The organism is Ellagibacter sp., assembly GCF_048412355.1.
Classification (GTDB): Bacteria; Actinomycetota; Coriobacteriia; order Coriobacteriales; family Eggerthellaceae; genus Ellagibacter.
In genome coordinates this window covers 1-57,671 of record NZ_DBFSAP010000009.1, presented here as the reverse complement: position 1 = coordinate 57,671, position 57,671 = coordinate 1, and the positions used below count along the sequence as shown (strand labels likewise).

General features: G+C 58.4%; 33 protein-coding genes (1 of these 33 running past the window's edge). 23 read left to right on the top strand and 10 right to left on the bottom strand.

Annotated elements, in window-relative coordinates; genetic code table 11:
• Positions 1 to 1,102: the 5' portion of a hypothetical protein gene (locus ACMRQN_RS01235; protein ID WP_418733472.1), read on the bottom strand. 32 nt of this gene lie to the left of the window's left edge; 1,102 of the gene's 1,134 nt are visible here — the first part of the coding sequence; it begins with the start codon at positions 1,100 to 1,102; the stop codon falls past the left edge of the window.
• Positions 1,103 to 1,388: 286 nt separating this feature from the next.
• Between ACMRQN_RS01235 and ACMRQN_RS01230 the strand changes: the two genes are divergently transcribed.
• Positions 1,389 to 1,670: a hypothetical protein gene (locus ACMRQN_RS01230; protein ID WP_418733471.1), complete on the top strand. Its 282-nt coding sequence runs from the start codon at positions 1,389 to 1,391 to the stop codon at positions 1,668 to 1,670.
• Positions 1,671 to 1,837: 167 nt separating this feature from the next.
• Complete coding sequence (locus ACMRQN_RS01225; protein WP_418733470.1) at positions 1,838 to 3,679, top strand: hypothetical protein; 1,842 nt, start codon at positions 1,838 to 1,840, stop codon at positions 3,677 to 3,679.
• A gap of 96 nt (positions 3,680 to 3,775) precedes the next feature.
• Here the strand turns inward: ACMRQN_RS01225 and ACMRQN_RS01220 are convergent, their stop codons facing one another.
• From ACMRQN_RS01220 to ACMRQN_RS01210, 3 genes are all read right to left on the bottom strand, one after another.
• On the bottom strand, positions 3,776 to 5,713 hold the full coding sequence (locus ACMRQN_RS01220; RefSeq protein ID WP_418733469.1) for a hypothetical protein: 1,938 nt from the start codon (positions 5,711 to 5,713) through the stop codon (positions 3,776 to 3,778).
• A 776-nt stretch (positions 5,714 to 6,489) separates the two neighbouring features.
• Positions 6,490 to 6,912, bottom strand: a complete 423-nt coding sequence (locus tag ACMRQN_RS01215) for a peptide deformylase (protein ID WP_418733468.1) — start codon at positions 6,910 to 6,912, stop codon at positions 6,490 to 6,492.
• 408 nt (positions 6,913 to 7,320) lie between these two features.
• On the bottom strand, positions 7,321 to 8,550 hold the full coding sequence (locus tag ACMRQN_RS01210; RefSeq protein ID WP_418733467.1) for an IS110 family transposase: 1,230 nt from the start codon (positions 8,548 to 8,550) through the stop codon (positions 7,321 to 7,323).
• A gap of 562 nt (positions 8,551 to 9,112) precedes the next feature.
• Between ACMRQN_RS01210 and ACMRQN_RS01205 the strand changes: the two genes are divergently transcribed.
• The 3 genes from ACMRQN_RS01205 (at position 9,113) to ACMRQN_RS01195 (ending at position 27,738) form a co-directional block, all read left to right on the top strand.
• Positions 9,113 to 11,596, top strand: coding sequence for an S-layer homology domain-containing protein (locus tag ACMRQN_RS01205; RefSeq protein ID WP_418733466.1), 2,484 nt, complete (start codon positions 9,113 to 9,115; stop codon positions 11,594 to 11,596).
• A gap of 259 nt (positions 11,597 to 11,855) precedes the next feature.
• Entirely contained in the window at positions 11,856 to 14,477 is a 2,622-nt protein-coding gene (secA, locus tag ACMRQN_RS01200; protein ID WP_418733465.1) for a preprotein translocase subunit SecA, read from the top strand.
• 514 nt (positions 14,478 to 14,991) lie between these two features.
• Complete coding sequence (locus ACMRQN_RS01195) at positions 14,992 to 27,738, top strand: SpaA isopeptide-forming pilin-related protein (RefSeq protein ID WP_418733464.1); 12,747 nt, start codon at positions 14,992 to 14,994, stop codon at positions 27,736 to 27,738.
• Positions 27,739 to 28,035: 297 nt separating this feature from the next.
• On the opposite strand, the gene ACMRQN_RS01190 is transcribed toward ACMRQN_RS01195, so the two are convergent.
• Positions 28,036 to 28,962 carry an amidohydrolase family protein gene (locus ACMRQN_RS01190; RefSeq protein ID WP_418733463.1) on the bottom strand — a complete coding sequence of 309 codons (927 nt, stop codon included), beginning with the start codon at positions 28,960 to 28,962 and terminating at the stop codon, positions 28,036 to 28,038.
• A gap of 323 nt (positions 28,963 to 29,285) precedes the next feature.
• Between ACMRQN_RS01190 and ACMRQN_RS01185 the strand changes: the two genes are divergently transcribed.
• Entirely contained in the window at positions 29,286 to 30,224 is a 939-nt protein-coding gene (locus tag ACMRQN_RS01185; protein WP_418733462.1) for a LysR family transcriptional regulator, read from the top strand.
• 158 nt (positions 30,225 to 30,382) lie between these two features.
• Here ACMRQN_RS01185 and ACMRQN_RS01180 read toward each other — a convergent pair whose 3' ends face one another.
• A complete protein-coding gene (locus tag ACMRQN_RS01180; RefSeq protein WP_418733461.1) occupies positions 30,383 to 32,062 on the bottom strand; it encodes an MFS transporter in 1,680 nt (559 codons plus the stop codon).
• 544 nt (positions 32,063 to 32,606) lie between these two features.
• Here ACMRQN_RS01180 and ACMRQN_RS01175 point away from each other — a divergent pair.
• On the top strand, positions 32,607 to 33,911 hold the full coding sequence (locus tag ACMRQN_RS01175) for an ATP-binding protein (RefSeq protein WP_418733460.1): 1,305 nt from the start codon (positions 32,607 to 32,609) through the stop codon (positions 33,909 to 33,911).
• Positions 33,912 to 34,105: 194 nt separating this feature from the next.
• On the opposite strand, the gene ACMRQN_RS01170 is transcribed toward ACMRQN_RS01175, so the two are convergent.
• From ACMRQN_RS01170 to ACMRQN_RS01155, 4 genes are all read right to left on the bottom strand, one after another.
• On the bottom strand, positions 34,106 to 34,456 hold the full coding sequence (locus ACMRQN_RS01170) for a 4Fe-4S dicluster domain-containing protein (protein ID WP_418733459.1): 351 nt from the start codon (positions 34,454 to 34,456) through the stop codon (positions 34,106 to 34,108).
• 13 nt (positions 34,457 to 34,469) lie between these two features.
• Positions 34,470 to 36,761 (bottom strand): molybdopterin-dependent oxidoreductase, encoded by a 2,292-nt coding sequence (locus tag ACMRQN_RS01165; RefSeq protein WP_418733458.1) that lies wholly within the window; start codon positions 36,759 to 36,761, stop codon positions 34,470 to 34,472.
• A 78-nt stretch (positions 36,762 to 36,839) separates the two neighbouring features.
• Positions 36,840 to 37,271 (bottom strand): FKBP-type peptidyl-prolyl cis-trans isomerase, encoded by a 432-nt coding sequence (locus tag ACMRQN_RS01160; RefSeq protein ID WP_418733457.1) that lies wholly within the window; start codon positions 37,269 to 37,271, stop codon positions 36,840 to 36,842.
• 65 nt (positions 37,272 to 37,336) lie between these two features.
• Positions 37,337 to 37,516, bottom strand: coding sequence for a hypothetical protein (locus tag ACMRQN_RS01155; protein WP_417042053.1), 180 nt, complete (start codon positions 37,514 to 37,516; stop codon positions 37,337 to 37,339).
• Positions 37,517 to 37,787: 271 nt separating this feature from the next.
• Here ACMRQN_RS01155 and ACMRQN_RS01150 point away from each other — a divergent pair, with 271 nt between their 5' ends.
• The 16 genes from ACMRQN_RS01150 to ACMRQN_RS01075 form a co-directional block, all read left to right on the top strand.
• Entirely contained in the window at positions 37,788 to 38,522 is a 735-nt protein-coding gene (locus ACMRQN_RS01150) for an IS110 family transposase (RefSeq protein WP_418733456.1), read from the top strand.
• A complete protein-coding gene (locus ACMRQN_RS01145) occupies positions 38,435 to 38,995 on the top strand; it encodes an IS110 family transposase (RefSeq protein ID WP_418733479.1) in 561 nt (186 codons plus the stop codon). The genes ACMRQN_RS01150 and ACMRQN_RS01145 overlap by 88 nt, the downstream gene beginning before the upstream one ends.
• Before the next feature lie 371 nt (positions 38,996 to 39,366).
• Positions 39,367 to 40,533 carry a CynX/NimT family MFS transporter gene (locus tag ACMRQN_RS01140; protein WP_418733478.1) on the top strand — a complete coding sequence of 389 codons (1,167 nt, stop codon included), beginning with the start codon at positions 39,367 to 39,369 and terminating at the stop codon, positions 40,531 to 40,533.
• 318 nt (positions 40,534 to 40,851) lie between these two features.
• A complete protein-coding gene (locus ACMRQN_RS01135; protein ID WP_418733455.1) occupies positions 40,852 to 42,324 on the top strand; it encodes a helix-turn-helix domain-containing protein in 1,473 nt (490 codons plus the stop codon).
• Between the two features lie 559 nt (positions 42,325 to 42,883).
• A complete protein-coding gene (locus ACMRQN_RS01130; protein ID WP_418733454.1) occupies positions 42,884 to 45,223 on the top strand; it encodes a molybdopterin dinucleotide binding domain-containing protein in 2,340 nt (779 codons plus the stop codon).
• Positions 45,224 to 45,571, top strand: coding sequence for a 4Fe-4S dicluster domain-containing protein (locus tag ACMRQN_RS01125; protein ID WP_330033309.1), 348 nt, complete (start codon positions 45,224 to 45,226; stop codon positions 45,569 to 45,571).
• A 71-nt stretch (positions 45,572 to 45,642) separates the two neighbouring features.
• Positions 45,643 to 46,350: a TorD/DmsD family molecular chaperone gene (locus ACMRQN_RS01120; RefSeq protein WP_418733453.1), complete on the top strand. Its 708-nt coding sequence runs from the start codon at positions 45,643 to 45,645 to the stop codon at positions 46,348 to 46,350.
• Complete coding sequence (locus ACMRQN_RS01115) at positions 46,343 to 46,663, top strand: DUF1883 domain-containing protein (protein ID WP_417042058.1); 321 nt, start codon at positions 46,343 to 46,345, stop codon at positions 46,661 to 46,663. The genes ACMRQN_RS01120 and ACMRQN_RS01115 overlap by 8 nt, the downstream gene beginning before the upstream one ends.
• A gap of 51 nt (positions 46,664 to 46,714) precedes the next feature.
• A complete protein-coding gene (locus ACMRQN_RS01110; protein WP_417042059.1) occupies positions 46,715 to 49,084 on the top strand; it encodes a molybdopterin-containing oxidoreductase family protein in 2,370 nt (789 codons plus the stop codon).
• A 3-nt stretch (positions 49,085 to 49,087) separates the two neighbouring features.
• Positions 49,088 to 49,579 (top strand): oxidoreductase, encoded by a 492-nt coding sequence (locus ACMRQN_RS01105; RefSeq protein ID WP_418733452.1) that lies wholly within the window; start codon positions 49,088 to 49,090, stop codon positions 49,577 to 49,579.
• 193 nt (positions 49,580 to 49,772) lie between these two features.
• Positions 49,773 to 51,722 (top strand): FAD-dependent oxidoreductase, encoded by a 1,950-nt coding sequence (locus tag ACMRQN_RS01100; protein ID WP_418733451.1) that lies wholly within the window; start codon positions 49,773 to 49,775, stop codon positions 51,720 to 51,722.
• A gap of 60 nt (positions 51,723 to 51,782) precedes the next feature.
• The gene (locus ACMRQN_RS01095; protein WP_418733450.1) at positions 51,783 to 52,601 is read left to right on the top strand and encodes an SDR family NAD(P)-dependent oxidoreductase; all 819 of its coding nucleotides are present in this window, start codon (positions 51,783 to 51,785) and stop codon (positions 52,599 to 52,601) included.
• 65 nt (positions 52,602 to 52,666) lie between these two features.
• Positions 52,667 to 54,622, top strand: coding sequence for an FAD-dependent oxidoreductase (locus ACMRQN_RS01090; protein ID WP_418733449.1), 1,956 nt, complete (start codon positions 52,667 to 52,669; stop codon positions 54,620 to 54,622).
• A gap of 259 nt (positions 54,623 to 54,881) precedes the next feature.
• On the top strand, positions 54,882 to 56,120 hold the full coding sequence (locus tag ACMRQN_RS01085) for an MFS transporter (protein ID WP_418733448.1): 1,239 nt from the start codon (positions 54,882 to 54,884) through the stop codon (positions 56,118 to 56,120).
• Between the two features lie 93 nt (positions 56,121 to 56,213).
• Entirely contained in the window at positions 56,214 to 56,642 is a 429-nt protein-coding gene (locus ACMRQN_RS01080; RefSeq protein WP_277015015.1) for an FKBP-type peptidyl-prolyl cis-trans isomerase, read from the top strand.
• A gap of 513 nt (positions 56,643 to 57,155) precedes the next feature.
• A partial coding sequence (locus ACMRQN_RS01075) for a transposase-like zinc-binding domain-containing protein (protein ID WP_418733477.1) occupies positions 57,156 to 57,671 on the top strand: 516 nt, incomplete at its 3' end.

Sequence of the window (57,671 nt, the reverse complement as noted above, 5' to 3'; positions counted from 1 at the left end):
TCTGCGGTCTCGAGTATTCGTCGAATTCCTCCTCTGATTCGGTATCGAAGGAGCAGGCGACGCGAACGGGGGCGTCGTTGCTGTATACGCGAATGCCCTCGTAGAACGACCCTGCTAGGAACGTCTCTTTGAAATCGGCGGGGATGGTGCACGTTGCGAGCAGTTCAGGATCGGCAACTGATACGTTCAGGCCGCTAAGCGGGGCGTTAAGGGTCTGGAAATCTCGCTCGGCTTGGCCCAGGTTTTCCTCGAGGCTTGCCGCGACATCGACCCCTTCGCAATAATTGATCTCAGTAATCGTCCCGTATTCGTCGAAGGTCAAGTAGACGTAAGCCCCCTCCCAGCTGAAGTCGCCTTCTCGTAGATAGCCTCTCACGTGATAGCCGTAATCTTTGTACTTCTCGTACGGGTCATCTGCCGAAACGCGCTCGCATACCTGCGCCAGCGCGTTTTCCGCCATATCAATTTGCTCGGCGGCGAGGGCGATCTTCTCCTGCGTCTCCTGGCTTCCCTGGGCGTATTGCGGAATGTATATCGCAATAAGAACCAGAACGGGCACGATCGAGAACGCGATCAATTGCTTCTTGATGTTCGGAACGGGAACGCCGTAGGCATCGGCCATCGCCTCGGCGTTGTTCGCACTTTCCGAAAGCATGTCCGCCGCTGTGCTTACCGCGCCAATCGCTCCTGCGACCTGGGCCGCGCCCCCGACGGCCTGAGCCGCCTTGTTGTCGCTTTTTTGCAGCAGACGCCCCGCCGCTTGCGTCGCAAGCACGCCGGCAACTTGAGCCGAACGGTCACTTTGAGTCTGCCTTACCGCAAGGCGATTCTGCAGGTCAAGCCATTGCTTTCCGCGCATGCCGAACTTCGGGCGAAGCGCGCAGAAGCAGAATACGGCAACGCAGATCGCGATGAGAGCGATCCCGGTATTGAGCCCGGCCGGATCGAAGCCGTCGTTGTGGAAAACCAGGTCGTCGATTATTTCCAACGGCACGATAAGGGCGCACAATGCAAAGGACATGACGAGCGCCCGCAGTGCGATCTTGGGATACACGCAGTAGCGTTGGATCTGCTTCCTCTCTTTTTCGCTGAGTGCCCGCATTGATGCCTTTCGTATGCCGTTGGGATAAGCTTGACGCCGATCGGTAAGGAGAGCGACTGCCGCAAGGTGGTTGCTGCTAGGCCGGCTCCTCCCGTCCATCGCGTTACATTGTAGGGGATTTGATAGGCTGTTTCGGAATCGAGCGCATTAGGCAAACCGATGATCCGGAATGATTGTCGGCCCTCGAACAGTGCAGCCGCAGGGTGGAACAGGGAGGATTCCTCACTCATCGCTGCGCGACGCTGCGAACCCGAGCGGCGAATTCGACTGCGCCAGGCTGCGGGAAATGCTCGTTGGAAAATATGCCGAGGCAAAGGGTGGCTCCATCGTAAAATCGCTGCTGGCGAACTCCGGAATCCTTGAAGGGGAGGGGCGCGTCCTGCATCCGGTGGAGGTTGAGACTGCCGCCACCGTGGGCGCTGACGTCGTCAAGAACTTCGCCTGCTTGGAGGGTCTGCGGGGCTACGAAGTCGGATTCGGGCACGTGATCTGCCAGGCGAAGGATCCCTATTCCATAATCAGAGGCGTGCAGGCGGTCCCCGTTTGGGCTATTAAGCAGTGTCGGTGACCTGCGGACCCCAAAACCAGCAAAGCCGTTGTCTACGATTCTCTCCGCGCAGAGCCCAATCGTCATGATATTTAGGTCGATATGCCGCTGCCAGCACCGTTCCTAAACGTGAACAGGGATAATCGAATCTAATCAATTTGGTCTCGATGCAGTGGAGAGAACCTGTTATGAGCATAGTTATGAACCATTCGGAGAAGCTGTCTAAAGAGTTGGAAGTACGGCATTGGGCTTGCTATGCTGCGAAGGCGGCGGCGCTTTTCTTGCTGCTCGGCGCATTCGCCGTATTCGGTTCGCAAATGCATGCCTTCGGGGTAGCCGTTCTGTGGGCCCTGTTGAGCTGCCTGTCTGCACTCGGATATGCCTACTTCCACGTTGTCCGCAAAGCGAGCCAGCGCTTCCTGTTCGAGTCGGGCCGCCAGCTCTCCCGTATCAACAGCGGTCGCACACTGGTTTTCGGCATCGCCTTCGTTGTTGCGGCGACATGCGCGTTTGGGCTGTTCTGCGATGTTCTCAGGTGGAATGCCCTGGAGTGGGGCATCGTTGCGTCAAGCGCGATCTTCTACCCTGTGGCATATTGCGTCCTGCTCCGCCTCATTGGAGGCCAGTTCGCTGAGGAGTTCAGGCAGCCGGGCACCACGAGAGCGGCAATCTGGGTCACAATCGGTTACTTGTGTATCGCTTTCCTCGCTGAGAGCTTTGCCGTTCCCGTAGTTGATTATCCCTCGGCGTACGAAGCCTTTGCCGCCGCGCAGCAGGAGTTCGGCGATTCCCCTGTGGAGTTGCTCCGTCAACTGGGGATACTTTCTTCTGTTGCTGAAGGAATGACAAACTGGGGAACCTCCCAGGCGGCCGATACGTCGCCGTATCTCTATGCCGGGATGAAGATCTTCCTTAACGCTTTGTCCCTTGCAGCGGTGGGAAGCATGCTTGGCGCATGCTCCATAAGCAAGACGGAGCTAAGGCGCATGTTCGCTGACTTCACCGACGATACCGCAGATTACACGGCGAACGATGGCGCCAGGTCAAAGCCCGCCTTGCGCTTCCACTACGTCGCTGTGGGCGCTTGCATGCCCGTTCTGCTGCTTGTGCTTCTTCTGTGCGTGAACGCGCATCTCCAGGATGCGTCCGATCGTGGCGAGCTGTCCTTCGTCAAAAGCTTCGCCAGCAATGCGGTGAACCTGACCGTGTGCGTAATCGACGGCGAGCCCTACGATGCCCAGGTCCTCCAAGCCGCCAGGGATGAGGCATCAAGTGAGCTAGAAAAGCTTTCAACCGAGGCCAAAGAGACTCTTGTACCGCTTGTCAACGCATCGTTCGACGCCCGCATAGACAACATCGATGGATATCTTGACGACTACTACAGCCTGCCCGCCGACTACGAGCGGCTGGTAAACCTTGTTGGCGGCAACGTCGAGGAGTTCGCCGCTCAACGTCTTCAGGAGAAGATTGACTCCGACATCGACGATTCCGAACTGGCCTTAAAGCTCGAGGAGTACAGTGCTCAGAGCCAAGCTATTCTCGATCGATTCGAGAGCGCAAAGGCTTCGTCCAAAATCGAAGAAGTCCCCGAATGGCTCATGAAATCGAAGGATGTGGTCGATGCGACCCTCTTCGATGAGACGATCGAGCCTGATCAGAAGCTCTTGAGCTTAGGGCAGCGCTTTGGCGTGAGCGCGGCTGCTGGCACAGCTGCAGGGGTGGCGACGAAGGCTGTTTCGAAGAAGCTGATTGAACGCACCGTCGAGAAGCAGTTTTTCAAGAATGTAGTTTCCCGCATCACGAGCGTGCTCGCTTCGCGTGCTGCGGGAGGCGTGGTCGGCGCTGCGATTGGCACGGCTGCCGGTCCAGTCGGCACGATCTTGGGGGCCGCTGCGGGCACGGCGGCCAGCATCGGCGTTGACTACGCCTTGCTGAAGGTGGATGAGAGTCAAAACCGCGAATCGTACAAAGAACAGATAACCGACGCCATAGAGGAAGAGCGGGCCGAGGTACTGTCCCTGCTTGAGTAAGTGCCCGTAGTATAAGTACGATTCGAGTTGCCATGTTGTAAACATAGGCTGGCGCGCCGACAGCTGGCACAATAGCGCCGCTGCCGAGGAAGGCGTCTAGAGTAGTCCCTTGGCTCGCTTGTCATAGATCTTATCGAGCTCCGATTGCACGTACTCTTCTTTGAGTTTGGCGACGAAGCGAGCATCCGAGAACAGTCGGTAGACGAGCACCGTCGCGCCTCCGAGGTCGAGGCATTTGGGGTTCTCCGTAATCAACGCCTGCACAACGCTGCTCGAGGTCGCAATGGTATCGGAGATGAGGATGATCTTCTTGGTGCGCGCCTGGTACATCTCGGTGCAGTAGTCCGACCCGTCGTCATTGAATATCAGCGAGCAGCCGTGTAGCGCCGCTATCAGCCAATTAATGAGCGCCGTCATGCCAGCCTGTACGCCGACTTTCAGAACATCGCCGGTGCTGACGTATTTGGTAAGGGCCTCGGTGTACGCCTTGTCGAGGACGAGGTTGGCGAACGGGATCTGTATCCCGCACGGCGTGTAGAGGTCCGTGCCGATGTGGACCAGCTGCTTGATCAGGGCCGCCGCGGCGGCATCCGGCTCGCTCACGACGCGCCTTCCCGCCGCAACCAGCATCTCCACGGTCCCGGTGGGCGCCCCGATCAGCGGGTTCTTCCCGAATGCGTCGTAGGAGACCGAGTAGGTCGCGGGGATCCGCGCACCGATCCCGAAGACGTTGGCGTCCCTAACGCAGGTGATGCTGTTGGTCATGATGTTCGAGGTTCCGAACACGAGGCCGAGCACCGGGTCGTGGCCGAGGGTCGCGAACCGGTGGTTCGCGCCCTTGAATATCTTTAGGTTCTCAGCCTCGTAGCGCGTCGCGTCGTACGGCACGCCCCGCGAGGAGAGGATGTGGCTCTTGGAGGCGAACAGGCGGCCAGATTCCGCCGGAGCCCCATCGTCGAAGCCGGAGAAAACGCGGTCCTGGAAGCTATGCAGGGCGTCTTCCTTGGCGTTGCCCGCTCCCGCCCGCTCGACCTCCGTCAGGGAGTTGATGACGAGCACGCGGGCGACCTGGAGCATGGTCGCGGCGACGACGAAGGCCGCGTCGGCGTCCTGCAGCCTCGTCCGCTCCTTGAACTCACGGTCGATGCGCTCGAGGTTCTCGCCGTACTCGCGGACGGACTTCTCGACTGCCTGCTCCGCCCAGCTCTCGTCGACGGCCACGCACGCCGCCCTCGCCGCCATGTAGTCGGCGAAGAGCCTGCAAGCGTGCTCCTCTTCCTCGGTCACTTGCCCGTCCGCCGCTGCGGCGACCTGAAGCTGCTCGGCTATGGACCCCAGCGACACGATGCTAATGTTGTCCAAACAGTCCTTTACCCGGTCGAAGGACAGGTCCTCGTCGTCCGCGATTGCCTGCACCTTCGCCTTCACGTCGTCCGGGAGACCGCCGTCCAGCTTGAGGTAGTCTAGGCCGTCCTCGAGCCACTCCCGCTCCTCTTGGGAGAAGTCGCCGTCGCAGCGCATCAGGAAGAAGAGCGTTGCCACGTAGGCGTAGATGAAGTTGTGCCGCTTCTGGCCTGCAAGGTAGGCGCCCTGCTTGATCCCGTCGCGGAAACCCTTGATGCGCGCCCTGCGCAGGCGCGCGGAGAACGAGTTCTCCTTGATTGCGTTGATGCCGCCCTCCGCAGTCGACGCCGCGCCGGACGCGAGGGATGACGCTCCCTGGGCCAACCCCATGGCGGCGTCGACGGCGATTCCGCCCACAGCGTTCGCGGCTCCCGCAATCGCTTTGCCCGCACCAGAGGACGCGATTTGCTCGCCGACGTTCGACGAGCCTTCCGCAACTGAGCACATGGCGGCGCCAGCCATCTTGGATGCCGAGGCGGCCGTGTTAACGATCGCTTTTCCCGCGCCTTCGGCCGCGTTTGCGGCGCCTTTGGCGGCGGACTCGACGGCTGCCGATGCTCCTTTGGCTATCCCTCCGGCGGTATGGGCGGCTCGGGATAGCGTTTCCCCAAGATTAAAACTAGGCGCCATTCTGCTTCTCCTGATGTGAGCGGTTCTTGCGTGGGATGCCCCTACGCAACTTATGCAACACAGTACGCGAGACGTGCCTCTCGTACTCTTGATTATCTCACTATGAGCAAGCCCCTCGTCTGGCGATTTCGACTGGCTCTAGACGACCGCGTGGTCGCTCGTCGTGCTCGGCACGCGCGCCCATGCGGCGATGAAAGTGCAAATGCGGCTTGGTGGAAGCTTCCAGGGACAGTGCTGCATGTCAGATATATATATAGTGCTCTGCCTGCGTGAAAATTAATAATCATGTTGCAATAGTTCCCTAAAAAGGTATTATTGCAACCTCGATTATGGCCGCTTGGTGCTCCTTACGTCGCAGGAATCTGGAAAGGGCGCCGCTGGTCAGCTTCTCAGTCAGCTGGGTGAAGCCGCGGCGCGCATCAAAGGGGAGGAAAATGATGTGCGCGAAGCCACGGAACCGGGCAGGACGCTGTTCAACGTCGTTCCGAACGGCGAAGCCGCTGAGCGCCGGTGGACGCACGATGGGCTCGATTGGGAATAAAGCCGCGAGTGAAATAGCGAGGTAGGGCTGCGATAACGAGGGACGGTGGTGCTCCCATGAAGAAGGGCGAGCTTCTTTTGGAGGCTCGCCCCTCTTGGTTGATGCTTGAAGTTGGGTGCTCGGGAATGCGGCGCGCAGTGTGGCAGCCCCATGCGGTTGCGGACTCTGCTCGCTGCCACAAGCGGGCGCGGGGAGGCCCCGAGCAGGCGTGGACCCTGTGCGCGGCTCTTGCGGCTTAGACCAGCTTGCCCTTGCTGTGGTCGATCATGTGTTGGATGATCTCGGCCGTCCAGTCGGTGAACTCGCGGTTCTTCGTGACGAGCTTGTCGCCAGCAAGTTCCTGGTAGCTGATTTTCGCCTTGGCATAGCGCGTGACCTTGGATTCCTCCTCGCGGGACAGGCAGTCCTCCGTGGTCTTGAAAGCGCCGAGCGCGCGGATCATCTTCGCGTTGAACATGATGTGCGGCTTGTCGTCGGCATCGAGGTAGATGAAGGCGGCCTTGGTCACGCCGAGCTGGTTGGCGTGCAGACACGCGACGTTTTCGAGCGACTCGAGCGTGTCGGTGAGGTCGGCGGCAAGCGCTGCGGCTTCCTCGGCAGAGACGGCATCGCAGGGATGTGACAAGACGGCGTCGTCTTTCACCAGGTCTTTGATCATGAGGGTATCCTCCCGTAGGTTGCGAACAAAGCGCGCCCGCAAGTTGGGCGCTCATGCTTGGAATTGTACCACGGAAGAAAAGGCTCACCCTCGCTGCGCACGCTCAGAGCCAGGACAACGGCTTCGCCGGGTGACTCATGCTCGGGGGAGCCGCTATTCCGAGAGGTGATTTTGAGACAATTGAGGGGCGTAATGTCTTCCATGATGTACCAAAAAACGGACAATCGCCTTATAGCCGAAGATATCCCAAAAACATTATCGCAAACAAAATTAAATTGTTGAAAGGGGGTTATTCCTATTGGAATCAACCTATAAGGGTTTTCATAACAGCGAGCATTCTGCCCTCTGGCAATTTGCGCTCATACGGCTCGCTCGCCCACCACCGTACGCCACCACGCACGTCATATCCTATCCGCGGCCATTCTCGTCCACTTCAACAGGCGGCTCGTAGAAGGTACCTTCGTTCAGCATCGCGAAAATCACCGTCACCCGATGTCTCGCCAACGCTCGGAGCGCCTGCAAATGCTTCTTTCCTTCGGCTCGCTTGCGCTCGTAATACGCCCTTGCCACAGGGTCGCACTGAACCGAACGCTGCGACGACTGCATGAGCGCATTTTTCAATCGCCGGTTACCTCCTTTTCGTTTCCGTCTCTTATGAACGCTCGTTCCCGAATCCTCCTTGCGCGGCGCCACACCCGCGTACGACGCCAGGTGATTCGAATCGCGAAACCGACCAATGTCGCCAATCTCGACGGCAATCAGCGCCGCATACACCGGGCCGACGCCAGGGATGCTCTGTAAAAGATCAACCTCGGGAATCATCTTCGCACGCTGCTCAATCGTCAGATTCAAGCGCTTCTCTTCAGCCAATAGCTCGATTATGCGCGATGCGATCGAACGTATTTGCTCCTCGATCACCGCAGCGCCAGGCAGCATGACGGTCTGCCGATCGAGCACGTCGAAAACTTGCTCCACCTTCTTCGGGCCGTCCACGCAGTGATACTTCAGCTCCGCCGCCCACGTTGACACGCGAGCGCGGCCCGCCTGGCGAAAGCCAATCGGCCCGCCATAGCGCGCAATTAGTCGAATTTCCAGGTCGTTATGAAGTTTCCTCTTCGAGAAGAGCTCTTCAAGCGGAGGGCTTACCTGATGGATGAAATCGTAAAGCCGGTTGTAGCAGCGCGTGCGCTCCTCGACAATGTCGTCGCGGCGCGAGGAAAGCACCTTAATCTCCGCCATCGACTCAGCCCGATTGCCCACGAACTCGATGTTGCGTGGCGTTGTTCGTGAAGCATCAGCCAGGATGAACGCATCCTTTTCGTCGAATTTATCCTCACCGTACGTTTCAGCAACTTGGCGAAAGCGGCGTGGCGACATGTGCGCTACAGGAATGTCCATGCTTTTAGCGACGCCGACGACAAGACGGCCGAACGCGCCGAACTGATCGACGATAACGAGAGCAAACCCGAAATCGCCTGCTTCCTCCAATGCAGCGCGAATCTCCGCCTCCTCCTGAGGAACTTTCCGATTAATCAACGGCTTGTCGCCATGACGGTCTAGGGCGACAATATGGTTCGAAGTTTTCCCAACATCTATGCCGCAAAACACTTCGAATGGAGCGATATCGACTTTGTTCAAAGACAACTCCTTCCCAAAAAGGGGACGAAGCCGCCGCGCGCCAGCCCTCGACAACATTCCAAAGAGCAAATAGCAGCAACCTTATGAGTGATGAGCGGACGCCGCCGGGCACGGCGGCATGATTCCAAAGGCCATAGGGCGGCAATGTGCATGAGCCTGTACCCGAACCCCGCGGCGGCCATGGGCGGGCCATGCATAGCCGAGCCCAACCGTTAGTATAGAACCAAAGCAGAAAAGAACAATGAGCGAAGACGGCGTCTTGACGAAATAGTGACTTTATCGCCAGCTCAGACACGGTATCGTAAGAAGTAGAATGAGATAAGGATGAGCTTCGTCGCCAGCAAAGCCTTATCGTCAAAAGGGCAATCAATGTGAGCGGCTTGTTAATTTCTGCCGAAAACTAAAATTAAATGTTTCAAATTGACGGTGTTGTGTATAATGCAGAAGAGTCATTTGGGCGTTGTGAAGCTTGCTTCACGGGTGGCACACTAGCTTTAGGTTTCATCCGTGGAGGAAGTGAAATTGCTCCCAAAGCAGTATCCACATTCCAATAGGAGGAAAAATGACAGCTTGCAAAGACTCCCTTAATGGGAAGAAGGCAGTGAGCGCGACCCTCGCGGGCGTTCTCGCGGTCGGCATGGTGCCGGCAGCGGCCTTCGCGGCGGAAGCACCCGCCGACGAGGCCCAGAACGACGGCATCGAACTTCTGGACACCACCAGCGCCGTGACCCTGTTCAACGCTGGCACCATTGCGCTGGACAGCACGTTCAGCCCCGTGAGCGGCAAGACCAACCAGTTCACCGCTAACGCGACCACCGACGGCACCGCGCTCGATCTGGGCACCGTCACCGTTACCCCGAAGGGCCAGTCTGCGGTTACCGCCACGGGCGACGATTTCAAGGTGACCATCACCAAGGACGGCACCGAGGTGAAGGAAATCAAGGCTCCCGGCACCTACACCGTGTCCGTTGAGGCTGTTGGCGGCGACTACAAGGGCGGCAAGGTTTCCGCCACCATCACCGTCAAGGGTGCTTCTCTCGCTAACGCAACCCTGTTCCAGGTGAACCCGGACGACGCCAAAGACGTTTCCGACACGACGTTCACCTACACCGGCAATGTGCTTGACCTCGGCGTTCAGGTTGACGGCAAGGCTCTTAAGGCTGGCACCGACTACACGATCAAGTTCGTGAACGCTGGCGGCGACGCCAACAACGATCCCGCAGTCGAAGTGAAGAACGCTGGTAAGTACTATGCGGTCATCACCGGCCAGGGCAACTTCGTTGGCAACGTCAAGAAGATTGCCAACGTTGAGGTCGCTCAATTCGATCTTGCCAGCGCCACGATTTCTGTCGATGACGTTTACGGTGCAACCGCTGCCAAGCCTTCTACTCCGACTTCTGTCAAGAACGGCTCCGATACGCTCGCGAACCCGGCTGAAGTCAAGCTGACGCTCAACGGTGGCCAGACCTGGGATGCCAAGGGTCAGTACGCCTTCACCGCCAAGGCGGACGGCAACACCAACATCACGGGTAGCAATGCTAATGTAACCTGCAACAAGGTCGACGCAGTTGCCACTTTCGAATACGATGGCGCCGCGTTCCCGACGGAGTTCACCTCCAATAATGGCGACAAGAAGCCGGTCTACTTCGACCTCGGCAAGATTGCCGCCAAGGACGCCGCAGGCAAGGCTGTTGCCGAATCCCTGATTGATGTCACCGTCACCGACAAGAATGGCAACGACGCAACGACTGATTTCGAGGCTCACAAGGCCGGTACCTACACCGTGAAGGCCGCTATCAACGACAACACCTATACTCTGGGTGGATCTGCTGAGTGCAAGGTTGTCATCAAGGAAGCCACCGTCGTTACTGCCGAGAACGTCGTCGTTGAGTACCAGGGCAAAATCGTCACTTCTGTCGAGAAGGCTTTTGACGGTGCTGCCATCGAGGCCGGTGACTTCACCATCACGGTTACCGATGCTGAAGGCCAAGAAATTGAGGGCACCACGGCCAAGCTCGTCGATGCCGAGGGTGAGGACGTCGCCGAGGCAGTTAATGCGGGCTCCTACAAGCTTGTCATCGAGAACGACAATGTTGTCTTCGAGGGCGAGGCTGTTGTGCCTATCACCATCAACAAGGTTGACCTGAGCACCATCAAGGTCGGTGCTGAGCAGAAGGCGTGGCTCGACCATACCGAGAATCCGGTTCTTACCTATGTCCAGAAGGGTACCGAGGTTGCTGACCTTGACCTCGAATACCAGTCTGGCACCGACGAAAATGGCGAGCCTGTGTGGGAGGCGCTCCCCGCTGCCGCTAAGGTGACGGTCAAGGATGTTTCTGGCAAGGAAGTCACCAAGCTTGAGGACGAGGGCATCTACACCATCGAGATCGCGGCTGCAGATGACGACGCTGCTCTGAACTACACGTTCCCAACGGAGGTTTCCATCACGGTTGCGGATGAGGCAAACCTGAAGTTCGCCGACAATGTCGATTCGAGTGCCTGGTACTACAACGAGGTCAACAAGGCTGCCGAACTCGGTCTTATGAACGGTTACACTGACACCAACCTCTTTGGGCCGAACGACACCATCACTCGTGCTCAGGTTGCACAGGTTCTGTTCAACATGGCTCGCGATCGCGCCGATATGGACCTTCCCGAGGGCTCTTACAACGAGATCTACGGATATGCGTCCTTTAGCGACGTCAATGGCAAGATGTGGTACGGCAAGGCCATCGCGTGGGCTAAGGCTGCTGGTATCGTGACTGGCTACGGCGACGGCACCTTCGCTCCCGAGAACAACATCACGCGCGAAGAGTTCGCGACCATGCTTGCCCGTTATGCTCAGAAGTACGGCAACTACACTGCCGGTAGCGCTGCTGATTTTGCTGCGTATGGCGATGCTTCCGCGGTTGACTCCTGGGCTGCCGAGTACGTCGCATGGGCGGTCAAGGGCGGTTACATGGGCAAGAACACGAACGTTCTCACGCCGCTCGCCAACATGACTCGCGCCGAGGCGGCTGCTATGGTCGTCCGCTACGCTGGCTAAGCTAACTGCCTAAACGAGGCTCATTTTTCGCCTGCTGGGAGCTAATCCCAGCAGGCTGGCCATGGGGCATGCGGGATGCGAGCGTCGCGCAAAGGACGCGAGCATTCCCATGCTTCAGGGTCAGCCTTAGGCAATCAATCGCAAGCTGTCGCGTAAGGCTTCGGGTGCGCCGACGCCCCCTCATCCGGGAAACCTGGGAGGGGGCGTCGGCGTTTTCTGACGAAATGCCCGCCCATGTTTTCCCAGGAGGCTTTTTCCCATGCCCAACCCCATATCCAAGCTGCTCTCGCTCGGCGACGGCAGGCGTCTTAGGCAGTATCGCCGTATAGTCGACAACATCAACTCGCTCGAAGACGGCCTTTCCGCGTTGACGGATGCCGAATTGCGCGCTACGGCCGACCGTCTGCGCGAGCGTGCGGTTGCTGGCGAGGCCAACGAGAGTCTTTTGCCCGAGTCGTTCGCGCTTATGCGCGAGGCGTCGAAGCGCACGGTGGGGCTGCGCCACTACGATGTGCAGCTCATCGGAGGCATGGCCTTAAACGATGGGTGCGTCGCCGAAATGAAGACTGGCGAGGGAAAGACGCTCGTCTCCACCTCGGTGGGCTTCCTGAACGCACTGTCGGGCGATCCCGTTCACGTCGTCACCGTCAACGATTACTTGGCGAAGCGCGATGCGGAATGGGTTGGCCGCATATACGGGTTGCTCGGCATGAAGGTTGGGCTTATCCAAAACAGCATGGAGCCCGAGGAGCGCAGACCCTCGTACGCCGCCTCCGTCACCTACGGTACCAATTCCGAATTTGGCTTCGACTACCTTCGCGACAACATGGTCTCTTCGCCTCGCGATCGCGTGCAGCGCGGCCATGCGTTCGGCATCGTCGACGAAGCCGACTCGGTGCTTATCGACGAGGCGCGCACGCCGCTTATCATCTCAGGGCTCTCCGGTGCGCCTTCTGCTATCTGCTCCACCTTCGCCGAAATCGCGGCTAAGCTCGATCCCAAAAACGACGTCGTCCTCGACGAGAAGCGCCGAACGGTGTACGAAACCGAAAACGGCCTTGCGAAAATCGAGAAAATGCTCGGCAGCGAAGTATATGCCGACCTCTCAGGGGCCACAGCGAACCGGCTGCGCCAGGCGCTCAAGGCCCAGTTCCTGTTCAAGATTGACCATGACTACGTGGTCGACGGGGGCGAAGTGAAGATTGTCGATGCCTTCACGGGCCGCATCATGGAGGGTCGCCGCTATTCCGAGGGTCTCCATCAGGCGATCGAGGCGAAGGAACACGTTCAGATTAAGCCCGAGACGCACACCATCGCAACCGTCACATTGCAGAACTACTTCCGCTTGTACAAGAAGCTCTCCGGCATGACGGGCACGGCGCTCACCGCCGACAGCGAGCTCGATCATATCTACCAGATGCCCGTCGTCCCCATCCCCACGAACAAGCCCGTGATCCGCGAAGACAAGGGCGATTTGATCTTCCGCACTGCAGAGGCCAAGTTCGCCGCCGTTGCCGACGAGGTAGAGCGCCGTCATGCCAAGGGGCAGCCCGTGCTCGTGGGTACGGCTTCGGTGAAGGCTTCCGAGCGGTTGTCAGAGAAGCTATGCGAACGTGGCATCGGGCACCAGGTGCTCAACGCGAAAGAACATGAGCGTGAGGCTGCGATCGTTGCCGAGGCGGGCCGGCTTGGCGCGGTCACCGTTGCCACCAACATGGCTGGCCGCGGAACCGACATCCTGCTCGGAGGCAACTATGAGATGCTTCGGCAGGCCGCCCTTAAGAAATTCGGTGTGAAAGACGAGGAGTTGGCAGCAGAGTGGCAGCTCCATGCGGCCGACGCCGAGGCAAGGTATATCACCGACCGCGAGGGCTATGCCGTCCGCGTGCTCGGAGGACTGTGCGTCATCGGTACCGAGCGTCACGAGGCGCGGCGTATCGACAACCAGCTGCGCGGCCGCGCCGGGCGACAGGGAGACCCGGGCGAATCCCGCTTTTATCTTTCGCTCGAGGACAACCTTTTGCGCCTTTTCGGGAAGGAGCGCATACACAAGGTTTCTGAGATGATGGTGCAAAGGGGCATCCCTGACGATTCGCCTTTGGAGGACCCGCTGGTCTCGAAGGTGATCACCGCCGCTCAGCAACAGGTGGAGTCGATGCACTTTGCCTCGCGCAAAAACGTGCTCGAGTACGATGATGTCATGGACTTGCAGCGCAAGGCCATCTACGGCGAGCGCAATGCCATCTTGGACGGCAAGGACGTCTGCGAGGGCATGGCCGAGTTCGTGGAGAGCATGGTCGATAGCTTGCTTGAGGAGAACTGCCCCGCCGAGATTCCTTCGGACGATTGGGATTTCGGGACGGTCGATGCGTGGGTTGAGTCGATGACGGGAGAAAAGGGCTACGACTCAAGCGAAATCGAATGCGATCAGGATCCCGATGTGCTCGCCGAAGACGTTCGCGATCATCTGATGAGGGTTTTCGACGAAAAGCGCGAGGCGGTGGGCAATCCTTTGTTCGAGGAGCTCTGCACGCAGATAACGCTTCGCATCATGGACACGCACTGGGTCGCGCATCTTACCGACATGGAGGGCTTGAAAGCGGGCATCGGGCTTCGCGCATACGGGCATCGTGATCCGCTCGTTGAATACAAGGAGGAGGCCTACCAGGCGTTCTCGCGGCTCGTGGATTCCATCTACGAGGACAGTCTGCGCGCCATCCTGCGCTTGCCCGTCGAGAGCGCAGGTGCTGCCTCTAGCGGGCTTTCCGAGGAGGATAACCCCTTCCGCCCCGAGAGCATGGTGTACTCCGATTCGCGATTGGCCCCCGAGGCCTCTCCGCTCGAGGCACCCGACCCCGCAGGGGGAAATCCGCTCGGATAGGGGGCAATCCCGCCTGGGCGATCCCGCAGCCCGCCCGGATAATCGGCAAGCTCGCCTGGGCGATTCTGCAGTCCGCCCAGGTGGCCGAAAGGCTCATAGCCAAAAGACGAACACGCCCTCATGAGAGGGCGTGTTCGTTTTTTGCGATGTAAAGGGACCTCGTTGCGACAATGATGCGCGACCTGTCGGTTGGGGTGCCACCTCCTCGTGTTTTCCTCCCATTGGAAAAAGGCTGGGTGCGGCTGGCTTCCGCTCATAGCATGGAGGAAACGAGTTGAAGGCAAGGAGGGGGACATTTATCGATTTTTGCCGTTGTTTCGGGGGTTCACCTTGGATTATCGGTTGAAGAGCGCTAATGTCTCGTCTGATTCTGTCGTTTGCTTAGGCAGAGAACTGATGGGTTGGGTAAAACTACAGAGGTGGCTTACGTAAAATGCACCGATCAAACAAGGTGCCTTTCAAAGGCACGCTTACCAGCAAGGCATTTTCGATATTCCTCGCATTGACGCTTTGTGTGCCCACAACGCTAGCGGGCAACTTGTCCCACGTGCGGCAAGCGCAGGCGGATACGTCTGTCCCTCAGGAGCAATCGACGGGTGGCGACGCTCTCGATTCCGCTCCCGATGGTGATTCGGTCGGCGAAGCTGCCGACTCCGCGCAAGCACAGGACGCGCCTGATTCCCCAGCGCTTTCGCCCGCTCTTGATTGGGGCGCTCAGTACCAGGCGCTCATGTTGTCCTCGAAAGGGATCACGGTCGATGTGCAGAAGCTCATCGAAAGCGCGCGCGAATCCGGCGCGACACTCTCTTCGGGCGACACCCAGGCGCAAGCTGCTCAAAGCGGCGAATCCCATCCGGCCGGTTCTCAGGCGGCGGCCCCAAGCGGCGCTGCCCAAAGCGAGCTCCCCTCGACGATTCCTGCCACGCTCGATCTTTCGTTTGAGCTCGACCCCTCAGCTTGGGTCGGCGATTCGGGCGCGAATCCGTCCTCGGGCGCAGATCAGGCCTCGGCGACAGCCTCCCTCAGTGCGAGCGAGCACAAGGCGGTCGTCCCCGGCGATTGGCTCTCGGTGGAGCTTCCGAAAGAGCTCAAGCCCGCAGATGAAACGCTTGCGCTCGACGTGTTCCAAAACGACGAGCAAGGCAACGCCACAACGGTGAAGATAGCCGAAGCGACGTGGGAGGGCGACAAGGCCAAGGTGACTTTCACGACTCCGGTCGACACTGCTTCAGGTGCCGCGCCGCTTTATGGCCAAAGTGCAGAACGGGCAACGGGCGCCGATGCCTCGATGCCCTTGACGCTCGCCGCGTCAGTGCAGCTTCCCGTCGTTTTCTCCGCCGACCTCGTGCAGGATGCTCCATCCACCTTCAACTGGCTGTTGCAGCAAACCGCATCGGGAAGCCGCAGCGCGCAGCTTTGCGTGCCCTCGAGGGGCGAGTTTTTGTCGTTGATGGGCGCGGCTCCGAGTAAGGGGCAGCCAAATGCGATAGCCGAAGACGAAGTCGTTGGAATCCATCCTTCCTCGAAGCGCGAGGGCTCGGCGTCGTTTGTCACCCTGTGGGCCGACAACAACTCGGGGTCTCGCCCGTCAACGACCGAGATGATGAACAGGCAGGAGTACGGTCTTTATTTCCAAGTTGAAGGGGACGATGCGTCGTACCGCCTTTTCGAGACGGATAGTGCGGGCAACTGCGTCGTTTCGCAGGATGCGAAGCGGCTGTTGGGCATGACCCAGGAAGACCTTGACAAGTTAAGAAATCCCGACACCGATTGTTTCGTGCGGGTCGACCGCAAAACGACCAACTCCTATGAGGCGAGCGCGTCAGAGCTCTATTCCGAGGTTGTCGTCACGACGCAGAAGAAGGACGAGGACGGCAGCCCCGCGCTCGACGATGAGGGCAATCCGATTTACAAGGAGACCCGAAAGCACATCACCTGGTCTATCAGGCACGACGGGGTAAGCGAGGGAGAGACGGCATACGACGGGGCCTACATCGACGCTCCGCGCAATGATTATCCGGGCTACGTCAACGACGGGCAAGAGGTGATGCAGCTTCTGGGGGACGTCACCTTCAACTTCACCCTGCGCGTTGGCGATGAGGCAGGGCGGTTGACGAGCCTGCCAGAGGACGAGCGCTTCGATGCCTGGTTTCAGGAATGGGGCATCCACCAAAAGCTCATCGTGAAGAAGAACGTCAACGGCACAGAGGAGGACTACTCCGAATTGACGGGGGGTCCTGAAGCGGACAACGAACTCTATCATGCTATGAAAGACGGCACCCTGAAGCTGTCGATTTCAAACGATGGGCAGACTGCCATGCTAGGGCCCGCGCGCTGGCCGATGTATCATCCCGATGGGTCGGCATTCGAGTACAGCCTCCAACAAGAGGAGTCGAAGAGCACCAAGACGTTCCCCGATGGAGCCACGTACTCGGATTACTATCAGGTTGTTTACAACAACCTCAACACCCTGCACTACAGCTCGGACACCACGACGGCGCACAATAACGGCACGATCATCCTCATCCATAAGGGCGACACGCGCGTCGATGCCCATAAGATCTGGCTCGACGACGACGCCTCTGAGCGCCCGGAGACGAGGTTCACGCTTTGGCGCTACTCGTTGCGCGATGGAGCCGGCCCCGATAGCGCGTCTCAGGTGACGACCCGCGACGACGGAGGCGCTTACGTAACGCTTACGCTCTCTGCGGAGGAAAGCGAAAAGGCCGGTGACGGCGCTATCGATCTGGGTGGCCTGTTCCGTAAGCAGTACCCGGATTGCTCGATCGCGAAGTACGACCCTGCTGGCTATCCCTATATTTATCTCATTCGAGAGGACGGCCTGTCGGGTTACGAGACCCTGTTCGGATCGGGCGTCGCTGAAGACGGATCGGCGACAGGCGATACGGGTGCGAACTACTACAGCGCCGATTTCGAGAACACCGTCGCTGCGGGGGGCGATGCCGTCCGCGCGGATGGCGACAAGTCGCTCTACATGGGCGGTACCATCATCAATCGCCGTAGCGATACCACGAAGCAGACGCTCGCTAAGACATGGGAGGCGGGGTCGTATCAAGACCAGCTTGCAGACGTCGAGGTGACCTTCCAGCTCGAGCGCATACTTAAAGAACATGCCACGTTCGATGAGAATCGGGGCTATTGGGTTGCCAACGGCGATACCTACGAGGTCACGGACCCCGATACGGGTGACACGTTCCGGTATCCCTACGATTTTCAGTATTGCGACGACGTCCCGTATGATGCCCAGTTAAAAACGGTGACAGGATGGACGTCCGAGAACATGACGCAAGAGGTGAGCGCGGACGTTCCTCGCTATGACAAGGACGGCAAAGAGTGGGTCTATCGCTGGAACGAGGTCGCGGTAACCAAGGCTGGCGACCCCATGAGCTATTTCATCCAGAATACCGACCCCAATACCGGGCTCAAGCTCATGTCGGGCGACTTCTTCATCTTCTCCTCCATCGTCGATGCTCAGGGTACTAATGTTCCGCTCCACTTCAAGGGTGAATACGACAAAGAGCGCGGCGTGCTGGTGAACCGCTACGTCGATGAGACGACAGCCCAGATGCAAAAGTGGTGGTGGAACGAGAACACGCAGGAGTTCACGCAGGACACGAGCAACCTTGGCTACGAGGCCCAACCCGTTACGGTAACGCTGCTGCGCAACAACGAGGTATTCGGGGAATTCACGGTCAACGGGGCGAAATCCGAAAAGCGGGAAGTCGCCTCGAAGGATGGCAGCACCGCGTTCTTCTACCAGGAAACCGAGCCATGGGTGATGGACTTCACGGGCTTGCCGAAATACGATGCCAACGGCTCGGAGTACGATTACATGGTCGTTGAAGGCGCGATGGGGTATTTCCAGCAACACCAGTACATGCCCGAAGACCCTGAGACGGGTCTTCCGAACGTGACGAAAATCTGGAACAAGCCCGGATCCGGTGGGTCGCTAATTCGCGTCAGCAAAGCATGGGAGGACGGGGGGAACACCTCTGCTCGTGTGCCCGTCAAGGTGGGCATCTTCGCCAAGCACGACATCTTCGAAGATGGCGAGCTGAAATATGCGCAGGACGCGGAGATCGACGAAGCGACCCTTTCCTATGAGAACGCCTGGTACAAGGAATGCTATGTGCCGGTCGACGGGCTCAGCCAAAAAGACGATGTCTATATCCGCGAGCTGTCGGTAAGCGACGCTGACTCGGCGGGCGATAACTACGCCGTTGTGACGCGCGATGAAGTTATCGCTGCCCCCGAAGGCTCCGAATACAAAGATTTGCTGGTCAATTGGGCGGAGACGAACCAGAACAACCCCTTCAACGAGCGCATGGTCGGATCTCCCCAAGCCGGGGGAAATGCGTATGTCTACGAGGTCGACTACGGCACCGACGATGTCTTAGGCTCGCTTCAGGTGAGGAACAAAAGAGTCGGCAACGTGAGCGTCTTCGTTGATAAAAGCTGGACCGATGCGGGGGCTGACCCGAGCGAGCGTCCGAGCGCGTGCTTTGTCCTCTCCTCGGCAGACGACGGCGTCGCCTTCCGCGCAGACGATGAAGGCAACGTCTACGTGACCGCAGGCGATGAGCAGGCAGATGAGGGATCATATGTGTTCACCGCTCCGGATATGCAGGAGAGGGCCATCTACAACACGAAAGCCTATCCTGGTGGGGTTTGGCTTGCCGACGAGAACGGCAACAAGGTAGAAGGCGATGAGGGGGCCAAGCTCGTCGTGCGCATCGATAGCTCGGCTGCGACGTCGCACACGGCGTTCGCCTTGCTGCCGAAATACGACTCCAATGGGTTTGTTGTCGATTGGAATATCGAGGAGGCGTGGCTTGAGGATAGCGGCGACTATACCTCAACGAGAACCAGCTATACGCGCGGCTACACTTCGAAGTGGCATTATTTCGACTCGATCACGGCTTCTTATAACAACAAGCGCGGCCAAACGAAGGACGTCACCTTCTTCACCTCCTGGTACGACGGCTACGTCAACGAGGTACTGAAACAGCGCCCTGACGTCTTTCTCACGCTGTGGCGTCAGGTGTACCAATATGACGCCGACGGCAATTTGGTGATGGACGCCGACGGCGTGCATCCGCGCGCTACGTTGGAGAAGGTCACCGGATACGAGAGCTACTCGTGGGAGAGCATCGACGACTACCACAGCGCGGCAACTATCAGAAACCTTCCCCGCTACGATAGCCACGGCAAGGAAATCGTGTACTACGCAAGTTGCCACATCGGGACGTCCGAAGACGCAGTGGAGGGTCTCGACTACACCGACTCGTGGCTTACCTACAGCGCCAATGACCCCGATCCTGGCAATCCTAAGTGGGACCAGGCGAGCGCCGAGGTCTCTTCCGCGCTCAACAAAGTGACCGTTGGCTCGGAAGCCGAAGGGGGCATGGCCGACGCAGTTCGCGAGGACGGCACCTTCAACTTCAGAATCGAGAACTCCATCGACATCAGCGGAGAGAAGACCTGGCGTGACCTGCCCTTCGGCTTCGACGAGGCAGACTTGCCCGATATCACGATCTACATGCAGAGAAGGCTCGCGAACGGGACCTACGACGAGGACGGCAACTGGGTACAAGGGAAAGTGCTTGATTGGCAGGACCTGGAGATCAGCAAAACCGCCGATGGCGGGTATTCCGTCGCGTCCGTTGACAACGCCGTCGATGGTGCCGGGGTGACAGACGGCAAAACGGCTGTTGCCTGGACGGAGGACATCAAGAAAAACGCATCTGGGGGTTATAGCTATTTGATTTCCTCCTACGGCTTGAATAAGGAGGGCGTCGCGCCCGACGCTGCGAACAGGCTGCCGCGATACGATCGAAACGGCAATCTGTACGAATATCGGCCCACCGAAGTGGTGCGCGGTCTTGAGGGCAAGCCCGGCGGCTTCACGGCCGACAAACTTGCCGAAAGCGGGGCGGAGCAGTCGGCTGGCAGCGTTTTCGCCATTTCGGGTACTCCCGGCTCGTACCGCGTCATCAACACATACCAATCTGTTACGGGAAAGCTGACAGTGAAAAAGCTCTACGAAGGCATGGAGCCGGGGGATAAGGTCCCCGATACCACCTTCACGCTCTATCGCTACTACGTGACCCGCGATGGAAAGAAAAGCACAGCCGAGCGCGTTGCCTCTCACACCCTTTTGGCTCGCGAGATAACCACGGAGGTTTCCACCGACGGGCAAACGAGTGCGGGCGCTCAGACCGGAGTCGGGCAGTACACCTTCGACAACCTGGAGATGTACACCCCGTCCGGCGAGTACTGGGTGTACTACGTTGCTGAAAACGGCATAGACGGCTTCGGAACGCGTGTCTCCTTGGGGGACAAAAGCCTTTCGGACGCTGATTTCTTACCGGGCACTGTGCTTGAAAACGACTCCTGGGGATCGCGCGATCTGGGAGAGCCGAAGTACAACTCCGATAAGGGGACTTTCGACCAACCCGAAAAGACGATGGTCGCCAATGACGAGACCCCCGACGTCACGTTCAGGAACACCTACTACCCCAAGGAGACGCTGACTTCCTTGCAGGGGAAAAAGACCTGGCAAGACCAGGGCAACGCATTCGGCCTGCGCCCTGGGGACATTACCCTTCAGGTGACGCGAACCTACCAAAACGGCATTCCCGATGCGCAAGGGCAGGTGCCGGGGATGGTCGAGACCATGAGAAGCCTCGTGGGGCTCGACTCGGGCTCTCCTGCGGGAGTCATCGAACTGCAAAGCGAGGATCCCGGTGCGCCCAATTACCTGCAATGGAACAAGTCTGCCGACGCCAACACCTGGGTGTACACCATCTCCAATCTCGAGCAGTATGCTCCCGACGGCAAGCCGTGGCGTTATACGGTGAAAGAGATACTGCCCGATGGGTCGCAGTATCTCGTCAAATCCGACAGCAACGGTGGCACGGTGAGCGCCGACAACCATGTCGGTGGCAGCCCCGTTTCGGTGCCGACGATTGAGAACTATCTGAAAGGCAAGCTGACCGTCGTCAAGAGATGGGACGACGACCTCGATGTCGACTGGAAGCAGCGTCCAAGCCTGACGGTTCGCGTGCAGGCCAAGGTCGAGGGCGGCGAATGGGGCGATGCGGGCGAGGTTTTGAGGACGCTCGGCATCACCGACAAGAATGGGAACGCGCTTGCGGGCTTGGAGGCGGACGGAAAGTTCCAGCCCTTCGAGATGACTTGGCTTGCCACCGATAAGGAGAACCAAGGTACAGACGAATACTCTTATACGTGGAAGAACCTGCCCACGCTCTATTCGTTCGAGGGCGTCTCGCGCGAAATCTCTTGGCGCGTGGTCGAGTCGAAGCTGACATACGACGCGGGGTCGGCCAATCAGACCGAGGTAGCGATCTCGTCCCCCGATGAGACGGGCTCATACCTTGCCTACAAGCCCTATCAGCCTTCCCAAAGCGAATCTTCGGAGACTAACGGGAAGGGCGAGCTGGTCTCGACGTCGACGATAACGAACGCCTTGGAATCCACCTCGATTTCGGCGAGCAAGACATGGGACGACGCGGGCAACGAGTGGGCTTCGCGGCCGGGAACGCAGCATGTCGGCGATACTTGGTCCCTCACCTACGCGCTGCAGCGCACGACGACCCCTTCCGACGCCTCATCGTGGAGGTGGCTGAGCGAATACGGAGCCGAAATCGAGAGCCCCTTTGCCGACGATCAGGGCAGCTTGAACCCCAAGCTGCTCACCGCCGTGCTTTCCGGAACGGGGGACTCGGCGTCGGCCACGTTCGGGAACCTTCCCGAAACCGATCCTTCGGGCGCGGAGTATGCCTACCGTTTGGTCGAGCAGGTCAAGGGAAGTTATAGCGCGATCGGCACGGTCGTCGCAACGAGCAACGACGGCAAGGTGAAGCTGGTCGTCGCGCAGGAGGACCAGGCGGGCAACGCATTCGTCAATCGGCTCGACACCATCGACATCGCGGGCAAGAAGCTCTTCAACGACTACGGCACGGGGCTGGCTCCTCAGAGCATCGAGCAGGTTCGTGACTTGGTCAAGCTTAGGGTGCAGCGCTCTGTCGATGGGCAGTCTTGGGCCGATGCAACCAAAGATGGGGGCAAGGCGAACGAACCTATATGGAAGCAGGATGACGGGACATGGGTCTACTCGTATTCGGGCCTGCCCAAAACCGACCAGGCGGGCAACGTCTACCGCTATCGCGTGATCGAGGTAAGCGACTGCTCGTCGGGCTTCTACGAAAGCTATGCAGATGATGCCGCTGTCGATGGCCAGGGCAATGTCTCTGCAGCTACAATCACCAACACCGCCACTCGTTTCACGATGGACAAGATCGGCGACGAAACCCTCGGCTCCGAGGGCGAAAAGCTTTCCGGCGCGACATTTGAGCTTTGGCGGGACGGCGAGCTATATGCCCGTTGGCAGCGCAATGACGAGGGCGTGGTTAGCAGTGTCGTTTGGCCCGCGGGTGCCTCGCCCGAGTCAGGCGACCCCGGTCTTCAGATGCAGGGGGCGAATCAGGGCTTCATAGTCGGCTTGCCTGCCGGTACCTACACTGTGAAGGAGACTTCTGTTCCGGCGGGGCATGTGAAAGCCGCCGACTTTGAGATAACGATCGCCTCCGATGGAACTGTGGCCTGCGCCTCCGACGCGCGAAGCGGCGTCGCCGTAACCGTTGAGGGCAACACCGCCACGGTGACGGTGACCGACGCCGTTGTCCGCGGCGAGGTTGAGCTGCATAAATACTATGAGCACAACGGCGATCAGGCGCCCGTTGCCAAGATGACTTTCGACCTGTACAAAGGCACATACGACGAGCATGCCAAAAACGGCGGCGGCGTGTGCATAGCCACGGGGATCGTCACCGACGGTGGCGGCACTTGGCGTTCGCGTGACGACACCCAGGCGATCTACAAGAACACGGTCGAGGCGTTTGGCGAGGAGTATGCGAAATACTACCAGCGCGCAAGCAACGGCCTGCCGGAGGGGAGCTACTACTTCATAGAGACGGGAACGTCGAACAACACGGTCGATGCGCAAGGAAAGTACTTTGCGTTTGAGATCGACCAAACCGAAACGTCGCAGCCCTCCGTGAAGCTTGAGGCGAAAAACGACGAGTTCAATGCCGCGGTCGAACTTGAGAAAGTCGATTCGGAAACGGGTGCCGCGATATCAGGCGCCCAGTTCGCTCTGAGACGAGACGATGGCACGGAAGGTGGCAGCCTTATAGCCTCTGGCCTCGAATCTGGCAAAGCCTACGCGCTCGACGCGACCGGGTCCATAGTCGAGTCGTGCTCCACCGCCGACGAGGGGACGCTCAAGCTGACCGGCCTTAAGAAGGGTTCCTATATCTTGGCGGAAACACGCAACGTGGGGTATTCCCTGTCCGACGTGGCGCCTATAAAGTTTACGGTCGACAACGACGATAGTGGCGCTACGCTTTCGCTGGGTACCGACGGCAAGCTTGCGAACACGCCGCTGCACGGCGCTATTTACATGGAAAAGGTCGACTCTGCAACCGGAAGCGGCATCGCAGGGGCGGAATTCGCCCTGCAAAAGAAGGGTTCCGATGGAACGTGGGCGGCCGTTGCCAAGGGAATCATTTCCGGCAAGAAATATCGAGCCGACGTTGACGGCGATGGGACGATCGTTTCGGTGTCCGAGGCCGAGCAGGCGTCGGGCGGCGCCCCTGACGAGAAGGGGTCGGTGCTCGTTTCCAATTTGCCGTGGGGAACGTATCGCTTCGTGGAGACGAAGGCAGCCGAAGGTTATACGGGCGTCAAAGACGGGCAGTGGGCGATTTCCGACGAGGTGACGGTGAGCGCTGAGAACGTCGAGGCGACGCTGACGACCCCGATCGCCGTTAGGCAGGTCGCCAATTCCTTGATCGGCTTCAGCATTCGCAAGACCGACCCGAGCGGAACGGTCGCGCTTGCGGGCGCGCGGTTCACGGTCGTGCCGAAGGATGGCTCCGCTTTCGCCGACGGCTCCGCTTCGAAGGAATTCGTAACGGACGCCTTCGGAATCGCGCAGCCTGTTCCGGGCTCGACTTCACTCAAGGGTCAGCTCATTGCGGGCAACAGCTATCTTGTCGCCGAAACTAAGGCACCTGAAGGATTCTCGCTTCCCGAAACGAGCGAGATCGAGATTGTCATTTCCGATGACGGCGTTGCTGCTTGTGCAGGCGGTGCGCTTCCCGAGGGCTGGGATCTCTCTTCCGACGGGAGCGCAAGCGTTCTCACGGTTAAGGACGAGCCTACGAGCATCATCGTGTACAAGCGCGACCAGAACGACAATCCGCTTCTTGGCTCGGAGTTCAAGATAACGGGCGTTTTCGCGGGCGGCGCCACAGAGATGACTATAGCCCCCGAAGGCGATGGCGCTTCTGTCGTTGCCACGGGGCTCCTGATCGCGGGCAACGTATATACCATCGAAGAGACGAAAGCGCCTATCGGATACGAGAAGCTCCCCAAAGCGACGTTCAAGGTCGCGGCGAGCGGGGGAATCGAGCCGATTGGGGCCCTCCCCGCCGGTTGGAGGCTAGCCGTTGGCGGAGCAATCGTCACTGCGGTTGACACGCCGATAGAGGTTGTGCTTGCGAAGAAGAGCTCAACTGACCTGAATCTTGGGAACGCGACCTTCTCCATTGAGGGCGAGTTCCGAAACCAAGACGGCGAAGTCGAGCAGGCAACGAGGCCCTTTACCACGGGATTGGACGGGACGGTTCTCGTTGACGGTCTGCTCTCCGGCGCCCGCTATACGCTCAAGGAGACGCAGGCGCCTGCAGGCTATATCCTCGATAACTCGCCGTTCGAATTCACGGTGGGAGAAGACGGCACGGTCGAGGCGCTCTCGCCCCAGGCGGGCAAGGGGTTCAGCATTTCCAACGGGCAAACGGTGACGATAACCAAGACCGATGATGCGGTGAGCCTTCAGCTGGCAAAGCTGGGAGCCGACAGCGGGGATGCTCGCTTGAAGGGCGCGGAATTCACAATCGAGGGCACTTTCGCCAAGGACGCGACGAGCGGCGTTTTGGAGCAGCGCACGTTCGAGGGCTTGAGCGTCGAAGAGGTGAGCGCTCTGCACTTCGCCGTGGGAAAGACGTATACCCTCACGGAGACCAGGGCGCCTGCCGGCTATGAGCTGATCAAGGGCAGCCTGACATTCACGGTCGCCGATGATGGGCGGGTCTATGAGGACAACATTGACGCCTCGTCGGTAAGCAACGGTGAATACCGCCTGCTCGACGACCATCTTGGCATCGTCGCCGTGGACCAGCCGATCGAGATCGCGCTCGCTAAGTACGGCTCGGACAAGGGGACGGATACCCCGGACAAGGCGCTTTCCGGCGCCACCTTCCGCGTAAGGGGAGTCTTCGCTGACAGCGAAACGGGCGAGGTGGACGAGAAGGTCTTTTCCATGGAAGAGGGCTCGATCACGCTTCGGCATCTTGTGGCGGGCAACGTCTACCGGCTTTGGGAAGAGGCCGCCCCTGCGGGCTATAAGCAAATCGAGGGCGAGATCGCCTTCAGGGTCAACACCGATGGAACCATCGAGCAGGTCGATGCGGAGGAAACGTCGTTCGCCAACGGCTCGATAAGCATCGCTGAAGACGCTGTCTCGGTGCGGGCAGTCGATGACCCCATCGAGCTTTCCCTGGTCAAGAAAGACGAGGCTGGCGACAAGCCGCTGGCTGGCGCCGTGTTTGAGGTAGCGCCCGTCGAAGGGTCCTCGTTTGCCGACGGAACGACCGAGCCGAAACTGCTGGACGCGACCGACGCGGGTGGGAAGACCTCCTTGAAGGGGCAGCTCATCGCGGGTTGCCGCTATAAGATAACCGAGGTTACAGCGCCCGCAGGTTACACGATTCCCGGCAAGTCGCTTATCGTCGAGGTGGCTGCCGACGGGACCATGAGGGCGCAAGGCGACGTGCCCGTCGAGTTCAAGGCGACTTCCTCCGCGGTGGGCGGGACCGTCATCACGGTCTTCACGGGTGAGGTGTGGGACGACCCCACCAAGATGCACGTGCAGAAGGTGTCATCCCTCAATGCGCTGGAAAAGTTGGAGAACGCAAGCTTCATGCTTTCGGGAACGTTCGCGGACGGGACGGCTGAGCGCCGCATGACGACCGATTCCAACGGAATGGCCGATCTCGACAAGGGGCTCTTGATCGCCGACGGCAAGACCGTATACACGCTTACCGAGACCCAGGCGCCCGAAGGGTACAAGGTCAACGAGGCGGCGTTTGCGTTCACCGTGGCGACGGACGGCTCTCTCGTTCCCGTGGCAGGCCAATCCGCCGACGCGGGATACTCGGTGATAGGCGAGGGCAATATCGTGGTCTCGGCCAAGGACCGCCCGATTGAGCTTGTGCTCCAAAAGAAAGCCTCCGATGGTTCCGCTGCGAGCGCTATGAAGGGGGCTCGCTTCGCTATAACGCCGAAAGAGGGATCGGCTTTTGCCGACGGCACAACGGCGGCGAAGGAGTTCGAGACCGATGAGCAGGGTTCCGTCTCCTGCATTGCCCAATTGGTTGCAGGGAACTCCTACGATCTTGCGGAGACCCGGGCTCCAATGGGCTACAAGCTCATTGAGGAGTCGCTTACTTTCACGGTGAACCCCGATGGCACGATTTCTGCGGGGTCTTCCGTTGGCGGATGGGCGGGTGCGTCCGCTCCGGCTGCATCTCAGGCAGGATGGTTCCTTTCGGAAGGTGCGGGCGAGGCGTGCGTCATCGCTGTCGACGATCCGCTTAAAGTGAGCGCCGTGAAGCTCGATGAGGAGGGCGGTGCGCTTGCCGAAGCGCAGTTCAGCCTCGAGGGACGCTTCCCCGACGGCTCTACAAGCAAGTCGTTCATCTCCGATGGCGCCGGTGCCCTCTTCTCCGACGTGCAGCTTATCGGCTCGGACGAGGGGACGCGTTATGTCTTGAGGGAAGTTTCGGCACCCGATGGCTACCAAATGCTCGATCCCGTAACGCTTTTGGTCTACTCCGACGGCAGGTTGGCTTTGGGCGCTGACGTCTCTTCTGATCTTGCGGCCCATGTGACGATTTTGGAGAAGGAGGGCACCGCGTGGGTGACGGTAACCGACGACCCCGTTCCTTCCGCTGAAGGAGAGCCGGGATCGGAGAACTTGGCGAAGACGGGGGATGCGCCCCTGCCGCAGGCTGCCCTCGCCGTGCTCGTTGCTTCGGGGGCGGGCATCGTCATCGCCCGCTCGCGCCGCCGAGCTTCTCGGCAAGCGAGATGATGTAAGGGAAGGCGTCGTCGTTCGTCTCCGAGTGCATGCCATTCGTATGTTGGGATAGAAGGCAAGCTTGTTTGAGAGTTCGATAGGCTTGCGGTCACGCGAAAACGCCCCCGTCGGAGGGCGTTTTCACTATCTGGGAGCGAAAGGGCTCGGAGCTGTTGTGGGAATCCTTCTGAAGTCCCTTCGCTCTGCTCCATGCTCGCTCAGCTTCGTTGAGAAATTTCGAATGGTGATAATGGTAAAATCCGAATGACTAAAGAGGGAAATTCCGAATGAGCTTCTCTCTCCCAAGCCCCCTTACACAATATGGAGAAGGCGGTTGGCGTTTTCGAAGAAGACGAGGTTTCGTAGCTTTGGGTCTCCTTCCGTGGCTATCATCACTTGCTCGACCTGACGCTTGTAGCTTCCGAACGGATAGTCGGTTCCGAACATGATTCTCTCGCGCCCGAGCAGCTCGATCATAAGCTCGATGTCCTCGTGCGACCTGAAGGAGGTGTCGGCGTATACGTTGTCGAGCCCCTGGGACATTTTTGCGAGTCGCTCGATGTTTCCTGCCGCGGTTCCGCCGCAATGAGCTGCGACGAATTTGATTTCGGGATGCCTCCTTGCGCATTCGACCAGATGGGCGAGGTCGCCGAACTCGGGTGTGGCGTACTGGTCGTTGATCTCGGGGTAGTAGTACATCCCGGCACCGCAATGGGAGGTTACCGGCTTGCCCGTCTTCGCCCAGTAACGCAGCGCCTCCTCGGTCAAGGGGTCGTCGAGGGCGCGCTTGCTCAGAATCGGGTGCAGCTTGAGGGCGTAGGCGCCCCGCTCGGAATCCTCGAGCAGCTTTTTCCCGGCGTCCTTGCCGAGTCGGTAGTCGATGCAGGTGAACGGGATGCACCGCGGCTCGACCATATGGGCGACTTCGTAGTCCTCGAAGGACAAGGCGGGCATGATCGGCAGCACGCAGATGTAGTCAATGCCGCACTCGTCCATTTCGCGTTGCATGTTCTCGAGCGTGTTCGTCCGGCAGCGCTCGTGGTTCACATCGATGAACTCGCGCAGCGCCTCGTCGGTGTCCTCCGTGATGAACGGCCCTTTGAACCCGCGTTCCTCCCTGACGGTGAACGGGTCGGGCATGTCCGCGGGCTTGAGACCCAACTTGTAGATGACGTTGTGCGCATCCTTGAAAATGTCGCCGAGATGCGCATGAAAATCGATGATGGGTTGATCCTTCATTATGTCCTCCATCTGAAACGGCTGATAATCGTCGCTTAACACGACGCTGCCGCGGCAGGCACCGTGAGGGGTGGCTGTAGTGGCTCAGAAAGAGGCGGACATGATGCACTTGCTGAATGCATCATAAACCCCGCAGGCGGTATGCGTGAAATTCGTTTTATGGCGATTGCGGATTCGAAATATCATTCGCCGTCTTCGAAATCTGAATGAATAGTATTCGATTTGGGAATAGGACTTCCAGAATAGAGGAGCTGAAGGCTGTGCCGCATTCGAATGCGATATGCTATAAGCATGCACAATCGCGCAACAGGGGGAGGGCGCACATGCTGAACGCCAACTACATTATCGAGTTCACGGAACTTGCGAAGCGGCTCAACTACACGGAGACGGCGCGGGCGCTCAACATGAGCCAACCGTCCCTGAGCAAGCATATCAGCCAATTCGAGAAGGAGCTTAAGCTCGAGCTCTTCAAACGTGACGGCAATACGCTGCGCTTGACGAAAAGCGGCGCCGAATTGCTTCCTTTAGCGTACCGCGCGATCGAGGCGATGGAGGAGCTTGATAGCAAGGCGCACTATCTGCGACGACACCCGCCCGCTCACCTATCGATTAGCGGCCTGACGGATGAGGGCCCTTCAACGGAGGTTCTCGGCTTCCTCATCTCGCTGCTCAACAGCGAATATGGCGCGAATTGTCTCGAGGTGAAGCGCCGATACAACAAAAACCCTGCCGAAATGCTCGAGTCGGGGGATGTTGACATCGTGTTCGATCCCGCTCCGGTAGAAGAGATGCCCGAGCGCAGCAACGTTGAGGTGCTGCGGGTCGCAGACTTGAAGCTGACCGTGATCGTCGATGCCGGCAACCCATTGGCATCGAAGGGGCGAATCGGAGTTAGCGACCTTAAGAAATCGACCTTCGTCAAGTACGAGGGAATATACCTCAGCAGGTCATGGTGCTATATCGAGGAGGCGTGCGAGCGCCACGGTTTCACGCCTAAGACCCGTTCGTGCCTCTGCTCAGGCATCCCCGAGCTGTTCGCCCTGTGCGCGGGCCTCGGAGACATGGTACTTGTCGTGGGGTCGAACTTCGGTGCGCGAATTCCCGAAGGCATCAAGCCCTTCTGCCGCGTGCTCGATGTGGCGGATGGTGATTTCTGCATGCCTTTGCAGCTTATGTACCGGAAAGATAACGACAATCCGGTTCTGACGGAGCTCGTTGCACGCATCGAGGCGATGCCGAATCCCCCGTTGAGGTTCGAGTAGGGTCAGCTGCACGAAGGCAGGCCAGCCTGCGTGAAAAAGGGGAGCCTGCGATTGAGGCTCCCCAGATGTCGGGCGAGATTTCCCAGGTAGTGCGATTTCCCAAGTAGCGTGAATTCTCAGGTTGGCGCATAGGCCCCAAACCTGCGTGCTCGTGTTGCTTACTGCTTTTTAGCCTTCTCAGCGATAAGCTGCTTGCCTCCGAGGATGAAGAAGAATAGGAATGGCAGGAGCATGCCGCATGCCATGAGCGGAAGCGCTACGGGAAGCTTCGACCAATTCGGAATAGCAAGCGGACAGATGATGCAAAGTGCGAACAGAATGACGACGATGCACATCATGATAGCGAATGGGATGGTGCCCGAGTCGCTGCTCCCGCTGTTCTCGCTGGTGAGCGTATCGAGCGATTTCCCGTAGGTGTCGCGCACGAAGACGAGTGTGCAGATGAGGCCGAGCGCGAAGGGGATGATCAGGGTGAGCGCGACGCTCGACCAGTTGGTCGTCCCGCCTGCCTGGAAAATCGCCATCGTGGCGATGCCGCCAAGAACGATGGAGGATGCCGACCCGCCGAAGCGAGCGAACGCCTGGCACCACGCGGTGCCCGTGTTGCGGATGGCCGTCGGATACTGCTCGGGCATAAGCGGGTAGATGGCCGAGATGGCGAAGTTGAGCGCGAACCCGAAGGCGAGCATGAGCACAGCGCAGATGATGAAACTATCGGGCGTCACGAACAGCGAGCAGGCGATGATGACGACGATGCAGAGAATCCAGGCGAAGATGAGGCATTTCTTCCTGCCCATCGTATCGGAAACGTACCCGACGAGGCAGTTCGAGATGATTGCCGCGACGTTGTTCCACGTCTGTAGCGCGACGGCGTCGGAGGCGGAGTAGCCGATGCTCTTGAACCAGGTCGGAAGCCAGGCGTTCATGCCGTATACGCAGAACTGGCCCACGAAGCAGACGGTCCAGATGGCGCTCGTGCCGACGATGAACTTCTTCGAGAACAGCACGTTCGGCGTAGTTTTCTCGGGACGAGGCGGGATGATGATCGCGTTCGGGTCCCTCTTGGTCGAAGTGCCGACGGACTTCTTCTCGAACTCGGCGAGGACCTCGATGGCCTTCTCGGTCTGCCCGGTGTTGGCGTACCAGTGCGCGGTCTCGCGCATGGCGAACGCGAGGAAGATCGCGTACAGGACGGGGATGCCGCCGATCAGGTAGCAAAGGCGCCAGTTGGAGAACATCGTGGCAGTTGTGCCGTCAGCGTTCGTGTAGGTGACCATCTCAGTAAAGCCGCCCAGAAGCGGAGTCGTGGCGTTGCAGATGGGATTGGCCACGAGGCCCGCGATGACCCAGCCGCCGACCATGCAGGCGCCGCCGCAGGTGATGAAGAAGCCGCGACGGTTCGAGGGCATGACCTCGGAGAAGACCGTGTACACGACGGGAATGCAGGAGCCGACGCCCAAACCTGCGATTAGGCGAAATGCTGCGAACATGGTAAGGTCGCTTGCAAATGCCTGGGGGAGCGTGAAGACTCCGTAGAAGGCGACGGCGCCGATGAGGACTTTCTTTCGTCCGATTTTGTCGGAAAGGATGCCGCCGAATGCGCCGCCGATGACCATGCCGAGCAGGCCCCATGTGGTGAGCGACCCCATGAGCGCTCCCGGGTTCGGGTCGTTCGGCCAGAACGTGTGGGCGACGAACAGGTTGGTTGAGTTGATGATCATGAAATCGTAGCCGTCGAGCACCTGGGCGAGCGACAGGATGATAAAGAGAACCCAGGAGTGCTTCGTGATTCCGAATGAGTCGATGACCTCGGATATCGTGAACTGCTTTTCGTTCATTGTTCCCCCTCCCCCTCAAGAACATCAAGGTGAAGTCATATGCTGGCGAAAAAGATTGCAAGTGCTTGTCCGCCGTGGAGCGACGAGCCTCTCCTCTCTCCCTTTTGCTCGCCGCCTCATGGAGATAAGTCTATTCCGATAAGGGAACATAAGAAAAATCACACTTTTTCAAGAAGCGTATTCGGAAAGGGAAGAAGCATTATTCGATTTTTTTGGGGGGGAAGGAGGATGGGGTGAGGGGCTGCGAGACGGGCGACGTTGCGGGCGGCGCAAGGGCGAGTGACTTTGCAAGGCTATGACCTTTTTTCTTGTAGGTGGCTCGCCTTGCCTTTCATGGGGCGACGTGCGTTTTCGCTGTTTGATAGGCTATTTAGGTCATTAAGCTGCACATTGTAATAGAAAATCCGAATGTCAATAATAGGAAATCCGAACTGCAATTTGAGGAAATTCCGAATAAAACTAACAGGAAAATCCGAATCAGCATCCTCAATGCGCTTGAAAGACGCTACACTTTCCCCAATATAGTGAGCGAGAGGAAGGCGCTATGGGAGCGAACTTCGAGAGGCCTGAAGGGTATATGCCGCGCGTTGCCGACGCGCAAATCGAGCGGTACCTGAAGGCGTTTGGTGCTGTCGAGATAGCGGGGACGAAGTGGTGCGGCAAAACGTGGTCGGCCCTCATGCACGGAGCCTCGGTTTCCTATGTCGACGAGAGCTTGGATTTGGCCCGAGCTGACCCGTCTATGATGCTGATGGGGGATCGCCCTCATGTGATTGACGAATGGCAGCGCGTCCCCGCTATCTGGGATTGCGTCCGCCATGAGGTCGACCGGGCGCGAGGGACGCGCGGCGCTTTCATTCTCACGGGATCCTCGACGCCTGCAACTCATCAAGGTGAGCAGGGGCCCGCGCATAGTGGCGCTGGGCGGATAGGGCGCGTTCGCATGAGCCCCATGAGCTTGTTCGAGTCCGGGGAGTCAACCGGGCAGGTCAGCCTCTCGGGTTTGTTCGCTGGCGAATTCACGCCGTGCGTTGCCGAGCGCGACACGATGGGTCTGGTTGAAGCCGCCTGTCGAGGCGGGTGGCCGGAAGCCGTCGGCATGGAAGTCGATGCGGCGCAGCTTATTGCCCGCGAGTACGTTACAGCGGCGCTTGGCGTAAGCATTCCTGCGCTCGGCCTCGATCCTGATATCGCTCGCAGGCTTGCATCCTCGCTTGCACGGAATCTGGGGCAATCCGCTACGTACAAGACGATAATCACCGACATGTTCGGTGCCGAGGAGAATCCGCTCAGCGTGATCGACGAGGGTCGGGTGCGCGCCTATCTCGATGCGCTCAAGGGTATGTATATCGTGGAGGAGGTTCCCGGATGGGCGCCTCCCGCCCGCGACAGGAAGCGTTTTGCGACGAAGCCCAAACGCTACCTTGCAGACCCGAGCCTTGCTTGTGCGCTGCTCGGTATGTCGCCCGCTGCGCTCCTTGCCGACTGGCAGACGTTCGGGCTGGTGTTCGAAAACATGGCGGTGCGCGATCTGTCGGTTTACGCCCGGGCGCTCGATCTGCTCGATGACGTGCCCGTTCGCTACTATCGCGATGACTCGGGGGTCGAGGCTGACGCTATCGTGCAGCTTGCCGATGGCCGTTGGGCGGCATTCGAGTTCAAGGTTAGCGAGGACAAGGTTGAGAAGGGGGTCGCGAGCCTTGAACGCATGCGTCGCAAGGTGTGCGAAAACCCTCGTTCGCAAACGAGGCCTCCTGAGTTCATGGCGGTGATCACGGGAGTGGGCGAGTACGCTCGCGAAGTGGCCGAGGGCATCGTCGTGGTGCCGTTTCGCCTCCTTGGGAAGTAGGAGAAGCGGCACCGCGAAATTCCCTCGTGGACTGTCAACGCGAAGCCAATTGCTGTTCGAACGCGCGCCAAAAAACCCATCACCTGCTCATGAAACGGCCCGGGGCAATCAAATGCCCCGGGCCGTTGTGGAGTGTCGCCTGGTGCACGAAGGGGGATACTTTCCCAGGCGATATGAGGGGAGCTACGCTATCGCTATGCCTTGCAGGTGTATGGTCCGGGGACGAAAAGCACCTGGTTGGGCTTCTTGTCAAGCTCCTCGACGAGCTGATCGATCGGCCCAAACTTCATGACACCGGCGAGGCAGTGGTGCACGCAAGTCGGCAGTTTTCCTCCTGCCGTGCGCTCTGCGCAGAGGTCGCACAGAGAAGTCGGGGTCGGGATTTTGTTCCAGTTCACCGTCTTCTCGTCGATTTCCCAAGGTCCCTCATCAAGTACGCGAATGCCCCATGTGCCAACGCTGAATCCGTGCTCTTGCTTGCAGGCGATCTCGCAGGATTGGCATCCGGTGCAGAACTCGTAGTCAATCAGAAGTCCGCTTCTCATCTCTCGGCGCTCCTTACTTCGCGATTTTTTCAACTTTGCAGATAAGGCACTTGAACGGCGCACCAAAGCCAAGCTTGCCGACATTTTTGTGCGGGACAAGCTCATTGATGTTAGAGCGCCATACGCCGAACAGATGCGGTTCCTCCCCATCTTCTTCGGGGAACCAGAAGCCGTGCTGAGCATGGACGACACCTGGCTTCACGACGGGGACGACCCTTGCTTTCAGCTCGCATTTGCCGAATTGGTTCTCGACGTTGACCCACTCGCCGTCCGCGATGCCGAGCTTGGCGGCATCCTTCGGGTGAATTTCAAGCAGCGGATCGGGATTGAGCTCGCGAAGCAGGGGAATCTGCTTGCCCTCGGAGTGGAAGTAGGCGTAGGTTCGCGCGCCCGTGGTGAGGACGAACGGGTACTCCTCCATCAACTCCGGTGTCGACACGGGCGACTGCTGCGGCTCTTCGTAATAGGGCAGCGGATCTTCGCCGAACTGGCGGAACATCGTGGAATACAGCTCGATGCGGCCCGTCGGCGTGTTGAAGCCAGGCTGTCCGTCGGGGCGAAGGCGACCGGTCTCGTACTTGCGGTAGTTGACCTCGCGCTGGTAAACGACCTTTTCCTTGAGCTCTTCATAGGTCATGCCGCAATTGCCCATGCGGAACTCGGCCCTGAACTCCTCGAAGTTGGCAAAGCGTGCATAGGTGCCGGGGTTAAGGCGTGTTCCGAGCTCGTACTGGATTTCAAGATCGCCCTTCGTCTCGCCGACCTTCACCGCGTCCACCACGGAGCCGAGCATGTTCGGCGAGGCGCCATAGTGGGTACCGACCATGGACTGGCGCTCTGCGAACGAGGCGATGGGGAGGATAACGTCAGCGCAGCATTGGACCGTCGGCGTGATCCAACAATCGGCCGCAAAGACGAAGTCGAGCTTCTGCATCGCATCGTGCCAACGCTTCGGCTGCGCAGCGCACGTACCAGCAAGGAGGTTCGTCGAGGCGATGAAGCCGCCGTGAATCTCATACGGCACGCCCGTTTCCATGGCCTCGAGCGTAAGGTCTGCATGCGAGTTCAGGACCATGCCCACATAGGCGGGATATTCCTTAAGGCCGATGATCTTGTTCTGCAGCTCGGGGCCGAGTTCCTTCCAGCCGAAACCGAGGTCGCCGAGGGAATCGTTAACGTCTCCGAGAAGCTGGCCGCCAGGGATGTCCATGTTGCCGGTAATTGCCTCGAGAGACAGGATGCAGTGTCCCGCCTGCGCGCCGTTGGCCTTCTGGTCGATAGCGAGGCCCCAAAGGATTGCTGCGTTGCTCGCGTTCGCGTACATGCGCGTCGCGCCGTAGATGTCCTCGACGTCGAGGCCGCAAATCTCCGCAGCTTTTTCGGCGGGCATTGTGGCGACGCGTTCCGCCAGCTGCTCGAAGCCGTAACAGAAACGATCGACGAAGTCGTGGTCGTACAAATCTTCCTGGATGATGATGTTGAGCATCGCCATGCCGAGCGCTGTGTCGGTACCAGGGCGAAGGGCAAGGTGGTACGTCGCGCGCGTTGCGAGCCAGTTGGTCCGCGGGTCAATCGAGATGAGCTTGCTTCCGCGCTTCATGCAGTCGATCACGGAGTGTCCGAAGAAGCCATCGCCGTTCGACGGCAGGGGCTCTTTGCCCCATGCAACCATGACCTCAGGTACTTTGTAGGCGGGGTCTTCGTAGCGTCCGGGCAGGCCGCCTGCGTAATCCATTTCAGGATAGGTAACGCCGGCAACGTAAGTTGCTGCCGCGACGCGCGGAATATAGCACGCATAGCCCGACTGGGTATAGCAGGCATTGGGCGTGCCGATCATCGCCATGCCGTAGGGCCCGCACATGGGTCCGCCTTCTCGGCCGGTTCCGCCGAACACCACGATCGATTCAGGCCCATGCTCTTTTTTGATTCGGCCGATGTTCTCTTCAATGATGTTGTAGGCGTCTTCCCACGTGGTGCGCTCCCACTTGTTCTTCCCGCGGTCTTCCTTCGCGCGCTTCATCGGGAAGATGACGCGGTCGGGATGATAGGTGAAATCGGGCAGCGTCAAGCAGCGCACGCAAAGGCGGCCTTGCGTGATGGGCTGGTTCTCATCGCCTTCGACTTTCTCGAGGATGCCATCTTTGTTCACGTAGAATTTGACTCCGCATCCAACGGGGTGGCATCCTGGCGCCGACCAAGCGCATCCGCGCGTGACCGTGTACCCGTCCTCCTCCCATTGCCAGGGCTTGCCTAGGTCGTTGGCGAACTCTTCGATTCCACTGTCGATTTTCGGTCTTGCTGTCATTTCGTTCTCCGATCCTCTCGTCTGAGCAGCAAAATGGCAATCCGGGTTGCGTTCTGCCCCCCGAATTCCTTCCATGGGCTAATCTCGATCGCGAACTTCGAGAAGATTGACCCAATACACGATGTCTTTTCCAGCGAGCGGATGGTTGAAGTCAAGCGTCACAATCTGGTTCTCGATGCTTACGACCTTTGCTGGAATCGGCTCGACGTTTCTCGGGGATGTCCACCCGATCGTTTCTCCCACAGGAAGGTTCTCTCCGTTGGGAACCTTGTACGTGGGAAACTTCTGCACGGCATCTTCGTTGTACTCGCCGTAGGCCTCTTTGGCGGGAAGCTCGATTGTCCGCTCTTCGCCTGGGTTCATCTCCAGCAGTGCGTCGTCGAGCGCTCTCATAACCTGATGTCTTCCGAGCACGATTTCGTACGGCTCCCCATTGCAGTCGTCGAAAACCTCTCCATCAGGAAAGCTGCCTTTATATAAGAAACGGGCGATTTGTCCCTTCTCTGCCATGATGTTTCTCCTCCCCTAGAAGGAAACGGACCCTTTATTGGGGTCCGTTTCCGGCGAAACTGCGTTTAGTGCCAACGTTGCGAAGTGAGGAAGAATCCCTCAACCGGCTTAACCTCGCTGTCGTCATCGACGAGCGAAGCGGCAAGCTCCTCTGCATTTCCGCAGATTTCGCTAACGGGGGCTTTGATTTCGTCTGCCTTCTCCGTCGCGACTTTTTCCTCGGGGGCTTTTTTCTCGTCTGTCATAGCGTCCTCCTACAATCTACTTATCGTGTTTTGACTGCTTCTATCGAACCATTCAGAATGCGATGCAGTTACTGGCGAGGCAGGTATGTCGACATATGTCCTGGGGCGCTTATCGCGACCCCGCCAAGGAGTCTGACAGCCTGCCCCATTCGGGGCGGTTCGCGGATTAGCTGGATGGCGGGGCCTTTGTTTGGCCACCCCGTGTCTCTTTCAGGAGGTTGCGAGCCCGTTTGGAGTGCAGGGGCCTGCCATGTGCGAAGGAGGCAGGTCCATGATCTACGCTGGAATAGACATAGCCAAATCGAGCCACGTCATCGGTGCGGTGGACGAGCGCGGCAAGGATGCCGCCAGGCCCATGCAGTTCGCAAACTCCGCTGAAGGATTCGGCAAGTGCGCAGCCTACCTCGAAGGGCTGGGCGCACCTGCGGAGGAGATGCTCGTCGGCATGGAAGCCACCGGCCACTACTGGCTGCCGCTGTTCAGCTTCCTGCACGCCCAAGGCTACGACGTCGTCGTCATCAATCCCATACGAACCGATGCGATGCGCCGCTTCAAGGGGAGCTCTCGGGTCAAAACCGACCTCGTCGACTGCATCCTCATAGCCGACACCTTGCGCCTTGGCGAGTTTCGCCCCAGCAAGCTCGGAGACGAGTCGATGGTAGAGCTGCGCCAGCTCACACGGCTTCACCAGGGTCTCAAGGAGAGCGTCGCCGACCTCAAGCGCCAGGTGATAGTGGCGCTGGACCAGGTATTTCCCGAGTACGATTCCATCTTTTCCGACACCTTCGGGGAGAGCTCCAAGGCGTTCCTGAGGAAGTGCCCGACCCCTGAGGAGTGCCGAGGCGTCCGCGTGGACGCCTCGGCAACACGCTCTCGCGCGCGAGTCGCGGCAAGCTCGGACGGGAGAAGGCCGAGGAGATCAAGGGCATCGCCAAGGAATCGTGCGGCATCGACAGAGGGACGCGAACCCTCTCCTTCCAGATCAAACTGCTCGTGGAGCAGATAGACTTCATCGAGGGGCAGATCGAGGAGGTGGAGGCCAGGATCGAAGAAGGGATCGAGACGACCGAGCCGCTCATCCTCACCATCCCGGGCATCGGACATATCCTCGGCGCGCAGATCGCGTCCGAGATAGGCGACATCCATCGTTTCCGGAACGCATCCGCCGTCGTCAGCTATGCGGGCATCAACCCCTCCGTCAGCCAATCGGGAAAGTTCTCCTCAAGCGAGAATCACATCACGAAGCAGGGCTCGCCCTACCTTCGACGCGCCCTCTATCTGGCAGCGACCGCGCAGCTCAGGCTCAGCACGCCTTTTCGGGATTACTACGATAAGAAGAGAGCAGACGGGAAATCCCATCGGGAGGCCCTCATAGCCGTGGCGAGAAAGCTCGTGCATGTCATATACGCCGTGCTGTCCAAGCAGGAGCCTTATCGCCCTGATGCGGTGAATGCGAATCCGGTATCGCGTTCTGAATGATTCGATATAAAGCTGTCAAGGTGCAAAAACCTACATTGCAAAACTGTCTAGCAAAATGCGTCTACGGGTCTTGACTACTCATAGCTGGTCTCCTTGTTTAGGTCAGGTTCGGGAACGACTATCTCCCTTGCCGGTATCCCGTGGGCTTTGTCCGCGGGTCCCTTCACCGGTTGACTCGATAGTAGTCTCAACTCAGCCCCGCGCCCATCGTATATGAGGTATGAGTTGAACCAGGGAATATCGGTCTTCGCGAGCGATAGCTCGCCTCATCTCGGTTTTCCTATAGTGAAAGCACGCTAAGAGAGGGGAGTGCGATGCAGTCAGATGGCAACAAGGAACAAGGAGCTTCAAGGTCGTATCAGAACCCAGTGATGATCGGAGTTGTGCTCCTTATCGCGGGCATTTCCGTTGCAATGATCCAATATAAGGTGCCGACGATCCTTACCGAACTAATGGCGCTGTTCGCAATGGATGCGAAGGCGGCTTCGTGGCTCATGTCGATTTTCACGCTCATGAGCATCTTCGTGGCATTGCCCACAGGCTGGCTCGCGCAAAAGTTCGGCGCTAAACGGATGATGATCGTCGCATGCGGCATCGCCATCCTCGGATCGCTGATAGGGGTCGCTTCGGGCTCCAGCGCGGTCCTCATCTTCTCCCGCGCTGTTGAGGGCGTCGCCCTTACGATCTTGACGACTTGTGGCCCGATAGTGGTGCAGAAGTGCGTGAAGCCCGAGAAAATCGGCTCCGCGATGGGAATCTGGGGAATCTGGGGTTGCTTGGGCTCGACCATCGCCGCAGTGGTAACGCCAACGGTATTCGAGACGCTTGGGTTCAGCGGTTTGTGGATTCTGTTTGCGGCGATTGCGGCATGCGCGGCGGTTCTCGTGTCAGTTGCCATTCGCGTTCCGCAAGAAGCGCAGGGGCAAGATTCCGCAGTGTCGGAAAGTGATGGTTCCCTTGCCGAGAAGCCGCGATACCGCGAGATGCTCACCAGGGATATTGTCCTGTTCTTTGTGGGGTTCGCGATTTTCAATATCTGCCTTCTCGCCATTCTCTCGTTCGTCCCGACCATTCTTCAGATGCAAGGGTTCGACCCAACGCTTTCGGGCCTCATCAGCACGGCGCCCATGCTTCTCTCGGTCATCTCTTCGCCGCTGTTCGGGGTGATATCGGACAAAATCGGGCGCTGCAAACCTCTTCTTGTCGCCGCGATGCTCGTGATGGGCCCGTGCACGCTGGCTCTTTACACGCAAACGGGGGCTTTGCTTTGGGTCGCAGTTGTCGTCATGGGCCTTGTGGGCATGGGCGGCGTTGGCATGTTCCTGTCGGGGTATATGAAGCTTCTGCCCCGTCCCGAGCTAGCTTCAATCGGTATGGGCGTGATGATTCTCGTTCAGGGCCTCGGGCAGTTTCTTGGCACATTTCTGGTACAGATTCTTCTTGGCCCGACGCTTGAGAATTGGGTGTTCGCCGGAACGGTGCTCATGGTTATGGGACTCTTGGGCACGGTCTCGCTGCTGCTCTGCCGACTAAAATAAAGCCTTACCTATGCGAATTTCTTTCTCCCCCTTGCCGGCCGTATGCTTCGTGCGGCCGGTTTTGCTTTCTCGGGAAGAGGGCCGTGCCTGTGCGGTTTCGCGAAAAGTATGAGAGATTTCATCAGGTAGAATATGACCCTCATACTACCCGTACGATGGTTTTAGCGCTCTTTGCGGGCGTAAAGTCGAGCCAGGGAATGCAGCCGAGGGGGAAAGGAACGCTCTCATACCTGCGCTGACGAAGGGTCGTACTCATCGCTGTCGCGAAGGTAATGGTTTGGGGTAGAGGTTTTTTGCACAAGGGGGACAGGGGGAATCATGAAAGACGAGATTGTCGATGAGCATGAAATCAAGGAGAAACCAATCGGCGCAGTCGAGGCAGACTTCGAGACGGTTCTTGTCGATGGGATTTTAGGTTTCGGCCTTTCAGTGGGAAATGTGGTGCTCGTTTTGATCATGGCGCTCGTCCATGCGTCATCTGCGATCGAGAGCAACATCGTTGCGATGTGCGTGGCGGTGCTAACGTGCCTGCTGCTGTTCATTGGTTTAAAGTTCACCGACGCGTTTCAGCGAGCGGTCGGTAGAAAGATAATCCTCGTGTCGTATATGGTGAGCTTTCTCGGCGCTGCTGCTTGCTTGATTCTTCGGCTTCCGTACTTGTCGGTTGTGCTTGCTTCCCTCGGAACGGTTGCCGCTTTCTTTTTATATGGAAGGTATCTTGCCTCGCTGGCGAGAAATGCTCTTATGTTCGTCGTCGATTCGATTTTCATTTACGTCGGCATCATGGTGTTCGTGATTTCACAGGCTGAGTCCTTGCTCTCTTCGGCGCTTCTGGGGACGTTATGCGTGGTGTCGACAATTGTCTCGGCGGCTTTCACCAAGAAGGACCACCCTTATGCCGACTTCGTCTCGGCTGAAGATTCGAAGCGCCGAAGCATAAAACTCAAGGGAAACAACCATACGCTTCTGCTGATAGGGTTCATGCTCTCTGCGGTTCTCATCGCGTTTTCGCTCGATTTCCCGAAAGAAATTATCACGTTGGCGATTGGAATTTCAATTGGCGCCGCCGGCCTTCTGTCCTTGCTTACGCGGCAGCTCGACGAGAGGGTGTACAAGGAGTGGCTGAAGAAGAGTATGGCGTTTTCGGCTGCATTGCTGCTTCTTCCCTTTCCCGTCGTTCCCGAAGCGGCTTGCCTTGGCCTTATCTGCCTCTATACCTGCTTTGTCTGCCTTAACATCATTGTTCTTGTGAACGCCGTCGTCGAGACGACCCGATTCGATATGATTTCTCCGATTTGGCTTTTTGGAAAGCACGGAGCTACCTATTTTGGGAGAATCTCCATTGGCGCCGCGGTTTGCACGCTGGGAGCTCTTGCCGGCAGTTATGTCGATCCGCAGATCGCTCTGTACGGGTCGATTGTCGTCATCGTCGCGTTCTGCTCGTGGATGCAGATTTCCGTGAACTATCAGATTTACCCGTTCGAGCCCGTCATCGAGGAAAACGAGGACGAGGAAACGAGCGTGCAAATCGAGCAGGAGGGGAAGCGCAAGCTTGTGTGGCAGCGCAAGATCGAGACGGCATGCGACCGATATAAGCTTTCTCCTCGTGAAAGGGAGGTCCTGCGTATTTTGCTGAAGGGGCGTGATGCGAAGTACATCATGGACCAGTTCTACATCTCTCAATCTACGGCCAAGACCCACATCTACAATATCTATCGGAAGTTCGGCATTCACTCTCGCCAGGATCTCTACGACTTCATCGAGGACATCGAGTTGGCGGAAGATGAGTAGACGGTGCATTTTCCGCCGAGCATAAGCGTCCTAGGGCCCTTCGCATTAAGCGGAGGGCCTTCTTGTTTGCTCATACGCGGTATGAGGCACCTTCTTGGCATCGGTGTGCAGTGCTTTGCCGAATCCGTTTGGCTGCGCGTCGGAAGCTTTGAGATTATGAGGTTATGACCTGGGAAAACTATGAATTAAAAACCTCAGACCGTCCCGTCTCGGACACGTGGTATGAGGGTATTTCCCCTCCTGAAATGCATTTCCTCACTTGCGTACGATTCCTCGCCTCCGCTCTCGGGGCGTACTTTCTCGGTAGACGTTATGTTCCCGTCGAAATGTGCGTGTTGGAGGCTTGGAGGGAGCCTTCTTCCGACCTACGAGCGCGGTCTTTCTCGCACAGCAATCTCAGTTTTGCGTGACTTGGATTGTGAAAGGCAGCGTGCGAAGCCCCAGAAAGGAGTCTTACGCAATCAACGGTCGCTCGCTTTGCTTTAGGGGAGCTTCGAACTTGCTGAAAGGCGAGGCAGAGCGAAATGGCGAAAGCCAAAGACGAGAAAGAGGAGAGGGCATGAAGATTTTCAAAGGCCAGGGTACTGCCGATTTGGGCAAACCGTGGCGCTTCGAAGAAGACGGATTGACCGTTACCCGCGGATGCGCATGGTCGCCTCCCGGGTGCCATCCTACCGGTTGCGGAATCAAAACCTATGTCAATGACGCTGGCGAATTGGTGAAAATCGAAGGCGACGAGAACCATCCCATCACCAACGGCCGTCTTTGCGTGCGTTGTTTGACTATGCGCGACTTCGTGTACAACCCCGATCGCGTGCTTTACCCGATGAAGCGTGCGCGCGAGGATCGAGGCAAAAACAAGTGGGAGCGCATCACGTGGGACGAGGCGTTCGACTTGCTCGCCGAGAAGGTTGACTACTACAAGAAGACCTACGGTGCGGAATCCATCCTCATCATGGGCGGCACTGGCCGCGAGGGTGGCCCGATGCTTCCCGCGTATGCTCACTCCGCGATCGGCACCCCGAACGATTGCTATACGCAGTCTGGCTACTCTTGCTACATTCCTCGCGTTGCGGGCACCACGTATGTTCTTGGCGCCACGTATCCCGAGATGGATTATGCGGGCGGTTTGCCCGGCCGCTACGACGACCCCATGTTCAAGCTTCCTGAGCTCATCGTCTTTTGGGGCAAAGAGCCTTTGCCGTCGAACGGCGACGGGTTGTTCGGGCACGCAGCAATCGATATGATGCGTCGCGGCTCGAAGTTGATGAGCATCGATCCCCGTGTCAACTGGGTGTCGACGCGTGCCGACTGGCATCTTCGCCTGCGTCCTGGTACGGATGCGGCACTCGGCATGGCCATGCTGAACGTGATCATCTCCGAGGACCTCTACGACCACGACTTCGTTGAGCGCTGGACCTACGGCTTTGACGAGCTTGCCGAGCGTGTGAAGGACATGCCCGCCGAGAAGGCGGCCGAGATCACCGGCGTCGATGCCGACCTCATCCGCGAGGCGGCGCGCGTGTACGCGAACGCGAATCCTGCTCAGATTGCATGGGGCCTTGCTATCGACCAGAAGTCGAATGGCGTCCAGGCAGGCCATTGCATCCTTGCGCTCGAAGCTATCACCGGTAACATCGACGTTCCGGGCGGCCAGCTCATCGGCGATGTTAACGACGGTCTCGAGCTCGGTTTCGGTTGGCAGAACCTCGGCCCTGAGCTGCAGAGCAAGATTTTGGGCATCAAAGAGTATCCGGCTTACGTCGGCCTTGTCCTTGCATCCCAATGCGACATGGTCCTCGATGCCCTCGAGGCGGGCGACGATGCCCAGTATTACCCGTTCAAGATGGGTGGTTTCGAGGACACGAACTTCCTCGCCGGCACGTGCGCGGCTCAGCCGAAGCGTTGGCACGATGCGATGGTGAAGAACCTCGAGTGGTGCTTCGGCATCGACGTGTGGATGACCCCGACGATCCAGGCGTGCTGCGAGCTGTTCCTTCCGCTGTCGACCACCGTCGAGCACGACACGGTCGTCTATACGCATTACGGAGCGTCGCCCATCATGGCGGGCGCCGTCAACAAGGCGATTACCGTTGGAGAAGGCAAGGGCGACTGCGAGATCATGTACGAGATTGGCAAGCGCTGCATGCCCATCAACTACGACAAGTTCGCCAACTACTACGAGTTCCTCAACTACTACCGCCTCAACAACAAGCAGACCTTCGAGGAGCTTCGCGAAGAGGTCGTTCACCAAAAGATTGAGACGCTCTCTTATAAGAAGTACGAAACGGGCAAGCTTCGCCCCGACGGACAGCCGGGCTTCAACACGCCGACGGGCCGCGTCGAGCTGTACTCCACGATGTTCCGCCAATTCGGCGAAGACCCGCTGCCGTACTACATGGAGCCCCAGCTTTCTCCCGTATCGACGCCTGAGATCGCCGAGCAGTATCCGCTCGTGCTCACGACGGGCGCCCGCACGTACTGCTACTTCCACTCCGAGGGCAAACAGATTCCCTACCTGCGCGAGATGAATCCCGATCCGCTGATCGAGATTAACCCCGAAGATGCGCTGAAGTACGGCGTCACCGATGGCCAGTGGGTCGAGGTCGAGAATCCGTTCGGAAAGGTTGTGCTGAAGGCGAAGGTTAGCCAGATCGTGAAGCCGGGCGTCGTCCATGCGCAGCACGGCTTCTGGTTCCCCGAGAAGGACGCGGAAGAGCCGAGCCTGTACGAGGTGTGGCGCTCGAACATCAACGAGCTCGTCCCGCATAAGTACATTGGCAAGCTCGGTTTCGGCGCACCGTTCAAGTGCCTGCTCTGCAGCGTGAAGCCGATCGCTGAGAACTACGACACGGACATGATGGAAGTTTGGGATCGTTTTGGAAAGCTGGTGATCTAGATGGCAGCGTACGGATTGCTCATCGATTACGAATTCTGCACGGGCTGCCAGTCTTGCGAGGTCGCCTGCAAGGAAGAGCACAAGATTCCTGTGGGCCAGTGGGGCATTCGAGTTCTCGACGATGGTCCGTGGGAGTGCGAGGACGGCAAGTTCAACTGGAACAAGATTCCGACCCCGTCCCGCCTTTGCGATCTTTGCGCGGAACGAACCGCGAAGGGCAAGCAGCCGACCTGCGTGCACCATTGCCTCGCCGGCGTGATGCAGTACGGTACCGTGGCTGATCTCGCCAAGGAACTTGAAGAGAAGCCTAACCAAGTGCTCTTCGTTCCGAAGCCGTACAAGTACTAGAGCGGGAAGATTCTAAGGACACGTCATGGCGGGCTGGCACTTTTCGGCCCGCCCTGGAAGAGGGGGGAGTCATGGGGAGCGCAGAGGAAAGCCGCCATCTCGAAGACTGCATCGAGAACTATGGGATGCTGTCGAGGCTTTTCCGCCTTGAGGTGGATGCAGATTTGCTCAACGACCTGGTGGACAGCCCTTGCGTGGATAAGACGGGAAATATCGAGTTCGATGAGGGATACAGAAAGATGCGTTCCTTCCTCGATTCGATTTCCGATATAGCCCATGCGAAGTCCGATTTGGCCATCGACTACTCCCTCGTGTTCCTTGGATATGGCGTCGACCCCGATAGCGCTGGCGCAGCAGGCGCCCGCGCGGCATATCCCTACGAGTCGTTTTTCCGAACGGGAAGCAAGGCCCTTGGCGGAGAGCACTGCTCGGAAGTTTCAAACGAATATCGCTCCCACGCGTTCATGCCGACCAAGACGAGAATCATTGCTGAAGACCACATAGCCTGCGAGCTCGAATTCCTGCAGTACCTGGCAAGCCTTGAGCTTGAGGCAGTGCGCGAAGGCGATGACGAGGCGGTCCTTAAAGCTCGTCGGGACAGCCTCGAATTCCTTCAATCGCATCTGCTCTCGTGGATCGACGATTTTCGGAAGGAAGTCGAGAATCATGCAGATACCTCGTTCTACCTGGGTCTGTGCGAGATGACGAAAGGGTGGCTCGAGATAGACGAGAAGGCGCTGCAAGATTCTCTGAGCGGGAAAGGCGGAAGCGATGACTAGCGGTATGGGGCCGGACGGCCGTGGATGGGGTGCCAAGGAGGTTGAATACGATCTAGGATTTGGCGGCCCCGGCAAAAGCGTGGTAATCAACATCACTCGCTCGATTGACGTTCGGATCATGGATGAGGAGAACTACTGCAAATACAAGGCCGGCGAAAGCTGCGCCGCCTTTGCGGGGCGCCTTCGCTCATCACCGTATCGATTTTCGCTTCCCCGGGATGCGAAATGGCATGTCGTCATCGACCCTTCGACGTATTCGGGAATAGCGGAATTCAACGTTCGGTTAATGGACGACGACTTGTTGGACAACTAAGGAAGCAAGGTTAGCTGGCTAGCCTTGAAAAAGAAAGAGGGAGAGTGAACCATGGAATTAAGCGATTACAAAACAGCTCCCGTCGTGAAGCTGGATAGTCTTTCCGACGTGAACGACATCGGCAAGCCTTGGCGTTACGAAGACGACAACATGACCGTTACCCGTACCTGCCCCTGGTCTCCTCCGGGATGCCATCCGGTCGGCTGCGGTCTCAAGCTCTACGTTGACGAGAACGGCAAGCTCGTTCACGTCGAGGGCGACGAGAACCATCCTGTCACCCAGGGCCGTCTTTGCCCGAGGTGCATCACGCTCAAGGATTACGTGTACAGCCCCGCTCGCATCGTCAAGCCGATGAAGCGCGATCGCGCTGATCGCGGCAAGGAAGACGCGTGGGTCGAGTGCTCTTGGGACGAGGCGTTCGCTATCGTCAAGGAGAACTACGAGCGCATCTGCGAGCAGTACGGTCCCGAGTCGATTATCGGCATGTCCGGCACCGGTCGCGAGGGTGGCACGATGTCGCTGTACCCGACGATGGTGTTCGGAACCCCGAACTACTGCTACATGCAGTCGGGCTACGCGTGCTATACCCCCCGCCTTGCGGCGGCGGCCTATATTACGGGCACGACGTACTCCGAGTGGGATTACTCCGGCGCTCTGCCTGGTCGTTGGGATGACGAGCGCTATGAGCTGACCGAGGTCATCGTCATGTGGGGTAAGGCTCCCCTCGAGTCGAACCCTGACGGCTTCTTCGGCCATGCCGTCGTTGATGCGATGCGCCGCGGAACGCGCCTCATCCAGATCGACCCGCGCATCAATTGGCTTTCTGCCCGCGCCGATATCCATCTCCAGCTGCGTGCCGGCACGGACACCGCTCTGGCGATGGCGATGCTCGACGTCATTATCAAGGAAGATCTCTACGATCATGACTTCGTCGAGTACTGGTGCTATGGCTTCAACGAGCTGGCTGAGCGCGTTGCGACCATGCCGGCGGAGAAGGCCGCGGAGATTTGCCAGGTTCCCGTCGAGAAGATTTACGCGGCAGCGCGCATGTACGCGAAGGCGAAGCCCGCAGCGATCATGTGGGGCCTTGCTGTCGACCAGAAGACCGACGGTATGCAGAACAGCCAGTGCATCATCGCTCTGCAAGCGATTACCGGCAACCTCGATCGTCCTGGCGGTCAGCTGATGCCCGGTTCCGATTCGGGCCACAATGAGCTTGGCTTCGGCTACAAGGAATGCATTCCCGACGAGGTCTTCCAGAAGATGATCGGTCTTGATCAGTATCCTGCATACTGCAACATGATCCTCAACTCGCAGGTCGACTTGATGCTCGAGTGCTTGGAAACCGACAAGCCGTATCCTATCCGCATGGGCTTCTACATGGGCGACAACGCGCTTTCCAACTGCGCGATGGAGCCGAAGCGTTGGCACGACGCGCTTATCAGGGCGCTCGAGTTCTGCATCGGAATCGACACGTTCATGAACGCGTCGATTCAGGCCACGTGCGATCTGTTCCTCCCCATCGCGACGGTTGCCGAGCGCGAGGGCACGGTCTTTACCCACTATGCACCTTGCACGGTGACGGCTGGCTTCATGCATAAGGCCGTCGACTGCGGAAACCTCCCCTCCGACATGGAGCTTGCCTACCGTCTGGGCAAGTACCTGCATCCGGAGCGCTTCTCGAAGTGGGCCAACGAGCACGAGCTCGTTGAGGCGTTCCGTCTCGGCGTCGAGGACCACGGCGAGACCTTCGATCGCGTTTCCCAGTGCGTCGTCGCTCAGGTTCCTATCGAGTACTACAAGTACGAGAAGGGTCTCATGCGCCCCGACGGCCAGCCCGGTTTCGCAACTCCGACCGGCCGCGTCGAGCTGTGGTCGACCGCGTACAACCAGTTCGGCGACGATCCTCTGCCGTACTACATCGAGCCCGAGTTCAGCCCGATTGATGAGCATCCCGAGATCAAGGAAGAGTACCCGCTCGTCCTCACCACAGGTGCGCGCGTCACGGCGTTCTTCCACTCCGAAGGCCGTCAGATCCCGTATCTGCGCGAGCTCAATCCCGATCCGCTGCTTGAAATCAACCCGGTGACGGCGCAGGAGCGCAATATCGCCGACGGCCAGTGGGTGCGCGTTTGGAACATGTTCGGCGAGGCGCTCATGAAGGCGAAGGTGACCGAGGCGGTAGACGAGAAGACCGTTCACGGGCAGCACGGATGGTGGTTCCCCGAGGAAAGCGGCGACGAGCCCAACCTGTACGGTACCTTCCGTTCGCAGATCAACAACCTTTGCCCCAACGGCCATATGGGCAAGCTCGGCTTCGGCGCGCCTAACAAGTGCATGTGCTGCAACGTGGAGCCCATTGCTGAGTCTTACGACACGGACATGAATCTCATCTGGGAGAAATTCGGAAAGCTGGTGTAGAAGATGACGACCTACGGACTTTTGATCGATTACGAATACTGCACTAACTGCGGCTCTTGCCAGGTCTCCTGCAAGGAGGAGCATGGCTACCCGGTGGGCAAGACGGGCATCTCCGTTCACGCCGACGGGCCGTGGCGCATCGACGACGACAACATCAACTTCAACTATTTCCCGCTGCCGACCGACCTGTGCGACTTGTGCGCAGAGCGCACGGGAAAGGGCAAGGAGCCGCTGTGCGTGCACCATTGCCTCGCGAACGTTCTTTACTATGGGCCTGTTGAGGAGCTCGCGAAGAAGCTCGAGGACAAGCCCAAGCAGATGCTGATCGTTCCCCAGTTCATGCCTCGTGAGGCAAGGGGCGAGTTCGTCCACGTCGAGAATGAACTCGACCACCGCAAGGCCGCCCATATCGAGGTCGAGGGCACGGGCTCTTCGACGTTCGGCGCGCACCGCCATGACGCGAAGGTTGGCGAGTACAGCGAGGACGCCGTCTAATCGCGAAACAGTTTTGAAATGGTAACGAGCTGCATTGTTCTCGTTGCCAAACGGAGGCGCGAAACATGGAGTCAACCTCGTGCGGAGGATGGCCTGTGGAGTAGCGCCTCTTTTCGCGTTCCTGCAGGTGATTGCTTGCGATGGGGCAAGGCGTGGCAACGCAATCGCATTCTCGATTTGAAGGAGGCAGCATATGCCCGCTTTCAATGATTACGAGCACGTGTACAAACCTCTGCCATTAGGCAGAACAACTCTTAGGAATCGAATTATCTTTTCGCCGATGGTTTGCGACTATGCCGATAGCATTGGTCAGCCGACCCAAGGCTATATCGACTTTATCGAAGAGCAGGCAAGAACCGGCGTGGCACTTGTCAATGTCGGTGCGACGCCGGTCAATTGGGATACCGCTCCCGACTATCCCGCTGAGCTCGACGTCACTCAGGACAACAAGATTAACGGGCTCGTGCTTCTTGCAGACGCGGCACATAGGCACGGCGCGAAGATCTCGATCGAACTTGTCCATGCAGGTCGCGGCGTTCATCCTGAGCTTATCAAGAGCAAGTGGGCCTTAGCGCCGTCGAATTTCCCCATCCCTGGCCAGTATCCCTATATCAAGGAGATGGACCAGCACGACATCGAGGAGACAATAGCGTGCTATGTCGATTGCGCCAAACGCTTGAAGCGCGCACAGTTCGACGGCGTTCTCGTCCATGCCGCACACGGGAACCTTCTCGGGCAGTTCCTCTCCCCGTTGACAAACCACCGAAGTGATTGCTATGGCGGATCTCTTGAGAACCGCAGCCGGTTTCCCCTGATGATTCTCAAGGCAGTCAGGGAAGCCGTTGGCGACGATTTCTTCTTGGACATGCGCATAAGCGGAGACGAGATGGTCGAAGGCGGCATGAAGATCGATGAGGTCATCGAGTTCATCAAGATGGCGCAGGAATACATCGATATGGTGAACATCTCGGCTGGCCTTATCGTCGACTGGCGCGCCCAATTCTTCACGATGCCCCCGTATTACCAGCCGCACTGCCTCAACGTTTCGCTTTCTCGAGCGGTCAAAGAGTGCCCCGATGTGACGATTCCCGTTACCGTTGTCGGTTGCATCGCCAATATCGATGAGGCTGAGGAAATAATTGGAAGTGGAGCTGCCGATGCTTGCTATATGGCGCGGGCCCTGCTTGCCGATCCCGAGATGCTTAAGAAGTCATACCGCGGGGAGCCGGAATCGGTGCGGCCGTGCTTGCGCTGCTATTCGTGTGCCGATGGCGGGGGGAACCATATCTCGTGCGCAGTGAACCCGCAGCTTGGTCGAGGCCATCGCTACTGGGAGATTCGCCCGGCGCTTAAAAGGAAGAAGGTCGTTGTCATTGGCGGAGGTCCCGCTGGCATGATGGCTGCACAGACTGCCGTCAGACGCGGGCATGACGTTGTTCTTTTCGAACAGAACGAATCGCTCGGGGGCACCCTTAACGATATCAATAAGCTTCCTTTCAAGTATGACTTGCTGAACTACACCGAATGGGTCGTTGGCCAGACGCTTGCCTGCGGCGCCGACATTCGCCTTGGTGTTGAGACAACTCCTGAAGTGGTCATGAGGGAAAACCCTGATGCGATAATCGTTGCAACAGGCGCCGAGCCGGTTAAAGCTTCGATTCCGGGCATCGATCGCGAGAACGTTGTTCCTGTGCGCGACGTCGATTCCGGTCGTGTGAAGGTTTCCGGCGAGGTGGTTGTCTGCGGGGGCGGGTCAAGCGGTTGCGAAACGGCGCTGGCGCTTGCGATGGATGGCTGCAAGGTCACCATCGTTGAGAAGGGGGCTAACGATAGCTTCGCCCACGGAATGACGCATATCACGAGAGGGATGCTGGTTGCTCTTCTCGAGAGTAATGGGGTTGAGTGCCTAGGCGAGCATGTCGTCCTTTCTGTCGATGACGAGGGAGTTCATGTTGGGGACTCGCAATGGCAAGAACAGGTTCTCAAGGCGGACTTCGTTGTTGATGCGCTTGGACTGAAGCCGACGCCATCTGAGCAGTACGTCGAATTGATTCCCGAAGTGCATGTTATTGGCGATTGCGGCCGAATCGGCAATATCTATCGCGCTAACCAGTCTGCGTTCGATTGCGCGATGGAGTTGTAGCGGCAAATCGAAATGGCGAGACGCTTGGGAACAGGCGTCGAATCGAAGGATGTGAAGAACATGGACATTATCAAAAACGTCCCTATCTCCTGTATGGAAAATGCCTTCTCGGTCAAGGGATTGAACGTCGTTGTGACGGGAGGGAACCGCGGGCTGGGTCGGGGGATATCGCAGGCGTTCGCAGAGTGCGGTGCGAACGTGGCGATTCTCTGTCGAAACGAGGAATCGGGCGCCAAGGCTGCGAAAGAGCTGGAATCCCTCGGCGGCAAGTGCTTTTGCGTGCAATGCGACGTCGGAGATTTCGACAGCGTGATGGCGGCGAAAGAGGCGGTCGCTCGTGAATTCGACCACATCGACGTGCTTGTCAACAACGCGGGAATAGACGCTCATAAAAGCCTCTTCGACGATGAGCGGCTTGAAGAGTGGAAGCGCGTCATGAGCGTCAATCTCGATGGCGTGGCGGCTTGCGTTCAACAGTTCGGCAAGTGGATGATGGATGCTCGACGCGGCGGCAGCATCATCAACATCTCATCGATTGGGGGTCAGGGCATCGGCGATCCCCGCATCAATCCCATGCCTCCGTATAACGCTTCGAAAGCGGCTCTCGATCACCTCACTCGGCACCTCAGTATCGTGATGGGGGACTACGGTATTCGGGTTAACTGCATCGCCCCTGGTCCTACCCACTCCGGGCTCGATGGGGATCTTCCCGATAAGATCAACGACTTCATTCGCGATACGATGCCCGCCCATCGCTTCGGGGAGCCGATCGAAATCGGCGCACTTGCTGTCTATCTGGCATCCCCTGCTGGGTCCCAGGTTACTGGCACCGTCATCAACCATGACGGTGGGACGATGGTTGTTGGACTGACATTCTAGCCATCACGTTGAAGCCCCTCTCGCTGCATACGAGAGGGGCTTTACTGAATCATGAGGTGATTGCAATGGTTGACTTTAACGATTACCCACACGTTTTCTCTCCTGTGAAGATTCGGAATATCGAGCTGAAGAACCGCCTGGTGTTTTCCCCTGTGGTATCGGGGCACGCAGGTGTTGCGAATGGCGAAGTTACCGAAGCGCTGGTCAAATTTTTGGGCGCGCAGGCCCGATCGGGCGTTGGCATGGTGACAATCGGTGCCTCTCCGGTTGATCAGGGGCGAGCGAGGGACTTCTACGGCAGCCTTTCGGTTTGTCGCGACACGGATGTTCCGGGATTGCATCGATTGGTCGAGGAGGTGCATCGTTACGGGGCTGCCATCTCGTGTGAGATTTTGCATGCCGGCAGAATCGCCCAGCCTGGCGCTCTCGCAGGTCGCAGGGCTTGGGTCCCTTGGCTGGCACCCGATATGGATCCGAATGCCTTCGAGGAGATTTCCGAAGCGCAGATGGACGAGGTGATCGGGGAGTTCCAGGCGGCGGCTGTCCGTTTGCGCGATGCCGGTTTCGACATGGTGATGATCCATGGCGCTCACGGCAACCTGGTCAGCGCCTTTCTTTCGTCTGCGACCAATCAAAGGACAGATGCTTACGGCGGTTCGCCCGAGAATCGGATGAGATTCCCTTTGAAGCTTGTTCGAAAGGTTCGGGAGGCGGTCGGCGACGATATGGCGATCGACTTCCGAATCAGCCAGAACGAATACGTGGATGGGGGCATCGAACTCGAAGACGTTATCGCGTTTCTCCAGGCTGCTTCTCCCTATATCGATGACGCTCACCTGTCGGGTGGCTGGATTTTCGATCCAGTGTACGTGAAGTACATGATGCCCGGGTACCCGCAAGATCGCTGCTTGAACATTCCTCGAACTGCCGTTGTTCACGATGAGCTCGATATACCCGTAACGTGCGTCGGGAACATCCCTGATATCGCCACCGCCGAAAAGATTCTCGCAGAAGGCAAAGCCGACATTGTGGCCATGGCCCGCAACATTCTTGCGGATATGGACTTTGTGAACAAGGCGTACCGCGGAAAACCCGAGCTCATCCGCCCGTGCCTTCGCTGCATTGAGTGTGCATCTCGTCCGGCTGTTGGGGGAGGGGTCCGCTGCTCGGTTAACCCCCAGTTGGGGAGAGAGCTTTATTACGATTCGATTCAGAAGGCGAACCAAAGGAAGAAGGTCGTCGTCATCGGCGGTGGACCTGCGGGAATGATGGCTGCCCAGACAGCAATCGAGCGCGGTCACGAGGTCGTGCTGTTCGAAAAGGAAGCTCAGTTGGGGGGTCGTCTGCACGAAGCGTCGGCACTTTTCTGCAAAGTGGATCACCACAAACGCTACCTCGCTTGGGATGTTGCCGAAATGATGCGCAGCGGTGCTGATGTGCGTCTTGGGGTCATGGCGACGCCCGAGCTGGTGATGTCCGAGAATCCCGATGTTGTTATCGTTGCCATCGGCGCAGAGCACATCGTTCCCGATATCGAGGGAGTTGAAAGCCCTCGGGTGATGAGCGTGACGGATGCGGATTTGGGGCGAAGGCCCATCGGGGAGCGCGTGGCGATCGTCGGCGGTGGCTTGTCGGCTTTGGAGTGCGGTATTCAGCTGGCTTACGAGGGGCATGAAGTTGTGCTTCTCTCCCGTATCGCTGAGAATGATAGTTGGCATGAAGTGATGAACGAATTGCGCAGCGGCCTGATCGAGCTCAAAGACCGCTACGGGGTCGAGATTATAGACGAAGCAAATGCAGTGAAGATCACCGATAGCGGTGTCGTGTACGAGAGGAATGAGTCTCTTTGCGAGGTTCGCGCGGATACCGTCGTCCTCGCGTGCGGTTTGGAGCCGAATAAAAACGCAATCACTGCGTTTAGGGAAATGATGCCCGACGTCGTCGTTGTTGGCGATGCGCACAAGACGGGCAATATCTTCGCTGCTAACACGGATGCCTTCAATGTCGCCGTGGAACTATAGAGTTGGGAGTGCTTTTGGCCGCATGAGGGGCTATTCGGACCAAGCCGTCGTCAGGAATTGAATCGGACGAAAAGTATGAGACTTCAATTTCAGGCCTCATACCCCTTTTTCCTGCGATTTTACGTACGTAAGGGCCATTCTCAACCCGCTTCAACCCTATGGATAATCGGCTTGCGGCAAGTTGTGCGATTTGCCGCAAGCCTCGCTAAAGGGGAATTGTTCGAGGGGACATAGCAAGGTCATTTAAAAGGAGGAAGATATGTCAGAGAAGGCGCTAGACAAATCTAAGTGTATAAATGGCAGTTATGGCTGGGTCATTGTTCTCTTCACGATGTTGGTTGGTTTTGTGCCCGGCTCCAACATGGCGAAGGCGATCGCTCTCGCTCCCGTCGTTTGCCAGAATTTCATGATCGATAACGCGACGTTCGGTCTTGTCGTTGCGGCGTTCTACATCATGGGCTTCGTGATGGCGTTCCCGACGACGGGCTTGGTCAACAAGTGGGGAATGAAAGTGTCGGTTGCCGTCGCCGTCGGCTGCGGCGTCGTTGGCTCTATCATGGGTGCAATGGCGGGAACGAACACGACGCTGTTCATCGTGAGCCGCGTTGTCGAGGGTGCTTCGTTCGGCATCATGGGCGTTGTCGGCGCATCGTCGATCGGCCCGTGGTTCTCTCCTGAGAAGCGCTCGCTTCCGCTGTCCATCTGGTCGATGTGGGTTGCTGCCTGCATGTGCGTATGCCCGATTCTGTTCGGCTGGCTCGTTGAGTCTCTGGGCGTGACCTGGGACGGCATTTGGTGGGGCACCGCAGTTTACGACCTCCTCGTCGGTATTCTCTTCATCGTGTTCTACCGCAAGCCGCTCGACCTCGATTCGGCGAGCTCTATCGAAGAGGCAGATGCTGGAAAGGGCGCGAACATCAAGCGCGCTCTCAAGAGCCCGATGCTTTGGGCTATGGCGCTCATCTTCCTGTTCGATGAGGCTGCATACATGGCCATCAATGGCTTTATCGTGACCTATCTGAGCACCGAGCTCGGCGCTACGCTCGTTGCCGCGAACGCCATCTTCTCGCTGTTCGGCTTCATGGGCGCTATCACGCCGCCGGTTTCCGGATGGATCACCCAGAAGTTCAACAACCATCGCTGGGTTCTGCTCGTCGGTCTTATCATTGCGGTTATCTACACGGCTCTCGTGTTCCATCTTAAGGACCCGGTCCTGTTCTACCCGCTGTCTATTCTTGCCGGTATCGTCGGCGGTTGCGTGCCTTCGATTCTGTGGCAGTTCACGCCGAACACGGTCGATACCGTCGACATTCCCGCCGCGAACGCTTTCATGGCCTTCACGCAGAATATCGGCATGACCATCGGTGCTCTTATCATCGGCAACGCCATCACCATTTGGGGTTGGGGCATGGGCTCCTGGATCGGCATGGTGCCGCTGTACATCATCTGCCTGATCATTTACTTCGCATTCGGCTGCCACAAGAAGCTCAAGCTCTAGAGCTTCGTCGATTCGCGAGTTTGACCCGATCGTAGGTGGGCCAGTAGTGTGAACCGCTCTGATGAGGGCGCTCTTACCGAAAAGGGGTTTGCAATGGGAAATGAAAGAAGAGGAAAGATCGCGCTCATCCGCTACGATGGCGGAGTGCTTGGAGAGCGGAAGGTCGACCATCGCACGGGCGAGCCGCTTGCGGTCAGGATCGGTGCGAGCAGATTGCCGAAGGGTATCGACAACGCGCTTCTCAATATGGAAATCGGGGAGAAGGCAACCCTTATCATCCCTCCTGAAGAGGGGTACGGGAATGCGAACCCGAAGCTCGTCAAGTGGTATCCTCGCCAGGTGCTTGATCATGGGTACGATATCAAGAAGGGCTCGATGATCATGTGGGAAAGCGAGGACGGTCTTGCGAAGCGTCCGGCAATGGTGGTCGATTCCACGAAGGACAACGTCAAGATTGACATGAACCACCCTTATGCTGGCAAGACGCTTGAGTATTGGGTCGAGCTCGTCGATGTGAAGTAACCCGAAGTTGAGAAGGTTGTAGAGAATGTGCTATCCCTGTACGTCATGCGGTAGATGCGGGAAATTCGATCCAAACAGCCCGCTTTATGCTCCGCCACCGGAGATACCGTGCTTGAAGTGCGGCGGATCGATCGATCCTGCAACTGGTGCGTGTCGTGATTGCGGGTACCAGGCGTTCGCGCCGACGGGAACACAGTCTTCTTTGGGAAAACGAGAGGCAACGAAAAGGTAGCTGAACCCTTAGCTGGTTCCCAGTATCGCCCCTCTGCTGCTATGGCAGAGGGGCGATTGTGTGTGTGGTGGGAGGGATACCTTCCGGCTTATAGGACAAATAGTGTGTCTGATTTTGGGCGTTGGGGGGTGCAGGCCAGCGCCCATTTTTTATGGGAAAAGTCATCCGAATCGACTTTCCCGCTCGGACAAAAAGTGTGTCCGGTTATTGACGTTTTCCCAGGTCGCATGAGGAAATTCACGGCAAAAAGTCATCGATTTCGGGAGGATGCCGTGGATAATATGACATGCCCGTCCTGCGGAGGGCCCATGAAGCGGAACGGGAGGGCCCCGTCGGGTTCCCAGAGATGGCGCTGCCGGTCGTGCGGCGCCAGCGCCACGCATTCAAACGACGTGGCGGCCAGGGAGCTCGCGGCCTTCGTCGGCTGGCTGTTCTCGCGCGGGAGGCAGGCCGATATGCCGGGGCGCGGCCGAACCTTCAGGCGGAGGGCCGCCCTCTTCTGGCCGATATGGCCGATGCCGGAGGTGGTGGACGAGGTCTTCCGCGTCGTCTACGTCGACGGCATCTGGATCGCGCGCGACTGCGTGGTGCTCATAGCCTGCAGCGACGAGCACGTGCTGTCGTGGCACCTCGCGCGCGCCGAGGCGACCGCCGCGTGGCGCTCGCTGCTCTCGCGCATCGCCCCGCCCGACATGGTGGTCACCGACGGCGGCAGCGGCTTCGCCTCGGCGGTCGCGGCCGAATGGCCGAGGACGAGGGTCCAGAGATGCGTGTTCCACGCGTTCTGCCAGGTCAAG

Excerpts from the sequence above, each read along its gene's own strand:
- ACMRQN_RS01230 (WP_418733471.1), top strand. The coding sequence starts at position 1,389 with ATGCTCGTTGGAAAATATGCCGAGGCAAAGGGTGGCTCCATCGTAAAA.
- ACMRQN_RS01225 (WP_418733470.1), top strand. The coding sequence starts at position 1,838 with ATGAGCATAGTTATGAACCATTCGGAGAAGCTGTCTAAAGAGTTGGAA.
- ACMRQN_RS01220 (WP_418733469.1), bottom strand. The coding sequence starts at position 5,713 with ATGGCGCCTAGTTTTAATCTTGGGGAAACGCTATCCCGAGCCGCCCAT.
- ACMRQN_RS01215 (WP_418733468.1), bottom strand. The coding sequence starts at position 6,912 with ATGATCAAAGACCTGGTGAAAGACGACGCCGTCTTGTCACATCCCTGC.
- ACMRQN_RS01205 (WP_418733466.1), top strand. The coding sequence starts at position 9,113 with ATGACAGCTTGCAAAGACTCCCTTAATGGGAAGAAGGCAGTGAGCGCG.
- secA (WP_418733465.1), top strand. The coding sequence starts at position 11,856 with ATGCCCAACCCCATATCCAAGCTGCTCTCGCTCGGCGACGGCAGGCGT.
- ACMRQN_RS01190 (WP_418733463.1), bottom strand. The coding sequence starts at position 28,962 with ATGAAGGATCAACCCATCATCGATTTTCATGCGCATCTCGGCGACATT.
- ACMRQN_RS01185 (WP_418733462.1), top strand. The coding sequence starts at position 29,286 with ATGCTGAACGCCAACTACATTATCGAGTTCACGGAACTTGCGAAGCGG.
- ACMRQN_RS01180 (WP_418733461.1), bottom strand. The coding sequence starts at position 32,062 with ATGAACGAAAAGCAGTTCACGATATCCGAGGTCATCGACTCATTCGGA.
- ACMRQN_RS01175 (WP_418733460.1), top strand. The coding sequence starts at position 32,607 with ATGGGAGCGAACTTCGAGAGGCCTGAAGGGTATATGCCGCGCGTTGCC.
- ACMRQN_RS01170 (WP_418733459.1), bottom strand. The coding sequence starts at position 34,456 with ATGAGAAGCGGACTTCTGATTGACTACGAGTTCTGCACCGGATGCCAA.
- ACMRQN_RS01165 (WP_418733458.1), bottom strand. The coding sequence starts at position 36,761 with ATGACAGCAAGACCGAAAATCGACAGTGGAATCGAAGAGTTCGCCAAC.
- ACMRQN_RS01160 (WP_418733457.1), bottom strand. The coding sequence starts at position 37,271 with ATGGCAGAGAAGGGACAAATCGCCCGTTTCTTATATAAAGGCAGCTTT.
- ACMRQN_RS01155 (WP_417042053.1), bottom strand. The coding sequence starts at position 37,516 with ATGACAGACGAGAAAAAAGCCCCCGAGGAAAAAGTCGCGACGGAGAAG.
- ACMRQN_RS01150 (WP_418733456.1), top strand. The coding sequence starts at position 37,788 with ATGATCTACGCTGGAATAGACATAGCCAAATCGAGCCACGTCATCGGT.
- ACMRQN_RS01140 (WP_418733478.1), top strand. The coding sequence starts at position 39,367 with ATGATCGGAGTTGTGCTCCTTATCGCGGGCATTTCCGTTGCAATGATC.
- ACMRQN_RS01135 (WP_418733455.1), top strand. The coding sequence starts at position 40,852 with ATGAAAGACGAGATTGTCGATGAGCATGAAATCAAGGAGAAACCAATC.
- ACMRQN_RS01130 (WP_418733454.1), top strand. The coding sequence starts at position 42,884 with ATGAAGATTTTCAAAGGCCAGGGTACTGCCGATTTGGGCAAACCGTGG.
- ACMRQN_RS01125 (WP_330033309.1), top strand. The coding sequence starts at position 45,224 with ATGGCAGCGTACGGATTGCTCATCGATTACGAATTCTGCACGGGCTGC.
- ACMRQN_RS01120 (WP_418733453.1), top strand. The coding sequence starts at position 45,643 with ATGGGGAGCGCAGAGGAAAGCCGCCATCTCGAAGACTGCATCGAGAAC.
- ACMRQN_RS01115 (WP_417042058.1), top strand. The coding sequence starts at position 46,343 with ATGACTAGCGGTATGGGGCCGGACGGCCGTGGATGGGGTGCCAAGGAG.
- ACMRQN_RS01110 (WP_417042059.1), top strand. The coding sequence starts at position 46,715 with ATGGAATTAAGCGATTACAAAACAGCTCCCGTCGTGAAGCTGGATAGT.
- ACMRQN_RS01105 (WP_418733452.1), top strand. The coding sequence starts at position 49,088 with ATGACGACCTACGGACTTTTGATCGATTACGAATACTGCACTAACTGC.
- ACMRQN_RS01100 (WP_418733451.1), top strand. The coding sequence starts at position 49,773 with ATGCCCGCTTTCAATGATTACGAGCACGTGTACAAACCTCTGCCATTA.
- ACMRQN_RS01095 (WP_418733450.1), top strand. The coding sequence starts at position 51,783 with ATGGACATTATCAAAAACGTCCCTATCTCCTGTATGGAAAATGCCTTC.
- ACMRQN_RS01090 (WP_418733449.1), top strand. The coding sequence starts at position 52,667 with ATGGTTGACTTTAACGATTACCCACACGTTTTCTCTCCTGTGAAGATT.
- ACMRQN_RS01085 (WP_418733448.1), top strand. The coding sequence starts at position 54,882 with ATGTCAGAGAAGGCGCTAGACAAATCTAAGTGTATAAATGGCAGTTAT.
- ACMRQN_RS01080 (WP_277015015.1), top strand. The coding sequence starts at position 56,214 with ATGGGAAATGAAAGAAGAGGAAAGATCGCGCTCATCCGCTACGATGGC.